This is a genomic window from Pseudomonas sp. Irchel s3a12 (assembly GCF_900187485.1).
Taxonomy (GTDB): domain Bacteria; phylum Pseudomonadota; class Gammaproteobacteria; order Pseudomonadales; family Pseudomonadaceae; genus Aquipseudomonas; species Aquipseudomonas neuropathica.
The window spans coordinates 171641-229311 of the sequence record NZ_FYDN01000012.1 but is presented as its reverse complement, the minus strand read 5'-3'; the positions used below and the strand labels follow the sequence as shown (position 1 = coordinate 229311).

Genomic DNA, 57671 nt, shown 5'->3' with positions numbered 1-57671 from the left:
CTTTCCAGCGCGCGAACGCCACGCGCAGTTCACGGTTGCCTTGCAGTGATTGGGTCACCAACTGGTTGAGGGTCGGATCGTCGAATTGCTGCCACCAGATGCCTTCGAATTTAGAACGGTCGAAGTTCTTTTGCCCGGCGGCGCCGTCGGTGGCGGCCGTGATATTGGCCGCCTCCGTGGCTGGGGTCTTGTAGTCGGGGCCGACGGCGCAGGCACTGAGGGCCAGCACCAGCAAACTCGGCAGGAAGACTTTCAGACTCATTGTTGCGCCTCCAGTTTCATGGCCTTGGCCGCTTTGCGGGCCTCACTGCGTTCAACGAAGTTACGGATCAGTACGTAGAACACTGGCGTCAGCAACAGACCGAAGAAGGTCACCCCGAGCATGCCGGAGAACACCGCCACACCCATGGCGTGACGCATCTCGGCACCGGCACCGCTGGAGAACACCAGTGGCACCACACCCATGATGAACGCGAAGGAAGTCATCAGGATCGGCCGCAGACGCAGACGGCAGGCTTCGAGTACCGCCGCGAGCGGATCGAGACCTTCTTCCTGTTTGTCCTTGGCGAACTCGACGATCAGAATCGCGTTCTTACAGGCAAGTCCCACCAGTACGATCAAGCCGATCTGGGTGAAGATGTTGTTGTCACCGCCCGAGATGATCACACCGGTGATGGCCGACAGTAGGGTCATCGGTACGATCAGGATCACCGCCAGTGGCAGGCTCCAGCTTTCGTATTGAGCGGCGAGCACCAGGAACGCCAGCAGTACGCAGAGCGGGAACACGAACAGCGCGGTGTTGCCGGACAGGATCTGCTGGTAGGTCAGGTCGGTCCACTCGTAGGTCATGCCGTTTGGCAGTTCATCCTTCAGCAGTTTCTCGATGGCTTTCTCGGCCTGGCCGGAGCTGTAGCCCGGGGCAGCCGCGCCGTTGATTTCTGCAGTGATGAAGCCGTTGTAGTGCATCACGCGATCCGGGCCCGAGGTGTCGCTGACCTTGATGAAGGTCGCCAGCGGGATCATTTCGCCTTTGTTGTTGCGTACTTTCAGCTGACCGATCTGATCGGATTCGAGGCGGAACTGTTGCTCGGCCTGAACGTTGACCTGATAGGTGCGCCCGAAGCGGTTGAAGTCGTTGGCATACAGCGAACCCAGGTAGATCTGCAGGGTGTCGAAGATGTCGCTGACAGCCACGCCGTGAGTCTTGGCTTTTTCACGGTCGATGGCGGCATCGACCTGAGGCACGTTCACGGTGTAGCTGGTGAACAGCCCGGCCAGTTCCGGCACGCTGTGGCTCTTGTTGATGATGTTCATGGTTTCTTTGTACAGCTCGTCGTAGCCCAGGTTGCCCCGGTCTTCGATTTGCAGGCGGAAACCACCAATGGTGCCCAGACCTTGTACCGGCGGTGGCGGGAAGATCGCCATGTACGCCTCTTGAATGTTCGCGTACTGGCCGTTCAAGGCCCCGGCAATCGCACCGGCGGACATGCTCGGGTCTTTACGCTCGTCGAACGGTTTCAGCGTCACGAAGACGATGCCGGCGTTCGGGCTGTTGGTGAAGCCGTTGATCGAAAGGCCCGGGAACGCTACGGCGCTTTCCACGCCTGGCTGTTTCAGCGCCATGTCAGACATGCGCTTGATCACGTCTTCGGTGCGATCCAGGCTAGAAGCGTCTGGCAATTGCGCGAAAGCCACCAGGTATTGCTTGTCCTGGCCGGGTACGAAACCGGTCGGGGTGCTGGAGAAACCGAAGAAGGTCAGCACCATCAGGCCTGCGTACAGCAGCAGGGCGATGCCGCTGCCACGGATAACCCGGCGCACGGTGCCGACATAGCCATGGCTGGCACGGTCGAAGAAACGGTTGAACGGACGGAACAACCAGCCACCGAAGATCTTGTCGAGCACTTTGGAGAAGCGGTCTTTCGGTGCGTCATGGCTTTTCAGCAACACGGCGGCCAGTGCTGGCGACAGGGTCAGCGAGTTGAACGCCGAAATCACGGTCGAGATTGCAATGGTCAGTGCGAACTGCTTGTAGAACTGCCCGGTGAGGCCGGAGATAAACGCTGCCGGAACAAACACCGCACACAGCACGAGCGCCGTCGCGATGATCGGGCCGGTCACTTCACGCATCGCCCGTTTGGTTGCTTCGACCGGTGTCAGTCCGAGTTCGATGTTCCGTTCGACGTTCTCCACCACCACGATGGCGTCGTCCACTACGATACCGATCGCCAGTACCAGGCCGAACAGCGACAAAGCGTTGAGTGAGAAGCCGAACAGGTGCATCACCGCAAACGTACCGATCAACGATACCGGTACCGCCACCAACGGAATGATCGAGGCGCGCCAGGTTTGCAGGAACAGGATCACCACCAGTACCACGAGAATCAGTGCTTCGAAGAGGGTGTGAACCACCGCCTCGATCGAACCGCGCACGAAGATCGTCGGGTCATAGACGATGCTGTAGTCCATGCCTTGCGGGAAGTTTTTCTTCAGCTCGTCCATCTTGCCGCGAACTTCGTTCGAGATGTCGATGGCATTGGAGCCTGGGCGCTGGAAGATCGGAATGGCCACTGCCGGCTGGTTGTCCAGCAACGAACGCAGCGCGTATTGGCTGGAGCCCAGCTCAACGCGAGCGATGTCTTTGAGGCGAGTGATTTCACCGTTGTCGCCTGCGCGAATAATGATGTTCTCGAACTCTTCCTCGCTGACCAGTCGGCCCTGAGTGTTGACCGACAGTTGGAAGCTCTGGGCATTCGGGGCAGGGGGCGCACCGAGTTGACCGGCCGCGACTTGACGGTTCTGTTCACGAATTGCCGTGACCACATCAGTCGCCGTCAGATTGCGCGAAGCGGTCTTGTTCGGGTCAAGCCAGACACGCAGCGAGTAGTCGCCCATACCGAACAGCTGTACGTCGCCGACACCGTTCAGACGAGCGAGCTCATCCTTGATGTTGAGGATTGCGTAGTTGGACAGGTAGAGCATGTCGTAGCGCTTGTCCGGGGAGGTCAAGTGCACAACCATGGTCAGGTCGGGCGACGCTTTGTCGACGGTGATACCGATGCGCGTCACTTCCTCGGGAAGCTTCGGCTCGGTGCGGGTCACCCGGTTTTGCACCTGCACCTGCGCATTGTCCAGGTCAGTGCCCAGAGCGAAGGTAATGGTCAGGGTGATCTTGCCGTCGGCGGTCGACTGCGAGGACATGTACAGCATGTTCTCGACGCCGGTGATGGCTTGCTCCAGCGGAGCGGCCACGGTTTCACCGATGACTTTAGGGTTGGCGCCCGGGAAGTTGGCACGCACCACCACGGTCGGTGGCACGACTTCCGGGTATTCGCTGATCGGTAGCTGGAACAGCGAGATCGCACCGGCGATCAGGATCAACAGCGACAGCACCGCTGCGAAGATCGGCCGTGAAATGAAGAATTGGGAAAAATTCATCGGAGTTGTCGTCCCTTAACCGCGTGGGGTCGTAGCAGCCAGCTTCACAACCGAACCGGACGCGCCTTTGGCAGGGGCGACTTTGGGCAGGTTGCTGGCTTCCAGCGCTTGACGTTGTTGAGCGAGTGCCGCGATGGTCTGTTCGCTGGCCATCGGCACCACTTCAGGGGTAACCGGGGAGCCAGGACGAACCCGTTGCAGACCCTTGACGATGATCGTGTCGTCCTTGTTCAGGCCGTTACGGACGATGCGCAGGCCTTCGATCTTCGGACCCAGTTCAACGGCGCGGTATGCGGTTTTGTTGTCCGCATCCATCACCAGTACGAACTTCTTGCCCAGGTCAGTGCCGACCGCTTCATCGTTGATCAGCATGGCGTTGTAGGTGCCGCTGCCGACCAGTTTCAGGCGTGCGTACAGGCCCGGGGTGTAGGTGCCATCGCTGTTGTCGAACACCGCGCGACCACGGATGGTGCCGGTTTTCGGGTTGACCTGGTTATCGACGAAGTTCATCTGACCGAGGTGCGGGTTGCCGTCTTCGTTGGACAGGCCCATGTACACCGGGGTGGTCGCGCCGCGCTGACCGTTACGGGCGAGTTGGGTGTATTTGAGGAACACACGCTCGTCGGCGTCGAAGTAGGCATAAACACGGTCGGTGGAAACCACACTGGTCAGCGGCGTGGTGTCGGCGGTCACCAGGTTACCGGCGGTGATCTCGGCACGGCTGACGCGGCCACTGATCGGCGCGGTGACACGGGTGAAGCTGAGGTTCAGTTTGGCCAGATCCAGTTGCGCTTGCAGGGCACCGACGGCGGCGCGGGCTTCTTGAGCGGCGCTGGTGCGCGAGTCGGCCAGTTCGGCGGAAATGGCGTTGCTGGCACGCAGGCGTTCACCACGACCGGCTTCGTTTTCACTGCGGGTGGCGTTGGCGCGGGATTGAGCAACCAGGGCTTCGAGGCGGCGTACCTCAGCCTGGAATGGACGCGGATCGATCTGGAACAGCAGGTCGCCTTTCTTGACCAGTGCGCCTTCAGTGAAAGCGACGTCATCAATCTGGCCGGAGACCCGTGGACGGATTTCAACGGTTTCCGGCGCTTCTAGGCGCCCGGTGAATTCGTCCCACTCGTTGACCGGTTGTTCCAGCACCTTGGCCACGCTGACTTTCGCAGCGGGCATAGTGGCGGCAGTCTCCGGAGTCTTGCCGCAGGCGCTCATCACCAGTACGGCCAACATGGCCAACGGGAAGCGCAAATGTTTGAGTGACTGTTCCATGGATGCATCCGCCAATGTATTGAAGATGGGCGGATGATGCTCGGCGGGGTGTGATGGCACGAATCGAATGAAGCAAAGGTAACTATCATTCGGAATGATATAAGGCCCGAACGAGCCCTCTAGCATGCACCTTTCGTTAGGTGGCTATCAATCTCTCTGAGGGCAATTCTGTGTTGCCCGGTGTGCAAAAGTCAGGAGAGAAGCTGCACTGCGGGGATTACGCGGGGATTAAAAATGCCGAACCCGCCACGGCGGCGGGTTCGACAATGCGGTCAGAGTTTCGGCAACTGGCCGATGCGTCCGATCATTTCAGTCACGATCTGCAGATCCAGCTGGAATTGCTCCACAGTCTTGAACTCGCCATCGGTGTGACCGGTGTATTTCACGTTCGGCATGGCCAGACCAAACTGCACACCGTTCGGCAATTCATGCACCGAGGTGGCGCCAGCGGAGGTGCCGAACTCGTGTTTCATGCCCAGATTTTCAGTCGATACCGCCAGCAGCGCCTTGACCCACTCACCTTCAGGGTTGCGGTACATCGGCTCGGCGATCGAATAGTCGAAGGCAACGGCTACATGGCTCTTTTTGCTCCACGCCGCCAGTTTCTCAGCGATTTCAGCTTTGAGCTTCTCCGGCGACTTACCTTTCGGAACGCGCAGGTTGACTGCGAGTTTGAAAGCTTTTTCGTCCATGCCGACGTAGGTCAGCGAGGTCGTCAGCGGCCCCATGAAGGCATCGGAGAAACCGACATTCAACTTGTTGCCCAGGTAATCCAGACCCCAATTGTCGGCAGCGTAACGCGCGGCATCGGTGATGTGGTTGTGCTTGAACGCGACTTTGCCATCAAGGCTATTGATAAAGACCAGCATCCGCGCGACCGGGTTGACCCCGGATTCGGGCTCGGAGGAGTGCGCAGATACGCCAGTCACGGTGAGTTTGACGTCTTTGCCGTCGACCTTGGCGCTCACCTGGAAATCGCCGCCATTGCGCTTGGCAAACTCGTCGCCGGCCTTTTGCAGGCTGGCGGCCAGTTCCGCAGGCTTGTCGGTTACCAGCGTGGCGACCGACGCCGACGGAATCTGGTTGGTTGCCAAGCCACCGGTCATCGAGATGATTTCCGCGCCTTTGCCTTCACCTTTGCGCTTGGCAAAGTTGGCCATGACGGTGCCGTAGCCTTTCTCGGCAATCACCACCGGGTAGCCGCCGTCCAGCGCCAGGTTGTAGTTTGGCGTCGGGTTGCGTTCGAAGTAGTAAGGGATCGCGTCGCCCGTGGTTTCTTCGGTGGTGTCGACCAGCAACTTGAAGTTGCGCACCAGCGGCAGTTTTTCTTCCTTGATGACTTTCATGGCATACAGCGTGACGACGATACCGTTCTTGTCATCCTCGGTGCCGCGACCGTACATGCGATCGCCGATCAGGGTGATCTTGAACGGGTCGAGGCGGGTGCCATCCTTGAGCACCCAGTTTTCCGGCGTCACCGGCACCACGTCGGCATGCGCGTGAATACCAACCACTTCATCGCCACTGCCATCAAGGGAAATCTCGTAGACGCGGTTGTCGATGTTGCGGAATTTCAGATTGAACGACTCGGCGAGACTTTTGATCTTCGCCGCTATCTTGATGAATTCCGGATTGTCGTGCTGCTCAACGCCGTCCTTGCGAAAGGTCGGGATTTCCACCAGTTCGCGCAGGGTTTCAGTGGCGGCAGCGCTGTATTTCGCTCGCGTGTAGATACCCAGCAGACGATAGATTTCGTTCTGCTGCTCGGCGTTTAAAGTCTTGTTATCGAGATAGGCGCCAATCGCCGGACCAATGTCAGCGGTTTTCGCCAGATCGCTCTTGCCCAAGTTGCCGAGGAACTGGCGGAAGTCTGTGGCTTTGTCTGCACTGTAAGTCTTGAGAATTTCAGCGCTCTGCTGCGGGGTGATATTCGCTTGCGCGGGCGCCGTGAACACGGCAAGACCGGCCAGCATCAACGTGGTGGTAGCCAGTTTTTTGAAAGGGACATTCATTACGAAGGGCATTCCTTTGCAGGGCAGTGAGTTAGGCGTGCCTCAAGGTTGAGACACATACGCTTACAAGCTAACACCGTGCCAGAGCCTTGCGGGAGTCCTGAAAGGGGATGTGTCGCACAAAAATGCAAAAGAGGCGCACAAATGAAAAAGCCCGGGGAAGGTTTCCGGGCTTTTTTATGGGGGCTCACCTGACGACCAGCGCTTCTCCAAATCCTTGCGCCAGGTTCAGCAAAGCGCGGCTATCTGAAGATCTGTTCAATCATGATCCTGGAGGGGATGAATAACGTATTCGTGTAATAGGCCTCATACCCATAGGCGGTTATGCGAACTTTGCACGGGATCGAAGTTTGCGACGTCAGCAACGGTTTGATGGCGTCGTAGTCATTCAAGTCGCGTTGCGTACCATCCAGATTGGTGTAGTAGAAGATCAGGTCGGAGGAAAACTTGTAATTGGGCCTGGCTTGACCGCTTGCGTTCACTCGCCCTTCAGCTTTTACCGCGATTGAATGCTCGGATGAGAACTCCATGTCGCGATTGAGAGAGCAGATCAGGGTAGGGTTGAGCTGGTTGGAGTTTTCGTAATCATTGAATGCGTTCTGCAAATCCACAGTGGAGTTGAAGTGTGCCGTGAACAGATTGGCGGGGCCGAGCTCAAACGACGATAGCGTGAGGTCGGCGGGCGGAATGCTGGCCGTTTTTACGCAGCCGGTGCAGAGTAGAACGCCCAGGTATATGACCGCGCGGAAGCTGTTCATTGGCCGAAAATACCGTTGATTGAGTCAAAAATCAGATCGCAGGCGGACTTCGTCCCTTGCACAGGTTCTATAAACATCCAGTCAGCAGATGCATGGTGCCTATCAATGGTCTTGTTGATGGTCGGACCAGACTCGATCATCCAACGCTCCCCGAATTCTGCGACACCGTCAGATTGGTCAGGTGTACTGGCGTTGGCCCGGATGTTGATCCATGTTTCAGCGACAGGCGTTGGCTCCGAAAAATAGATGTCGGAACCCAGCCATACCAGGAATCCTTCACCCACTGGATCGAGTGTCACCAGATATTTGATGGTGTAACCGGCTTCGGAAAGTATCTGTGACAGATGTGCGCCGTTCCATCCGCCGAGGCTGTGGCCGACGATGTAAACCGGGCAGGATTTGCTGGGAATGTTGTCGATGAAGTGAGTCTGGATATCGCCGGAACCCCTTGCATCCTTATAACTTTTAGGGAACCCCGTGTATTTCGCCGGCAGCTTGGCGCTGCCCGCAATTTTGCCGTCGAGCTGTTTTTTTGCGTCGTCGATATTGTGGAACGCGCCTTGAAAATAGTATTTCTCTTGGTCGGCAGCCCCACCAATGAAAAAAACGATCGCCTTCTTTACGGGAACGGGAGCCGTCTTTACCGACTGGTCCTTCACGAGTGTTAACGTCGGCGTGACGGCCAGACTCGCGGTATTTCCATTGGGAAGCTGGATTTGCTCTGCCGGCATGTTTTCAATCTTCCAGAAATAGTTTGAAGGTTTCTGCCACGTGTGAACTCACGACGTGAGTGAACCCCAGCGAATCACTGGTGCCGTACTCGAAACTGCCGTCCGCGCGCTGAATCGCGTAGGCATGATTAGGCATGGGCTCACCGGTGCTTTCGTCGATCAATTTGATCTTGTCGCTGAAGTGCACCGGCATCGGCAGCAGACCGCTGAAAGGTGCCGAGACGAAGGTGTCGCCGATGATGACTGTTCCGGAACCGCCCACAACGATGTTGCCGTGTCCGCCCGTGCTGTCGATCGTCGCAGCATTCAAACCATTGATGAAAACGGTCGAGCTGACGCCTCCCATGATCGGACTGCCACAAGCGGATTTGTCGGTCATCCGGGCGGCAGCAAGCCCGTCAAAGTTCACATTGGGCGAGCCACTGGCAATGGGATTCGTGCCATGTCCCGGAAGAGGGCAGCTAGTGGGGTCCGTGAGGCGTGCAGCAGGTTTTCCGCTCATGCGAAGTTCCGTTTCAAGAGGTCAGATCGGGCAGCCGTGATGAATAGCCGTATCGTAGAACAGCCAGGGCTGTTCGCTGGATCGACAGCCTTGGTGGTCGTAGTAATCGGGAATGGTGAGGATGTGGTGTCAGCTCTGCGAGACATTGACCCCATGTGCATCCGGACGGATGCGAGTGTTCGCCTTCAATCACACCGGTGGTGTTTGAAGAGGCGAGGGGCACAAGCGCTTGCATACGTGAAGTACGCATCAAATTTTACCGTCCCTGGAAATTTCGTTGCGAAGAATGCCGCAAGCTACGCTTGCGTTCAATAATATTCAGAACTGCCAGCGCGGATTCACAGGCTATCTGGATCGCCAAAAAACATCTGAATCCGCGACCGCAACCACCGCTCACCCGGATCATTATCCTGCGACCCACGCCACGCCATGTGCAGTTCAAATGTGCGCGTCGGCAACGGCGGATCTTCCGCCCGAACCCCACCAGCCGCCGTCAACGCGTCCGCCGTGTAATCCGGCACGGTCGCAACGATGTCAGTGCCCGCCAGCAACGTACTCAATCCGTTGAACTGCGGCACGGCCAGCACTACATGGCGTTTGCGCCCCAGTTTCTCCAGCTCTTCATCAATAAAGCCACTGAGATCGCCAGCAAACGACACCAGCGCATGCGGACGCGCGCAGTAGTCATCAAGGCTCAACGGCCCCGGCACGGTATCGGCGCGCAGCAATTTTGGCGCGCTGCGGCGCAGGACCTTGCGCTTGGCGTTGGCCGGCAGGTCTGTGGTGTAGCTGACGCCAATGGATATCTCGCCGGAAGCCAGCAGGCCCGGCATCAATATGTAATTGACGCGACGGATCACCAGCACGATTCCCGGTGCTTCCGCGCGCAGGCGCTTGAGCAGCATCGGCAGCAGGGCGAATTCGACGTCGTCGGATAGGCCAATGCGAAATACCGAGGTGCTGGTCGCCGGGTCGAATTCGGCCGCACGGCTGACGGCGGTCGAAATCGAATCGAGGGCCGGCGAGAGCAGGGCGAAGATTTCCACCGCGCGGGCGGACGGTTCCATGCTGCGCCCGGTGCGCACAAATAGCGGGTCATCGAACAGGCTGCGCAGGCGCGAAAGGGCCGCACTGATTGCTGGCTGACCGAGAAAGAGCTTTTCTGCCGCCCGGGTCACACTGCGTTCGTGCATCAATGTTTCGAATACGATCAACAGGTTCAGGTCGACACGACGCAGGTCATTACGATTCATCTGGAGTCCTGGCAGAGTCATCAAGCTTGACGAGAGCGGCCATATGAGAACAATGGCCGGCATGAATCTTACGGGGAAAGGCTGGTACTCTGCACCGGAAAATTCAGCTTGAGTGAGACGTTGGCAGCAGTTTTTTCATGGATTTTGCCAATGCCGCCCCTGGTGCGGAATCAATGACAGGCATGTCGACTATTAATAGCCACTGATAGTCTTGGGTCAAAAGCCCAGATAGAGTTCAGGGCATTAGAGGTTACTTTGACGAGGTTTGCGATGTCCCGCACGATCCGTTTTCACAAGTTTGGTCCGGCCGAGGTGCTCAAATGCGAAGAGCATGCGGCCGCTCAGCCAGGTCCTGGCGAAGTGCAGGTGCGTGTCGAGGCGATCGGCATCAGTTGGTACGACACCCTCTGGCGTCAGAACCTGGCTTCGTCCCAGGCACGTCTGCCATCGGGCCTCGGCCATGAAATGGCCGGTGTCGTCACTGCTGTCGGTGCCGATGTCGAGGACCTGTCCGTTGGTGACAAGGTTGCCAGTTTCCCGGCTGAAAGCCCGAACGACTACCCGGTTTACGGCGAGTCGATCGTACTGCCGCGTACCGCGCTGACCCGTTATCCGGATGTGCTCAGCCCGATCGAAGCCAGCGTGCACTACACGCCGCTGCTGATCGCCTACTTTGCCTACGCCGATCTGGCACGGGTCAAGCCGGGGCAGTTCGCACTGGTTACTGACGCCAGCCATTGCGCCGGTCCTTCGTTTGTCCAGTTGGGCAAGGCGATGGGCGTACGGGTGATTGCCGCGACCAAGGAAGCCGAGGAACGCGAGTACCTGCTGTCCCTTGGTGCGGAAAAGGTCATCGTCACCGAAGAGGAAGATCTGTTGATGCGAATCAACAAGATCACCGACAACCGTGGTGTCGACGTGGTGTTCGACGGTCTCGGCGGCCCGCAGATGTCGCTGTTGGGCGATGTGCTGGCGCCACGTGGCAGCCTGGTGTTATACGGCTTGCAAGGCGGCAACCAGACGCCGTTCCCGGCCTGCGCAGCGTTCCAGAAGAACATCCAGTTCTTTGTGCACTGCATCGGCAACTTCACCGGCAAACCGGAATTGGGCATCACTCAGGATCACGTCGCTTTGCAACGTGCCTTGCGTGACATCAACCAGTTGACCGCTGACCGCGTGCTGCTGCCGCTCAAGACGCGTGTATTTCCGTTCAACGAGTTCGTCGAAGCGCATCGTTACATGGACGAATGCCCATGCCGCGAACGGGTCGCTCTGCAGGTCGAACCGGCGTAAGCCCCTTTAATCAGAGTCCGTGGCCCCACGGACTCTTGTGCGTTTACCTTCCCCCTGAAAAACCGAGCTCCCTGGCGCTATGCCCGGGCCCGTTCAGCAACTGAACTGGTTTTTGCTCTCTATCTGTATCTTCTAATCACAATATAAGCCCTGATAATTGAATGATTACTTTCATCTCAAGGAATGAGCCATGTCTGTGCATTCAATTTGTCCTGTTCGATATAACGCGTCGAAAACCGTTGATCGCGGCAACTTCTGTTTAATTGTTGTAGGGCTATTCGGAAACTGCTTCTCTTTTTCTTGTGCTCACTTGGCGTGGGACCCTGTGGGAAATTTCCTAGGACTGCGTTCCGAAAAAAATATTCCAACAATTACAGTGGTTTGAGGCTGTTTTTGGACGACTGAAGGCGCTTTGTCAGTTCAAGTGTTTCAAATAACTTCAAACTTGTAAGTGTTAGCATCTGAACGTCTATTACTTATTGATCAATTGTCGCTTGGCTGATGTGTCAGTCTGCGCGGCATGAAACTTTTTATACCGGGTAAATACCGATGAGCACGATCCATGATCAGGCAATGAACTATGTCTACCAGCAAGTATTGCAACGTTTGCTGAGTTTCTTCTCGCGCGCAGAACGCACGGCGCTGCAGTTGCTGATCCAGCGACTGGCAGTGGCCGCCGGCGGCATGGAGAACATCGGTCATTTCAAGGTGCTGGTGAACCAGTCAGGGTCGCGCGACAGTTGTTACACGCTGGCGTTACTGCGGGCGGCGCAGTTGACCATCGCTGGCCGTTCACCCGCGACCTTTCAGTTGCGGGTGGCCAATCTGCGCTGGAACGGCAGCAGCCAGGTGTCCCTGCAAAACATGCATCGCAGCTACAGCGCACTGTTTCTGTATGACGATCCCCGGGTAGAACTGGTGATGGTCGACCACCGCGAGGTATTGCCGTTTGATCACCAGCTACCCATAAGCGAAGCCGGTCGCGAGGCCAACCGTATCAACCTGCTGCTGATCGGGCATCGCAGAACCTGGAATGAACCGCTTGAGCTATGGGATGACGCTTATCTGGCAACTGCCGAGTTCTATGGTCAGGTGGCCCGCTGGAACAATGGCGTCGATGCCATGGTCGGCAGTGAGTCCCCGCGTCGACAGAGCATCTTCCTCGAAGGGCTGGGGCGTGCCGCGCAGAAGGCTGAGATTGCCGCCCCACCGGTGAGTTCTTGCGGCTTTGAAATGCTGTTTACGCTGCTCGACGGGCTGGGTGGTGATTATTACCGTGAGTTTTATCCCGAAGAGGAGCGGGTGGCGTGGCGTCCGGAGGGGCAATTCGAGGCCTGTCGGCGTACCAGCTTTATCAGTATCAACGACATGATTGTCGGCAAACTCGAAGAGCGCTGGCCTTTGTTGAGTGATTTTCTGGGGTTTCAGGTTGACGATCTGACGCTTTATCAAGGTGATGACGAACACGTAGAGCCTAAGGTGGCTGCGCATTTACGAGGTTTGCAGGCGCAAATCATCGAGGAGCGAAACTATGAGGACGGCGTCGGTGATTACCTCAAAAGCAGCCTGATAACGATGCGGCAAAAACAGGTCCCTGAACCGGTATGCGAACAGTTGCTGGTCAGCTTCGACAATCTGCAGGAGCCCGGGAATCTGCGCGCCCAGGCGGAAAGCTCTCTGCTGGCCAGTTTTGAACTGAATGAAATCCAGCTGACGTGCCTGTTGTTTTCACCGTTCATTAATGCGGGGGCCGGACTTGAGCGATTCTTGCGCAATTGTCACCCCGGCATGTTGGTGGCATTGCCGGATCTGCACCGGGCGATGCAGGGCCTGCATGCGCCGGAACAGGTCATGAAATGGATGACGGATGTCAGTGGGCTGCCGGTCAGGTTGATTGTGCGTTTGTATGCAATGGGGCCGGTTCGTATGTCTGCGCCTGGAGAATCGGCCGCGCAAAGCCTCGATGCGGTTGACGCGGCGGCCGAGCCGACCGTTGATCGATCGGCGGAAGGTTGATCGTGAGCCGCTTGCCTGGAGATGAACCCATGCCCACGGATACGGGGTTGTGAAGGGGTCGAGGGAGAATGACTTCGTTTATCAGGCGGTTTATCGATACCTGACGCTGCTGATAGATGAGGCGGGGAACAGCGGGGCGGTGCGCCTGCCCTCACTCCGGCAATTGTCTGACCGGCTCAATGTGTCGATCTCGACCGTCCAGTACGCCTACTCGCTGCTGGAAAAGGAAGGTCGAGTTTATTCAATTGCCAAGTCCGGGTACTACGCGCAAGCGCTGCACATGATGGATTCGCCGGATAGCGGCAGTGATCTGCTGGAAACCGTTTACGTCAATGCCAGGCGCCCGGGCATGTGCGTGCTGAGCGCCGATGAGCCGGCCTCGCTACAGCCACTGGACAGCCCGTTATTGATGTTGGAGCGGGAATTGCTGCGTCAATATCCGCGTCAGCCACATGCGTTGGTGCAACCTTGTGGAGAGCTGGAGTTGCGCACGGTGCTGGCCGCCCGCTACACCTCATCCACGGCCAATTACTGGCGTGCGGATGACGTCTATATCGGCGCAGACCTGCGCGGTGTATTGGAAATTCTGATTTCCGTGCTTGAGTTGCGTCGGGCCACCGTGGTCGTCGAATCGCCCTGTGACTGGGTGATCCTGCGTCTGCTTGAGGCCGCCGAAGTACGGGTCATCGAGTTGCCGCTGCTTCCCGGGGGCATGATTGATCTTCAGCGGCTGGAGTCGGTGCTCAAGAGCGAGACGGTACGTTTGATGCTTTTGTCGTCAGTGCTGAGCATGCCCCGGGGCAGTCTTCTACCGCTGAGCAACCAGCAGGCAGTCGCGCATTTGCTTGGACGTCATGGTACCTGGGTGCTGGAAAACGATTGTTACAGCGAACTCCATGAAGGCAATGACGCGCAACGGATGCGCGACTGGCTGGACCCCGATCGTTTAGTGGTGTTTTCCACGTTCGAAAAGTTCGTCGGGGCCGAGGCGCCTTTCGGTTATGTGCTGTCGCGTCATTGGCGCAGTGAGTTGCAGCGGCATTTCCTGTTGCGCGCGTTTCGGTTGTCGCCGATTCGCCAGAAAGCCATTGCCAGGTTGTTGGGGGGCGGCCGACTGGATCAGCATTTATTGGTATTGCGGCGAATGCTCAAGGAGCGTCGTACGCAATTGATCGAATTGTTGCGCGAACGTCTTGGCGATGCGATGCAGGTTGTCGAGCCCGAGGGTGGCGCGACCGTGTGGGTACATTCTCTGCGACCAGTGAACATGGCGCAGGTCTTCCAGCGATTGCTCAGGCAGCAGATCGTTATTGCACCTGGCGAGCTATTCAGCCTGCAAAGCCTGCATGCGCATCATCTGCGGTTGAGCCCGCTGAGCCATGGTGACCATGACCTGGCCAGTGTGGTCGGGCTAATCGGTGACGCCTTGCGCCTTGCACCTGCTGACTAACGTTAAAAAACATCGGGAGAGTCCCGGATAGATCGCATCGCACTGCGGTCAAACTGCCAGTAAACTGCGCTCTATTCCTGAACCACTCTATTTCAGAGGTTTTGCATGACACTCAGTCCTTTTGCGGGCAAACCGGCACCGGCAGAATTGTTGGTCGATATCCCGCGACTGGTAACGGCTTACTACACTGGACAGCCCGACGCCTCGATTTCCACTCAGCGTGTGGCGTTCGGTACGTCCGGGCACCGGGGCAGCTCGTTCGACTTGAGTTTCAACGAGTGGCACGTTCTGGCCATCAGCCAGGCGATCTGTCTGTACCGCGAAGCCCAAGGGATCACCGGGCCGCTGTTTGTCGGCATCGACACCCACGCATTGTCGACTCCGGCCGGCGCCAGCGCGCTGGAAGTCCTGGCCGCCAACGGTGTGACCGTGATGATTGCCGAAGGTGATGAGTACACGCCGACACCCGCCATTTCCCACGCCATTCTGTGCTACAACCGTGGCCGTACTTCGGGCCTGGCTGACGGCATCGTCATCACGCCGTCGCACAATCCGCCACAAAGCGGTGGGTACAAGTACAACCCAACCAACGGCGGGCCGGCCGATACCCACATCACCAAGTGGATCGAAGCCAAAGCCAATGAATTGCTGGCCAACAAGCTGGCCGGTGTGAAGCGCATCAGCTACGAACAGGCGCTCAAGGCCAGCACCACGCATCGTCATGACTACGTGAACACCTACGTCGCCGACCTGATCAACGTGATCGACTTCGACGCCATCCGTGACGCCAAGCTGCGTCTGGGCGTTGATCCGCTGGGTGGAGCAGGGGTGCGCTACTGGTCGGCGATTGCCGAGCATTACCGCCTCGATCTGCAAGTGGTGAACAAGGAAGTCGACGCGACGTTCCGTTTCATGACTGTCGACTGGGATGGCCAGATTCGCATGGACCCGTCGTCCAGCCACGCGATGCAAGGCCTGATCGGTCTCAAAGAACGTTTCGACGTGGCCTTCGCTTGCGACCCGGATCACGATCGCCACGGTATCGTCACGCCGTCCGGTGGGCTGCTTGCGCCGAACAACTATCTGGCCGTATCGATCGATTACCTGTTCCAGAACCGCCCGCAATGGCGTGCGGATGCCGGCGTGGGTAAAACCGTGGTCAGCAGCGGTCTGATCGATCGCGTGGCCAAGCGCTTGGGGCGTCGTCTGTACGAAGTTCCGGTCGGTTTCAAATGGTTCGCCGACGGACTGTTCGATGGCTCGCTCGGCTTCGGTGGCGAAGAGAGCGCGGGCGCATCGTTCCTGCGCAAGGACGGTGGCGTGTGGAGCACCGACAAGGACGGTCTGATCCCTGCGTTGCTCGCCGCTGAAATGACCGCACGCACCGGTCGCGATCCGAGCCAGGCCTACAAGGCTTTGACCGATGAGCTGGGCGAGCCGTTCTCGGTACGTGTCGACGCCAAGGCCAATCCGGAGCAGAAAGCGTTGCTGAGCAAGTTGTCGCCTGCACAGGTCACCTCGACCGAACTGGCTGGCGAGAAGATCCAGAGCATTCTCAGCCATGCACCGGGCAACGATCAGGCGATTGGCGGTCTGAAAGTGATGACGGAAAATGGCTGGTTCGCCGCGCGTCCGTCGGGCACTGAAGACATCTACAAGATCTACGCCGAAAGCTTCATCGGTGACGACCACCTCAAGCAATTGGTCGTCGAAGCGCAGGCGCTGGTGGATGGCGCAATCGCAGGCTGATGATGTTGGCGAGCGCATGAAAAAAGGGGCAACCGTGATGGTTGCCCCTTTTTTTGCCTGCCATTCAAGCCATCAGGCCAGATCCACCAGGACGATTTCGCTGTCCTCAAGGGCCGTAACGCTCAGCACCCGTTCCTGCGCTACCGCCACGCCGTCTCGAGCTTGTGCGCGCAAGCCGTTGACTTCAATCAGGCCAGTGGCCGGCACCAGGTAGGCGCGACGGCCTTCATCCAGATGATATTCGGCAGTTTCGCCCGCCTTGAGGTTGGCTGCGACCAATCGCGCATCAGCGCGAATCCGCAGGCTCTGGTCATCGCCGTCCTTGCCGCTGGCCAAGGTGACAAAACCTTCGCGCTGGCCTTTCGGGAACGGTTTGGCACCCCAGGAGGGCGGTGCGCCGGTTTCCGTTGGCAGGATCCAGATCTGAAAGATCTTGGTGTCCTTGGCTTCCAGGTTGTATTCGCTGTGAGCGATGCCGGTACCCGCGCTCATTACCTGCACGTCGCCAGCTTCGGTGCGGCCCTTGTTGCCCAGGTTGTCCTGGTGAGTGATAGCACCTTCACGAACATACGTGATGATTTCCATGTCGCGATGCGGATGCTGGGGAAAGCCAGTGCCGGCTGCGATCACGTCATCGTTCCACACCCGCAGGTTGCCCCAGCTCATGCGCTGCGGGTCGTAGTACTCGGCGAACGAAAAGTGGTGATGGGCATCCAGCCAGCCGTGATGGGCGCCGCCCAGCGAGCTGAAGGGTCTGAGTTCAAGCATGATCGTCTCCTCAAAAGGTTCGACGCGAGGTGTGAAGGGCGCACCCGACGCGGGACCGGTGGTTTATGACGGCCATCATCTATCAGTCAATAATCGATAAAAAGCGTAAAAAGTGCGGCGTTATAATCGAAATACTCGATAAGAAAATAGTTGTGAAGCATCTCATCCCACCTTCAGTTCATCGCCTAAACCAATGACCTGAAAGCATTTCGCTAGAACTGAGCGGCAAATACAGACACCATAGCCGCAACAGCCTCACACACTGGAGCCCGTCAGCGTGGCGCAACACACCCCCGATCTTCCTCCCGAACTTCGCCCCTTGGCCGAGATGCCATGGTTCAAACGCCTGGCTGCACGCTTCTTCGGCCACGGTTTGACCCGACTGCGCGCGCAGCACCGTGCGTCGTGGTTGCACGGTCAGGCCGATGGTTTCCGCAGTGGCCATACCGCTGGCGTCGAATATGGCTTTAAGGAAGGCAAGCTTGAGGGGCTGGAAGAGGGCCGGCAGGTGCTGCTGATCCGTGACAGTCGCAACACCGAGCATCGCCCGCCCAGCGTCGACAATCATCTGTTCGATGATTGGCGCCTGCCGTTGACGGCCGAGCTGAAAAAACGCATGAAGGCCGATGTTGCCCGTTTGTTGCCTGAGCATGCTCAGCCAAGTACCGCGCAATGGAAGATGATTTTCAGCGAAACCCCGTCAACCTCAGTGGTTGCCGGCGCGGGCGCGGGTAAGTCCACCACGCTGGTTCTGCGTATTCTGTTGCTCAACCACTATCTGGGTTTTGAGCTGGATTCGATGACCGTAGTGACCTTCACCCGCGAGTCGCGCAAGGATTTCATCAACAAACTGATCGAGCTGTTCGCGCTCTGGGGGCACGCGCTGAACCTGCGCCAGGCACGCGAACTGGTGCGTACCTTCCACTCGCGCATTCTGCCGATGGTGCGCAGCTTGCCGGGTTTCGAGCGCTTGCAGGCCTTTGAAAACCTCAGTCATCGAGTTCAGGGTGCTGAGGAGGAGGTCGACAGTAATCCGTTCGACCTGCGCATCAACGATGCGCAACGTCAGCAACTCAACGCCTGCTATCACCGCTTGTTCAACGAGGACGAGCGTTTTCGACATCTGATTCAGCCACTGTCGCGCGCGGGTTTGCAGCTCAAGGAGCTGGAGCGTGATCACCCGGATGTGCAGAAGCGCGTCGCGGTAACGGAGCTGGCATCCCGGCGCGACGAAGAGCTGTGCGACGCCATCGAAGATCTGTGGTTCCGCGCGGGTGCTTGGCCGATCAAGGGCATTGAGCCGAATCGGCAGAGTTTCGATATCAACGGCGCGAAATTTCATTGTCATGGTTACATTCCGAGCCTGGATGCGTGGGTGGTGCTCGGTTTCGATCCGCGGGAAAACCCGCAGGTCAGTCGGCCAAACGCCAAGCTCAGCGTGCGCGCAGAGTGGGCAGTCAAGCGCACCCTGTTTCAAGCTTTCTGTCGTAAGCCTTTGATTTGGCTTGATAGTTATGAGTCATCAAAACGTGTTCTGGCTACTTTGGCAGGCGATGCCAGTGCCGGGCCGGGCTTCGATTACAAGGTCAAGGGTGAGCTGGCTTCCGCGCCATTGCTCGACTGTTTTGTGGCGGCGGCAGGCTTCATCGAGAACCTCGGCCTGGATGTGCCTGACGCGGTCGGTCGCATGAGTTTCGCCAAGGACGACCCGGATCGTTTCTTCTTTGAAGCCTTGAGTCTGTTCTGGCGCGCCTTTGAAGATCATTTGCTCGATCAGAAACCGCCGATCATGACCTACAACCGCATGTTCGCGCTGTTCAGCGAGCATTCGCCGGAGAACCTCAAGCTGTTGAGCGACGAGTTACTCAGGCCGTTGTCGCACTTGATGATCGACGAATTTCAGGACGTTTCGCCACAGATCGTCTCGTGGATTCGCGCAAGTCTGACGGAAATCCGCAGTCGTGGCCCGGCCATGCACGTCGGGCGGGGCGCGCAGCGTTCGTCGTTGCTGTGCGTCGGTGATGACTGGCAGTCGATTTACGGTTGGCGCGGCAGTTCGCCGAGTTATTTCATGGCGTTCGACAAGGAGTTCCCGTCGCCGAGCACTACGCGGGTAATGCTCAGTGATAACTACCGCAGTCACCAGCACATCATTGATGCCGCTGAACATATCGTTCGCGCGGCACCGGCGATCCCGGGCAAAAAAGCCAAGGCCAGCGGCGCACCCAAGCCGTTGCAACCGGTCAATGTGCTGGAGCGCGACGATCAGGGCTTGGGCCAGCGCCTTGCCGAACATTATCGTCAAGGTCACTCAATCTTGATGCTTTATCGAAAAAGCAGCGATAAGTTATTGATTGAAGAGCATATTCAGTCTGTAGTTAATGTTGATTCGAGCTTACCGTACGAAGCGCGACGCCTGAAGCAACTGACCTACCACAGCGCCAAAGGCTTGCAGGCTGACGCGGTGTTTCTGCTCGGCGATTGCCAGCATCTGACCAGTTCGCCCTACAAGAATCAGGTCTATCGCATGGCGGGCCTAGGCAAGTCGGGCGACAGCGAGCCCTACGACACGGCGCAAAAAGACGAAATCCTGCGCTTGGCGTATGTCGGCATCACGCGGGCGGTCAGCCATTGCTACTGGTATGTCGAACCGCAGGAAGCGCAAGCGGTGAACATGCCCCGGGCGTCCGACCGGGTGGCCAAAGGCAAACCGTTCTTCGTTGATCACCGCGCCGCCAAGCAAACCGCGTAAGCACAAAAAAGCCCGCATCGCTGCGGGCTTTTCGTTTTAAATCATAAACTTATGCGTAACTCTTGAGAGACTCCGGAGGAATGAATGCTTCCAGCTCGTCCTCCACAGCCTCGATGATTCGCTCGACATCCGCTGCATTCATCACCGTCGCGCACGGGATCCCGGCGATAGCGATCATGGTTTCGCCGCTGGCACGATCGAACAGTCGGGCGATCATACTGCCCGGTGCGTCCATCGTTGCCTCGAAACCCATCGGATGGAAATGCCAGCGCATCAACTGGCATGCGTTGGGAAACGTGACTTTGCTTGACCCTTTATTCATATGTTGCCCGCCTTCTTCATCGAGCGCTTCCGTTTGCTCATGTTAGGTGGGAAGAGCCTTCATTGGCTCAACCGGTGACTGACATTAAAAGTAGCATCCACATGTGAAATTCCTGTGAGATTTTTCAGTTCATTTTGCGATTGCTTCGCATTTTTTGATGTAAGTCACGGCCTACGCAATCATCGCCAGAACGCCACTATGGATTAGTCATTGAAGCCTGTGGCGAACTTGGGCAAGCTCGGGGTTTTTGCGCCGAGCCCTTTATGCACGCCGACGACGACGGCCCTGAACAGACCCAAGCCACGGCTGCAACGGTCATGCGCTATCACCTGAGCTGGAAACACCGCGACCTCGACAGCGTCATGGCGCTGTATCATCCGGACATTCAGTACAACGATTTCTTCCAGAACCGCGTGCTCGGCCTCAACGAGTTACGCGAGTACGTGCGCGTCAGCATGCCGCGAGAATCCGACGAACTGCTTGAGCATTGCGACCGCATTCGCGTCGACGGCAACACCGCATTCATCCAATACGAAGTGACCTTGCGCGGCGGCGACGGTCTGGTGTCGTTTCGCTCCAGCGAGGCGCTCACGGTCAGGGACGGGCTGATCTGGCGCGTCAACGAATACGCTTCGCTGGTGCGCACGCAAACTGCTGGCAAGGCCTCGTCAAGTCAGCGCCCGGCAGTCAGTCGCCTGGGCTTGTCGCCGCGTCAGTTGAGCTTTATGGCCGAAGACCTGCAGCAGTATTTCGAAAAGCAACAGCCGTATCTTGATCCCGAACTCGATTTGCAGCGGGTGGCGAAGGAGTGCGGGTACAGCCGCAATCAGATTTCCTATCTGCTCAACCAGGTGCTCGGGCAAAGTTTCTATCGCTACGTCAATCAGGCGCGCCTGCAACATCTGCTGCGCTCGCTCGATAACGCCGCGCCGCCGGTGCGCATCGATGAACTGGCTTTCGCTGCGGGTTTCAATTCGTTATCGGCGTTCTACAGCTGTTTCCGTCAGCACACCGGTCAGTCGCCCAAGGCTTACGCGAAACAAATTTCTTTGCGGGCACGCGCGCAAGACATCCACTGAGCACAGCCACTAGGATCGACGCCATCGAAGGTTTTCAGTGGCGGAGTCTTGCATGCCGGCGTGGCGCACTATCAGTTTGTGGATGGACCAACTCGATGAGCCGCTGACCGCGCGGCCCGAGCTTGAGCGTGATCTGGACGTCGACGTGGCGATCATCGGCGCCGGTTACACGGGCCTGTGGACCGCGTACTACCTGAAGAAACTCGCGCCGGGACTCGACATCGCGATTGTCGAAGCACAGACCGCCGGTTTCGGCGCTTCCGGTCGCAATGGCGGCTGGTTGATGGGCAACCTGCTCGGCGAAGATCGGTTGTTGGCCGGCCTCTCGCCGGAACAGCGCCGCGCTTCCTTTGATCTGCTGCACAGCATTCCCGATGAAGTGGAAGTCGTCCTCGAACGCGAAGGCATCGATTGCGATTACCGCAAGGGCGGCGTGTTGTACTGCGCGGCGCGTTATCCGGAACAAGAAGCCTCTCTGCGCGAGTACTTGGGCAAACTGCACGCCCAAGGCCTGACCGACGACGATTATCGTTGGCTCAGCCCCGAGCAACTGGCGCAGCAGATCCGCGTCGCCAAGCCTTATGGCGGGATTTACGCGCCGCACGTGGCGACCATCCACCCGGCGAAACTGGTACGCGGCCTGGCGCGCACCGTGCAGAGCATGGGCGTGAAGATCTACGAAAACAGCCCGGTTACCCATTGGCAGTCGGGCAGTCTACGCACGGCGAAAGCCTGCGTGCGCAGTCGCTGGATCGTGCCAGCCGTCGAAGGTTATTCGGTGACCTTGCCACCGCTGGGCCGCTACCAGCTACCGGTGCAAAGCCTGATTGTCGCCACCGAGCCATTGTCTGCCGCGACTTGGGACGAAATTGGCCTCAGCCGGGGTCAGGCGTTCAGCGAATTCAGCCGTCAGGTCACTTATGGCCAGCGCAGCGCCGACAATCGGCTGATCTTCGGCGCCCGTGGCGGTTACCAGTTCGCTGGCAAGCTGCGCCATAACTTTGATCTGACTCGTGATGAAGTCGAGTTGCGCCGTTATCTGTTCGGCGAACTGTTCCCGCAGCTGAAAAACGTGCAGATCACCCACGCCTGGGGCGGCAACCTCGGGATGTCCCGGCACTTCAAACCGCACATGCTTTGCGATCGCGCCAATGGCATCGCGCTGTCCGGCGGTTATGGCGGGGAGGGCGTCGGCGCGAGCAATCTCGGCGGGCGCACCCTGGCGGACTTGATTCTTGAGCGCGACAGCGAACTGACCCAGCAACCGTGGGTGCTGCCGGATGGTGGCATTCATGCGCTGCGCGCGTGGGAGCCGGAGCCATGCCGCTGGTTGGGCTACAACGCGATCATCAAAAGTTTCGTCCACGAAGACCAGACCCTGGCCAACCCGGCGACCGCGCCATGGCGGCGCAAACTCGCCAGCCAAGTGGCGGGTTTCATGGAAGGCTTCATGCATTGAACGTCGATTTACTTTAAGAAAGCCCAAAAGACAGGTCAGACCATGAGCATTACCCAGTTCAAAAACACCGCGACATTGCAACTTGACGAGTCCAACCCGGTGGCCGTGCCCCTCGGCGAGCCGGTGGCGATTGCTTCGACCACCAGCGTCGAGCGCGATGACGGCGTCGAAACCGGCGTCTGGGAATGCACGCCCGGGCGCTGGCGTCGGCAAATCACCGCGCAAGAGTTCTGCCATTTCATTTCCGGGCGCTGCACGTTCACCCCCGACGGTGGCGGCGAAACCCTGCACATACAAGGTGGCGACGCACTGATGTTGCCGGCCAACACGCTCGGTGTCTGGGATATCCAGGAAACCGTGCGCAAGAGCTACGTGCTGATTTTCTGATTGTTTGATCCTTTGATTGCCTGCCAACAAAAAAGAAAACCCACACAGGAATCGATCCATGATCCGCAAGACCCTCGCTCTGGCACCGCTGATGCTTGCTGTTTCCCTTGCTCAGGCAGCTGAAACGGTCAAGGTTTACAACTGGTCCGACTACATTGCGCCGGACACCACCAAGAACTTCGAAAAAGAGACGGGCATGGGGGTCACCTATGACGTCTACGACAGCAACGAAACCCTCGACGGCAAGTTGATGACCGGTAAATCCGGTTACGACGTGGTGTTTCCGTCCAACCACTTTATGGCCCGGCAGATTCAGGGCGGGGCGCTGAAGAAGCTCGACAAGAGTCAGTTGCCGAACTGGAAAAACCTCAATCCGGTGCTGCTCAAAGCGCTGCAGACCAATGATCCGAACAACGAACACGGCTTCCCCTATCTGTGGGGCAGCACCGGCATCGGCTACAACATCGCCAAGGTCAAAGCGGTGCTGGGCGAGAACGCACCCGTGGACTCCTGGGACCTGATCTTCAAGCCCGAGTACATGAAAAAACTGCAGAAGTGCGGTGTGGCGATCCTCGACAACGGCCCGGAATTGCTGCCGGCGGCGCTCAACTACCTGGGTCTGCCACACCACAGCAAAAATCCCGAAGACTATAAAAAAGCTGAAGCACTGCTGATGAAAGTGCGGCCGTACGTCAGCTACTTCCATTCCTCGAAATACACCAGCGACCTGGCCAATGGCGATATCTGCGTGGCGGTCGGTTTCTCTGGCGACATCCTGCAGGCCGAGAACCGCGCCAAAGAAGCGAAAAATGGCGTCGACATCGGCTACGCAATTCCCAAGGAAGGCGCGGCGATCTGGTTTGACATGGTCGCCATGCCTGTCGATGCGCCGGACGAGAAGGCCGGTTATGCGTTCATGAACTACCTGCTGCGCCCGGACGTAATGGCCGGCATCAGCAACTATGTGCACTACGCCAATGGCAATGAGCAGGCGGACAGCCTGATCGACCCGGCGATCAAGAACGACACCAAGGTTTACCCGAGTCCGGAGATGATGGGCAAACTGTTTGCGCTGGAGGCGATGCCGTTGAACATTGACCGGATCCGCACGCGGGTGTGGAACAAGATCCGCACGGGTAGCTGACCCGCTTTTCCCCTGTAGGAGCTGCCGCAGGCTGCGATCTTTTGATCTTGCTTTTGAAAGGCAAAGTCAAAAGATCGCAGCCTCGTTTCACTCGTCAGCTCCTACAGTTTGGGCGAGCAATCTGGTTGATATCAATACACTGGCATCGCACTAATAAAGTGCAGAAAAGTGAGACGCGCCTAACAAAAAACAACTTACCCATATTTAATATTTAAATAGAAAATCGTCAGACAATTAGGCAAAAGCTTCGCAACTAAAACATTCTTCCACCTCCGCACGCTTTGTTTACGGCAGTTTTACGAAACAGCCCGATTTGATCTCAAAAAAATCCTTTACGGCAGATTTCAAATTGTGTCAGGTTTCTTACGCCTTCATTGGGCGAGTGATAGGACGATCTCGCCAGAGAGAGTCCTATCGGACAAAAACTGTTCCATTGCTAAACAAGGAAGTGTGTTTATGTCGAAAGTTAAAACGAATGCTATTGATACCGCCGAACAGGCTTTCCAGCTGTCAGCCTTCAGCTCGGCGTACAACCAGATCAATAGCTTCAGCCATCAATACGATCGTGGCGGCAACCTCACGGTCAATGGCAAACCCTCCTTTTCCGTCGACCAGGCCGCAACCCAGTTGCTGCGCGACGGCGCTGCCTACCAGGACAAGGATGGCAGCGGCAAGATCGAACTCACCTATACGTTCCTGACCTCGGCATCGTCCAGCACGATGAACAAGCACGGGATCACTGGGTTCAGTCAGTTCAGTGCACAACAACAAGCCCAGGCCAAGCTCGCCATGCAATCCTGGGCTGACGTGGCCAACGTGACCTTCACCGAGAAAGCCTCGGGCGGTGACGGCCACATGACCTTCGGTAACTACAGCGGTGGCCAGGATGGCGCTGCAGCGTTCGCTTATCTGCCAGGCACCGGCGCCGGTTATGACGGCACCTCGTGGTACCTGATTAACAGTGGCTACACGCAGAACAAGAATCCGGATCTGAACAACTACGGTCGTCAGACCCTGACTCACGAAATCGGCCACAGCCTGGGCCTCGCTCACCCTGGTGACTACAACGCCGGGAATGGCAATCCGACCTACAACGACGCGTCCTACGGCCAAGACACTCGCGGCTACAGCGTCATGAGCTACTGGAGCGAAAGCAACACCAGTCAGAACTTCAGCAAGGGTGGTGTCGAAGCGTATTCGTCCGGCCCGCTGATGGACGATATCGCTGCCATCCAGAAGCTCTACGGTGCCAACACCACCACCCGTACCGGTGACACCACCTACGGCTTCAACTCCAACACTGGCCGTGATTTCCTCAGCGCTTCGTCGTCGAGTGACAAAGTGGTGTTCTCGGTGTGGGACGCGGGCGGCAAGGACACTCTGGACTTCTCGGGCTTCACCCAGAACCAGAAGATCAACCTCAAAGACGCCTCGTTCTCCGACGTTGGCGGCATGGTGGGTAACGTATCCATCGCCAAAGGCGCGATCATCGAGAACGCTATCGGTGGTTCCGGCAACGATCTGTTAATCGGCAACAGCGTGGCCAACGAACTCAAGGGCGGTGCCGGCAACGACATCCTCTGGGGTGGCGGTGGTGCTGACAAGCTGTGGGGCGGTGCCGGTTCGGACACGTTTGTGTTCGCTGCCAGCTCTGACTCCAAGCCAGGTGCGATCGATCAGATCCTCGATTTCGTCAGCGGTCTGGACAAAATCGACCTGACCGGTATCACCAACGGTGCCGGCCTGCACTTCGTCAGCAGCTTCACCGGTTCTGCCGGCGACGCCATCCTGACTTCGTCGGGTGGCAATAGCCTGCTGTCGGTGGACTTCTCCGGGCACGGCGTGGCGGACTTCCAGGTCAGCACCGTTGGCCAGGCAGCGACCAGCGACATCGTGGCGTGATGTAGCAGTGGAAAGCGGCGTGTGATGCGCCGCTTTCTCCACTTGCATCGTGTTGCTCTGTAAGCAAGGCTACACGCCGGAGCGAATATTCCTATGATCTGTAAAGCTTTTACCTACAAGGCAATGGCGTGGCTCTCGGCGACGCTCATCATGATTTCAGGAGAAACCAGTATGGCAAGCAGCCTCAGACTTGAAGAACCCTCGGTGTTTGCGGGGCAGTGGCAAGCGACATTGTCAGAGCGTTCTGATGATGCAAAAGCGCAAAAGCACCAGGACAAGCCTTCGAACACGTGCATCGTCGAATTGCAGGCAAACAAAACCTTGAGCAAAGGTGCTGACTGCCTCGGAGCATGGCTTGAAGCAACCCCGATCGGCTGGTTTCCCGATCCGGACGGCCTGTCGATCACCGGCGAGGAAGGTTCAAGAATCCAGTTTTTCAGTCGACAACGTGACGGGTTTTATCAGACTACTTTGAAGTCTGGCTTGGTGATTACCCTTGAGCGCGTGGCGCAACAACCTTGATTATCCAGAACGCGACAAAGTTTTAATATAAAGCGCCACGCTATGGTTATAAGCAGCGCGGACTGACAACTGCACCGCAATTAATTACGCAAGTTGTTATGAAAGTGTAAGCGGGTACTTGCAAGTCATCTTTCGCAGGTAAGCGGAACATTAATTGAAGCCTCGCCCAAGTGCGGCGGGACCCATCATTTCAGGAAGAATCGATGAAGATGGCGAAGGCCCCAGCCACCGCTCCCTTATTCAAGGCATTGGCTGACTATAAAAGTATTCTGATCAGCGTCGGCTGCTTTACCGCACTGATTAACGTGCTGATGCTGGTGCCCTCCATCTACATGCTCCAGGTCTATGACCGGGTGCTGTCGTCGCAGAACGAAACGACCCTGGCGATGCTCTCGCTGATGGTGGTCGGCTTCTTCGCCTTTATTGGCCTGCTGGAAGTGGTGCGCAGCTTTATCGTGATCCGCATCGGCAGCCAGTTGGAGCGCCGCTTCAACCTGCGGGTTTACCAAGCGGCGTTCGAGCGCAACCTGTTCAAGGGCGAGGGCAACGCCGGGCAGTCACTGGGCGATCTGACGCACATTCGCCAATTCGTCACCGGCCCGGCGCTGTTTGCATTCTTCGATGCGCCGTGGTTCCCGGTCTATCTGTTCGTGATCTACCTGTTCAACGTCTGGCTCGGTGTACTCGCCACGGCGGGCGCATTGCTGCTGATCGGCCTGGCCTGCCTGAACGAATACATGACCAAAAAGCCGCTGGGCGAAGCCGCCGGTTATTCGCAACAGTCCAGCCAGTTGGCCACCAGCCATTTGCACAACGCCGAAACCATTCAGGCGATGGGCATGCTCGGTTCCCTGCGCAAGCGCTGGTTCCAGGTGCACTCGCGCTTCCTCGGCCTGCAAAACCAGGCGAGTGACACCGGTGCGGTGATCAGCTCTGTGAGTAAAACCCTGCGCCTGTGCCTGCAATCGTTGGTGTTGGGGCTGGGTGCGTTGCTGGTGATCAAGGGTGATATGACCGCCGGGATGATGATCGCCGGTTCGATTCTGATGGGGCGTGTACTGAGCCCGATCGATCAGTTGATTGCCGTGTGGAAGCAGTGGAGCGGGGCGAAACTGGCTTACCGCCGTCTCGATGCGCTGCTGCAAGCGTTCCCTCCCAGCGACGACGCCATGGCGCTGCCGACGCCGAAAGGCCAGATCACCTTCGAACAGGTCAGTGCCGGCCCACCGGGGCAACGTGCGGCGACCCTGCAAATGGTCAATTTCAATCTGAATGCCGGCGAAGTGCTCGGCGTGCTCGGTGCTTCCGGTTCCGGCAAATCGACCCTGGCCCGGGTACTGGTCGGTGTCTGGCCGACCCTTGGCGGCACCGTGCGTCTTGATGGCGCGGATATTCATCGCTGGAACCGCGACCAGCTCGGCCCGTACATCGGTTATCTGCCGCAAGACATCGAGCTGTTCAGCGGCAGCATCGCCGAGAACATTGCGCGTTTCAGTGAGGCCGATCCGCAGAAAGTCGTCGCCGCCGCGCAACAGGCCGGTGTGCACGAAATGATCCTGCGTCTGCCGCAAGGCTACGACACGCAACTGGGCGAGGACGGCAGCGGTTTGTCCGGCGGCCAGAAACAGCGTGTGGCCCTGGCGCGTTCAATGTATGGCACGCCGAGTCTGGTGGTGCTGGACGAACCGAATTCCAACCTCGACACCGTCGGTGAAGCCGCTCTAGCCAGCGCCATCGCCGCGCTCAAAGCCCAAGGCACCACGGTGGTGCTGGTGACGCACCGTTCTTCGGTGCTGGCCCAGGCTGACAAGCTGCTGGTCCTCAATGACGGGCGTCTGCAAGCCTTCGGCCCGAGTCAGGACGTGCTCAAGGCACTTTCCGGCCAGCAAGAACAACAACGGGAAAAAGCTGCACCGGCACCGGGCGGGCTCAGCATGAGCCGACAGTATCAGCCCTCGACAAGGAATTCGGGTGTATGAGCAGCGCAAGCATGAACACTGAAAACGAAGCGAGCATGGAACACGCCTACATCACCGAACGCCCAGAACGCGATGCGAAGTTTTTCGCGCGCATGGGCTGGATTCTGGCGATCGTTGGCGCCGGCAGTTTCTTCACTTGGGCGGCCCTGGCGCCGCTCGATCAAGGCATTCCGGTGCAAGGCACGGTCGTCGTGTCGGGCAAGCGCAAAGCCGTGCAGTCGATGAGCAGCGGCGTGGTCAGCCGGATCCTGGTGCGCGAAGGCGAAATCGTCAAGCAGGGCCAGCCGCTGTTCCGCCTCGACCAGACGCAAGTCGCCGCTGACGTGCAGTCGCTGCAAGCACAGTACCGCATGGCTTGGGCCAGCCTCGCGCGCTGGCAGGCCGAGCGCGACAACCTCAAGCAAGTGACCTTTCCCGCCGAGCTGAGCAATGACCCGGATCCGCGCCTGGCGCTGGTGCTTGAAGGTCAGCGGCAACTGTTCAGCAGCCGTCGCGAGGCTTACTACCGCGAGCAGGCCGGACTGCGTGCGAGCATCGAAGGCGCCACCGCACAACTGGCCGGCATGCGCCGCGCCCGTACCGATCTCAATGCCCAGGCCGACTCGCTGCAACAGCAGTTGAGCAACTTGCAACCGCTGGCCGACAACGGTTACATCCCGCGTAACCGCTTGATGGAGTACCAGCGGCAACTGTCGCAAGTGCAGCAGCAACTGGCGGAAAACACCGGCGAAAGCGGCCGGGTCGAGCAGGGCATCCTCGAGTCGCGGCTGAAACTGCAACAGCACGCCGAGGAGTATCAGAAGGAGGTCCGTACGCAACTGGCCGACGCGCAGCTGAAAAGCGTGACTCTGTCGGAGCAACTGACTTCCGCCGGTTTCGATCTGCAACACAGCGAAATCATCGCCACTGCCGATGGCGTGGCGGTCAATCTCGGCGTGCATACCGAAGGCGCGGTCGTGCGTCAGGGCGAAACGCTGTTGGAGATTGTCCCGCAAGGCACCACGCTGGAAGTGGAAGGGCACTTGCCGATCAACCTGATCGACAAGGTCGGCGCGCATTTGCCGGTGGACATCCTGTTTACCGCGTTCAACCAGAGCAAAACCCCGCGTGTACCGGGGGAAGTCAGCCTGATTTCCGCCGACCAAATGGTCGATGAGAAAACCGGCGTGCCGTACTACGTGTTGCGCAGCAGTGTCAGCGATCAGGCCATGGAAAAACTCAACGGTCTGGTGATCAAGCCCGGCATGCCGGCAGAAATGTTCGTGCGTACGGGTGAGCGTTCACTGCTCAACTATCTGTTCAAACCGCTGCTTGACCGGGCCGGCTCTGCGCTGACCGAAGAATAAGGATGTTCGGCTGTATGAATAAGCTTTCCACGCTCGCAGCAGCATTCTTGCTGCTCGCGAGTCACTCGGCAGTGGCGGCCATGGGGCCGTTCGAGATCTACGAACAGGCGTTGCGCAATGACCCGGTGTTCCTCGGCGCGATAAAGGAACGCGATGCCGGCCTGGAAAACCGCGCCATTGGCCGCGCCGGCCTGTTGCCGCGCATCGGTTACACCTACAACAAGGGTCGCAACTCGTCGAAAGCTACGTCTCTCGACGAGCGCGCGCGTAACCGTACCGACGATCGTAACTACAGCAGTTACGGCTCGGCGCTGACCCTGCAACAACCGCTACTCGACTACGAGGCTTATGCCGCGTATCGCAAAGGTGTCGCGCAATCGTTGTTTGCCGACGAGAACTTTCGCGGTAAGAGCCAGGAGTTGCTGGTTCGCGTACTGGACAACTACACCAAGGCACTGTTCGCGCAGGACCAGATCGACATCGCTCAGGCGAAGAAAAAGGCGTACGAGCAGCAGTTCCAGCAGAACGAACACATGTTCAAGCAAGGCGAGGGCACGCGTACCGATATTCTCGAGGCTGAGTCGCGTTATGAACTGGCGACTGCCGAGGAGATCGAGGCGCGCAACGAACAGGACGCCGCGCTGCGGGAGCTGGGTGCGCTGGTGGGTACGCCGGCGGTGGACATCGGTGATTTGGCGCCGCTCGATCAGAACTTCCAGACCTTCGCGCTGATGCCTGCCAATTACGACACCTGGCATGAAATGGCGGTGAGCAATAACCCGAATCTGGCTTCGCAACGCCAGGCCGTGGAAGTCGCGCGGTATGAAGTGGAGCGCAATCGCGCCGGGCATCTGCCGAAAATCAATGCCTACGCCTCGATGCGCCAGAACGAATCGGAAAGCGGCAACACCTACAACCAGCGCTACGAAACCAACACCATCGGTTTTGAAGTCAGTGTGCCGCTGTATGCCGGTGGCGGGGTGTCGGCGTCGACGCGTCAGGCCAGCCGCACTATGGAGCAGGCCGAATACGAACTGGACGGCAAAACGCGTGAGACGCTGATCGAACTGCGGCGGCAGTTCAGTGCCTGTTTGTCCGGGGTGAGCAAATTGCGCGCTTATCAGAAGGCATTGAGCTCGGCGGAAGCGCTGGTGGTGTCGACCAAGCAGAGCATTCTCGGTGGTGAGCGGACCAACCTCGACGCGTTGAACGCCGAGCAGCAGTTGTTCACCACGCGCCGTGATCTGGCGCAGGCGCGGTACGACTATTTGATGGCCTGGACCAAGTTGCATTACTACGCCGGGACCTTGAACGAGCAGGATCTGGCGCGGGTGGATGAGGCATTTGTGGTCGCTCAACAGCCCTCACCCTAACCCTCTCCCAGAGGGAGAGGGGACTGATCCGGGGATATTGCAGAAGTACACCGACTTGAACGAGCGGCACCGAATCCAACATCGAGCCGGTTTTTCAGGTCGATGCGAGACCAGCTGAATCCACAATCGACGCGGTTTTTCAGCTCGATGAATGACGCAAGGTACCTCGGTCAGCTCCCTCTCCTAGGGGAGAGGGCTGGGGTGAGGGGATGAGCGACGCGGTATTTCAGCTCGATGCATGACGTAAGACACCTCGGTCAGCTCCCTCTCCTAGGGGAGAGGGCTGGGGTGAGGGGATGAGCGACGCGGTATTTCAGCTCGATGCATGACGCAAGACACCGCGGTCAGCTCCCTCTCCTGGGGGAGAGGGCTGGGGTGAGGGGAACAGGCGACACCGCAAAAGAACCTGCATAAAACAATAAAAGTGAGTGGTGAACATGGACGTACGCATCAAGCCAATTTCGGTCGGTACCCTGCTGCTTGTGATTTCCGCAACACAGGTTCAGGCGCAATATCTCGAAACCGGCCAACCCGGCGATCCCGGCAGTTGGCGCAGCGCCGAATTCCTCCGCGACTGGGGCCTGAGCCGGATGCAGGCAGAGCAAGCCTACGCCGCCGGCATCACCGGTAAAGGCGTGAAAATCGGCGCCCTCGACTCCGGTTTCGATGCCGCCCACCCGGAATTCGCCAGCGACCGCTATCACCCGGTACCGGCCAGCGGCAGCTACATTGACGGTTCACTGTTCAACGTCAATGGCACCCTCAACCCCAACAACGACTCCCACGGCACGCATGTCGTCGGCACCATGGGCGCCTCACGCGACGGTACCGGCATGCACGGCGTGGCGTACAACGCACAAATCTACGTCGGCAACACCAACAAAAACGACAGTTTTCTCTTCGGCCCCAACCCCGATCCGCGCTATTTCAAAGCGGTATACGACGCCCTCGCCGATGCTGGGGTGCGCGCGATCAACAACAGTTGGGGCAGCCAGCCGCCGGATGTCAGCTACCGGACACTGGCTGATCTGCACGCCGCGTACGCTCAGCACTGGAATAAAGGCACCTGGCTCGACGCGGCAGCGGATGTTTCCCGGCGCGGCGTGATCAACGTATTCAGCGCCGGCAACAGCGGCTATCCGAACGCCAGCGTGCGTTCCGCGCTGCCGTACTTTCAGCCGGATCTGGAGGGCCACTGGCTGGCCGTGTCGGGCCTCGATCAAAGCAATCAGCAAAAGTACAACCAGTGCGGCCTCGCCAAATACTGGTGCATCACCACGCCGGGGGCGAAGATCGACAGCACCATTCCCGGTGGTGATTACGCGATCAAGTCCGGCACCTCAATGTCGGCGCCGCATGCGACCGGGGCACTGGCGCTGGTGATGGAACGCTACCCGTACATGACCAATCAGCAGGCGCTCGAAGTGCTGCTGACTACAGCGACGCAACTGGATGGCTCAGTCACCGCTGCGCCGACCGAGCGGGTCGGCTGGGGCGTGGCCAACCTGAACCGGGCGATGCGCGGGCCAGGGCAATTGCTCGGTGCGTTTGATGCCAACTTGGGGGCAGGGCAGCGCGATGTCTGGAGCAATGACATCTCCGACAAGGCGCTGATTCAGCGGCAGGCTGAAGACCTTGCTGAGCACAGTGCCTGGCAGCAAACCCTGCAAGACAAGGGCTGGCAGAACGGCGTTGCTGCCGGTGCCAGTCAGCAGGATCAGACCGATTACGCGGTCGGCACTGCCCGTGATGCGGCAGCGGCGAGCAGGATTTATCAAGGCAGCCTGATCAAGTCCGGCGGCGGCCAGTTGATCCTCACCGGCGACAATACCTATCGCGGTGCGACCACGGTCAATGGCGGCTTGCTCACGGTCAACGGCTCGCTGACTTCCGCTGTAACGGTGAATGACAGCGGCAGCCTCGGCGGTTCCGGCCGGATTGGCGCGTTGACCGCCAATAGCGGCGCTCGCGTGGCGCCGGGCAACTCCATCGGCACCTTGAACGTGGCCGGTGACGTGATCTTCGCGCCCGGTTCGACTTACGCCGTTGAATTGTCGCCGACCAGCAGCGACCGCATCGTTGCCGGGGGCACAGCCACTATCAGCGGCGCCACGGTCAGCCTGTCGCTGGAAAACAGCCCGACGCTGCTTAGCACCACCGAGGCGCAAAGCCTGCTCGGTCGCCAGTACGACATTCTGCAAGCGGCTGGCGGCATTCAGGGCCAGTTCGGTGCGGTGCTGCCGAATTACCTGTTTATCGGCGGCAGCCTCGACTACGCCGCCAATGGCATTCAACTCGATATCGAACGTAACTCGACCACCTTCGCCAGTGTCGGGCAAACGCCGAATCAGCGCTCGGTGGCCGCTGCCGTCGAAGGCCTGGGCGCGGGCAATTCGGTCTACGAAAGCCTGTTGCGTTCACCCGATGCGAGTTCCGCACAACAGGCGTTTCAGCAGTTGAGCGGCGAGATCTACCCGGCGTTGAGTTCAATGCTGATCAACGACAGCCGCCAGTTGCGTGACGCAGTAGGCGAGCGTCTGCACGATACCAATGCTGCGCAAAGCAATGGCTGGGTCAAGGCGCTCGGCGCCTGGGGCACGACCGATTCGAGCCACGACACGGCGGGCTACAACACCTCGATTGGCGGGCTGCTGGCCGGTGTCGATGGCGCGCTGGACGAGCAAACGCGCATCGGTCTGGTCAGCGGTTACAGCGACAGTTCGCTGAGCATGGGTTCGGGCACGCATTCCTCGGCCAAGGTCGACAGCTATCACCTCGGCGCGTACGCCGGCCGTGAACTCGGCGCCTGGCGCTTGAGCACGGGCGCGGCTTACAGCTGGCATCGCGCCGATGTGAAACGCGATCTGCAATACGGCGATGTCAGTGGCAAACAGAAAGCCAAAGTCGACGCGGCGACCACGCAAGTGTTCGGCGAAGCGGCTTATCGCCTGCACCTGCAACCGCTGGCGCTGGAGCCGTTCGCCAATCTGGCCTACGTGCATCTGGACACTGAAGGTTTGACCGAGAAGGGCGACGCTGCGGCGTTGAAAAGCTCCGGCGATCAACGTGACGCGGTGCTGAGCACCCTCGGTGTGCGGGCGATCAAGACGTTCAATCTTTCGCCCGCGCAATCACTCGACGTGAGTGGCCATCTCGGCTGGCAGCACAGCCTCAGCGACATCGATTCCGAGCAGCATCTGCGCTTTGCCAGCGGTGGCACGCCGTACGCGGTGGAAAGCTCTGCGCTGGTGCGCGACGCCGCACTGGTCGGCGTGCAGGCCAGCCTGGCGCTGAGCCGCGATGTACGGGTCAACCTTGATTACAACGGACAACTGGCCAGTCGCGAAAAGCTGCATGGCGTTGGCTTGAGCCTGAACTGGCAGTTCTAAGCAAGATAACCCGGCTTCTGGTGATCGTTCCCACGCTCCGCGTGGGAATGCCTCTAGGGACGCTCTGCGTCCAGTGACGCGGAGCGTCACGGGCTGCATTCCCACGCGGAGCGTGGGAACGATCAACGACGATCATCGCCCTCACTGGCAACGATCAGGATTTTTCGCAACATCACTAAGGAAGGTCGCTGGATGAATAACAACAATACCCCCGCGCAAACGGGAGGCCGCTTTGCCCTGAAAACCCTCACGCTCGCCGTGCTCTGTGCCATTGGCACAGCCCACGCCGCGCCCTACGTGGAGAGCGGTCGTACGGGCGATCCGTCGAGTTGGCGCAGTGCCGAATTTCAGGCCGATTGGGGCCTGGGCGCGATCGGTGCCGATCACGCTTATGCCGCCGGCTATACCGGCAAAGGCGTGAAACTGGGGATCTTTGATCAGCCGGTGTATGCCGCGCACCCGGAGTTCTCCGGCAGCAATAAAGTCGTCACCCTGGTCACCAGCGGGATTCGCGAATACACCGACCCGTACATCCCGGTCAAAGCCGGCGATGCGTTCCGCTATGACGGTTCGCCCTCGGTCGGTTCCGACGGCAAACTCGGCGCCCACGGCACCCACGTCGGCGGTATCGCCGCCGGCAGTCGCGACGGCGGGCCGATGCACGGCGTGGCATTCGGTGCGCAGATCATCAGCGCCGACAACGGTGACCCGGGCCCGGAGGACGGCATCGTTCGTGGCAACGACGGCGCGGTGTACAAGGCCGGTTGGGACGCACTGATCGCCAGCGGCGCGCGGATCATCAACAACAGCTGGGGCATCGGCATCACTGACCGTTTCGACCTCGGCGGCCGCGATCCGGCGTACCCGCACTTCACCGTCAATGACGCGCAAGTGCAGTTCAACGAGATCCGCACGCTGCTCGGCACCAAGCCCGGCGGCGCCTACGACGGTGCGATTGCCGCCGCGCGCAGTGGCATCGTGACGATCTTCGCCGCCGGCAATGACTACAACCTCAACAACCCGGACGCCATCGCCGGCCTCGGCTATTTCGTCCCGGACATCGCGCCGAACTGGATCACCGTCGCCGCGCTGCAGAAGAACCCGGATCTGGCCAGCGCCAATCCGTACATCATGAGTACGTTTTCTTCGCGTTGCGGCTACACCGCGAGTTTCTGCGTCTCGGCGCCGGGCACGAAGATCTTCAGCGCGATCATCGAAGGCACCAACGCCGACAACCTGACCACCGGCTACAAAAACTACAACGGCACCTCGATGGCCGCGCCGCATGTCGCCGGTTCCATGGCGGTGCTGATGGAACGCTTCCCGTACATGAGCGGTGATCAGGTCGCCACGGTCTTGCGTACCACCGCCACAGACCTTGGCGCGCCGGGCATCGACGCCTTGTACGGCTGGGGCATGATCAACCTGCGCAAAGGCATCGACGGCCCGTCGATGTTCGTCACCGAGCAGGACATCCCAGCGGAATTCCGTATCGACGGCGCTTACGGCTCCGGCCAGTTTGTCGCGGATCTGCCGGGTATCGGCGCGATCATCGATCAAGGCAAACCGACCGAGCGCGTGTGCACCGACATCACCTGCGGCCTCGACACCTGGCGCAACGACATTTCCGGCCACGGCGGTCTGACCAAGCAAGGTATCGGCACACTGGTACTGACCGGCAACAACACTTACAGCGGCCCGACCCTGGTCAATCAGGGGCGCCTGGCCATCAACGGTTCGCTGCAATCGGCGGTGACGGTGAATGACGGCGGTATCCTCGGCGGCAACGGCCACATCGGCGCGCTGTCGGTGAACAGCGGCGGTACGGTGGCGCCGGGTAACTCCATCGGCACAATGAATGTGGCCGGTGACGTGACCTTTGCACCGGGTTCGACTTACGCCGTAGAGCTGTCGCCCACCAGCAGCGATCAGATCATCGCCACTGGCAAAGCGGTCATCGAAGGCGCGACGGTGAGCCTGTCGCTGGAAAACAGCCCGACGCTGCTGACCACCAATGAAGTGCAAAGCCTGCTCGGCACGCGCTACAACATCCTGCAAGCGGCGGGCGGTATTGAAGGGCGCTTTGGTCAGGTGTTGCCGGATTACGCCTTTCTCGGCGGCACGCTGGCGTACTCGGCCGATGGCATCCAGTTGGCGGTCGGGCGTAACGACGCTTCGTTCGCCAGCGTCGGTTTGACGCCGAACCAACGTGCGGTCGGTGCGGCGGCTGAGCGTCTGGGCGCTGGTAACGCGCTGTTTGAAACCCTGTTGCTGTCGCCGAATGCGGCGTCGGCGCAGCAAGCCTTCCAGCAGTTGTCCGGCGAAATCCATCCGGCCATTGGCACGATGCTGATCAACGACAGCCGTTACCTGCGTGAAGCCGTTGGCGAACGTCTGCGCGAGCGTGATTTGTTTAACGCCGATGCACCGACTGATGACCGCAGCAACGCCTGGGTCAAGGTCCTGGGTTCGTGGGGCAAAAGCGATGGCGGGCATGACAATGCCGACTCCAACAGCTCTATCGGTGGCTTGCTCGCCGGTGTCGATGGCTTGATCGCTGAAGATACCCGTCTCGGTTTCGTTACCGGTTATAGCGACAGCTCATTGAGCATGGGCAGCGGCACGCATTCGTCGGCATCAGTCGACAGCTACCACTTGGGTGCGTACCTGGGCCATCAGATCGACGCGCTGCGTCTGACCGTCGGTGGCGCCTATAGCTGGCACCGTGTCGACGTCAAACGTGACCTGCAGTTCGGGGACGTCAGCGGAAAACAAAAGACCAAGCACGATGCCGCAACCACTCAAGTGTTCACCGAGGCCGCCTATGATCTGGGCCTGCAACCGATGAACCTGGAGCCGTTCGCCAATCTGTCCTATGTGCACCTGAACACCGAAAGCTTCACCGAAAAAGGTGACGCCGCCGCGCTGAAGGGCGGTGAGGACAACCGCGATGTGGTGCTGTCGACCCTCGGCGTGCGCGCCAAGCGCAGCTTCGCGCTGTCGAATCAGCATCAGTTGGAACTCGGCGCGAGCCTCGGCTGGCAGCACAACCTGAGCAACGTTGATGCCGACAGCCATCTGGCGTTTGCCAATGGCAACAGCGCGTTCACCGTGCAGAGCGTGTCGATGGATCGCGATGCGGCGGTGGTCGGTGTGCGTGCGGGTCTGGCGCTCAATCGCGATGTGCGGGTGAACCTCGATTACAACGGACTGATCGGCTCGAACGAGAAGGACCACGGTGTGGGTCTGACCCTCGACTGGCAGTTCTAAGGCGTACCGGCAGTTCTGCGGAGCTGCCGGTTTTTGAAGGAAGAGAGAGCACAACATGGGACTGTTCGATTATAAAAATGCCGATGGCAAAGCGTTGTACAGCGACGCCATCGCACTGACGCTGTACGCCTACACGCCGACCGGCAAGCCTCTGCCGGCCACCGCCTGGGCACCGCTCACGGCAACCGCGCTGGGCTATCAGGGCAAGGTCGGGCCGCAGGGCACGTTCTTCGGCGAGAAGGACGGCTTCACCAGTGCCGAGGCCGAAGTGCTCGGCAAATACGACGCTGCCGGCAAACTGATCGGCATCGGCGTGGCCTTTCGTGGCACCGGCGGGCTGGGTTACAGCGACACCTTCGGCGACCTGAAAAACAACCTGCTGGCCGCCATCGGGCCGTCGGATTACGCGAGCAATTACGCTAAAAACGCTTTCGACAATTTGCTCAAGGCGGTCGCCACATTCGCCATTGCCAACGGCATTGCCGCCAAGGACGTGCTGCTCAGCGGTCACAGCCTCGGTGGGCTCGGGGTCAACAGCGTGGCCGAACTGAGCGCGAGCAACTGGGGCGGCTTCTTCAGGGATGCCAACTACATCACCTTCGCCTCGCCGACTCAGAGCAGCACCGGCAATAACGTGCTGAACATCGGGTTCGAAAACGACCCGGTGTTCCGTGTACTCGACGGCACCACGTTCAGCAGCGCCTCGATGGGCAAGCACGACAAGCCGCACGATTCGACCACCGACAACATCGTCAACTTCAACGACAACTACGCGTCCACCGCGCAGAACCTGGTGCCGTTCAGCATCATCAATCCGCTGAACTGGTCGGCCCACAGCTCGTTGGGCTATGCCGATGGCTTGAATCGGGTCATCGATTCCAAGTTTTACAACCTTACGCATAAAGACTCGACGATCATCGTCTCCAATCTGGAAGAAGCTTCTCGCGGCAAGACCTGGGTCGAAGATCTCGGCCGCAGTGGCGAGCCGCACACCGGCAGCACGTTCATCATCGGCACCCAGAGCAGCGACTGGCTCAAGGGCGGCGCGGGCAACGACTTCCTCGAAGGCCTGGGCGGTGATGACCGGTTCCGTGATGACGGCGGTTACAACATCCTGCTCGGTGGCCAGGGCCACAACACCTTCGAACTGCAGAAACCGTTGCAGAACTTCAGCTTCGCCAACGACGGTGACGGCACGCTGTACGTACGCGATGCCTATGGCGGCATCAGCATGACCCGCGACATCGGCGCGCTGGTGAGCAAGGAGTCGGGTTCGTGGTGGGGCAGCAAGGAAATCACCTGGGGCGTTACGGCCAAAGGTTTGACCAATGGCAACGAACTGACCCAGTACAACCACTCGCTCAGCGGCGATGGCTACGGCAATGCGCTGCACGCCACGGCTGACGGTGACTGGCTGTTCGGCCTCGGTGGCGATGACAAGTTGATCAGCGACAAGGGCCATGTGACCTTCGTTGGCGGTGCTGGCAACGACGTGATGACGGCGGTGGGTGGCAACAACACCTTTCTGTTCAGCGGCGCGTTCGGTTTTGATGCCATCAACGGTTATCAGGGCAGCGACAAACTGGTGTTCATGGGCGTCGAGGGCGCGGGGCAGGGCTATGACTACAAACAGCACGCGGCGCAGACCGGCAACGACACCGTGCTGAAGATTGGCGACTATGCCGTGACCCTGGTCGGGGTGGGAGTGGCTAACCTGTCGGACTCGGCGTTCGTGTTCGCCTAAACAGTAATCCTGTAGGAGCTGTCGAGTGAAACGAGGCTGCGATCTTTTGATCTTGCTTTTAAGAGCCAAGTCAAAAGATCGCAGCCTTCGGCAGCTCCTACAGAGGCAGCGTTAAAGAAGTGTTGTATCGAAATGCTCCGGGGCGTCCCCGTGGGGCGCCCTGGCTGTGAGCTATCTCTAACAATTCCAACAAGAGAGAGGCAATAGCAATGGGTGTGTATGACTACAAGAACTTCGGCACAGCCGATTCCAAGGCGTTGTTCAGCGATGCCATGGCGATCACGCTGTATTCCTACCACAACCTCGATAACGGCTTTGCCGCCGGTTATCAGCACAACGGCTTCGGCCTCGGCCTGCCCGCCACGCTGGTCACGGCACTGCTCGGCGGCACCGATTCCCAGGGGGTGATCCCCGGCATTCCGTGGAATCCCGACTCGGAAAAACTCGCCCTCGACGCGGTGAAAAAGGCCGGCTGGACGCCCATCACCGCCTCGCAACTGGGCTACGACGGCAAAACCGATGCGCGGGGTACCTTCTTCGGCGAGAAGGCCGGTTACACCACCGCCCAAGTGGAAATCCTCGGCAAGTACGACGCCCAGGGCCATCTCACCGAACTCGGCGTTGCCTTTCGCGGCACCAGCGGCCCGCGTGAGAACCTGATCCTCGACTCCATCGGTGACGTGATCAACGACCTGCTCGCCGCCTTCGGCCCCAAGGATTATGCGAAGAATTACGTCGGTGAAGCCTTCGGCAATCTGCTCAATGACGTGGTGGCGTTTGCCAAGGCCAACGGCCTCAGCGGCAAGGACGTTCTCGTCAGTGGCCACAGCCTCGGTGGCCTGGCGGTCAACAGCATGGCCGACCTGAGCGGTGGCAAGTGGGGTGGTTTCTTTGCCGACTCCAACTACATCGCCTACGCCTCGCCAACGCAAAGCAGCACCGACAAAGTGCTCAACGTCGGCTACGAAAACGACCCGGTGTTCCGCGCCCTCGACGGCTCGACCTTCACCGGAGCTTCGATCGGCGTGCACGATGCGCCCAAGGTCTCGGCCACCGACAACATCGTCAGCTTCAACGATCACTACGCCTCGACCGCGTGGAATCTGCTGCCGTACTCGATCCTCAACATTCCCACCTGGATCTCGCACTTGCCGACCGCGTATGGCGACGGTATGAATCGGGTGATCGACTCAAAATTCTACGACCTGACCAGCCGCGACTCGACGATCATTGTCGCCAACCTCTCGGACCCGGCGCGGGCCAACACCTGGGTACAGGATCTCAACCGCAACGCCGAAACCCATAAGGGCAGCACGTTCATCATTGGCAGTGACGCCAACGATCTGATCCAGGGCGGCAGCGGCAACGATTACCTGGAAGGTCGCGCCGGCAATGACACCTTCCGCGATGGCGGTGGCTACAACGTCATCCTTGGCGGGCAGGGCAACAACACCCTCGATCTGCAAAGCGCGGTGAAGAACTTCGACTTCGCCAACGACGGCGCCGGCAATCTGTACATTCGCGACGCCAACGGCGGGATCAGCATCACCCGCGACATAGGCAGCATTGTCACCAAGGAACCGGGCTTTCTCTGGGGGCTGTTCAAGGACGATGTGACCCACAGCGTCACGGCCAGCGGCTTGAAGGTCGGCAACAACGTCACCGCGTACGAGTCCAGCGTCAAAGGCACCAGCGGCGCCGATACGTTGAAGGCGCATGCCGGTGGCGACTGGTTGTTCGGGCTGGACGGCAACGATCACCTGATGGGTGGCGCGGGCAATGACGTGTTTGTTGGCGGCGCAGGCAATGACCTGATGGAGTCGGGGGGCGGGGCGGATACGTTCCTGTTCAACGGTGCGTTCGGTCAGGACCGGGTGGTCGGTTTCACGTCCAATGACAAACTGGTGTTTCTTGGTGTGCAGGGGGTGTTGCTGGCGGAGGATTTCCGGGCTCATGCTGCGACCGTCGGGCAGGACACGGTGCTGACGTTTGGCAATGATTCGGTGACGTTGGTCGGGGTGTCGCTCAACAGCTTGAGTGCTGACGGCGTTGTGATCGCCTGAGGTTGATGGGGCGCCGGTAAGGGCCTCTTCGCCAGCAGGCTGGCTCCCACACTGGATCTGTGTCGTTTATAAATCCCCTGTGGGGGCGAGCCTGCTCGCGAAGAACGATAACTCGGTTTCAAAAGTGACTCGACAGCCACTCCCTGACTCAAACCCCTGCGAAAACAGGAAATGCGGCCTAAAGCCAGCACGTGAGCACACGTTCTATAGCTAGCCGCCATTGAGTACAGGAGATTCAAACGTGAAAGGTTTCAAGGGGTATGTCGGGTTCGTCGCACTGGCGCTGTGTTCGGCCAATGCCTGCGCCGATCTGCCTCAAAGCTCGATTCTGAGCCGTTACGGCGTCACCACCGACCAACTGCCGAGCCCGCCGAAAACCGCGGAGGTCGAACCGGTCGAAGAGAAGAGCCGCTTTCAGATTCAGCCCGAACAACCGTTCGTGACCCTGCGCCTGGGTGACGGCAAGCAGCCGCAAACCACCGGCAATCTGAGCATTGATCGCATGGCGCAGCAGGATCTGGAACGCTGCCGGCGCTTGCAGGGGGAAGTGGTCAAGCGGGGTGGCACGTACATGCCTTGCGACGGCAGCATTCCGGGCATGCCTACCTTCGAATAAAAAAGCAGCTTTGATGATCGTTCCCACGCTCCGCGTGGGAATGCCTCAACGGACGCTCCGCGTTCGGCTCTGGATGGGACGCGGAGCGTCCCGGGCTGCATTCCCACGCAGAGCGTGGGAACGATCGATCGCCGTGAGTCAGTCTTCCTCGCGCACTGTGGCCACTTCATCAGCGCGAACCTTCACCTTGGCCCCGGAAATATCCTCGAACTCATAGAAGCCGTCCTTGGTTTTGGTCTTCGGCATGTCCTTGGTCAGGTACTGGGTGCCGTTCTGCAGGGTGACCACCGTCGGGGTCGAGCAACCGGCCAGTGCCAGCGCGGCGGCGATGGCGAAAGGGATGCCCAGTGCTTTGATTTTCATACCCACCTCTAAATCCTCATTCGATGTGATGCCGAGCATTGTCGGCCCTCTAACGCGGTTGGTGCCATCCCCGGGGGAAAAGTTCGATAGCCTGGCGAAAAAATGCCATTGATCATTTTCCGTTTGCACCGGGTGGGGCACAGCTGGTATCTGTACGCATAACCAGTACTCGCTTGCCATGGCCCAGAATTCCCGTGACTGCCAATCCCCTCGACGACCCGTTCTATTACCTTAACAACTTCCGGCAAGTGCTTGATTGGCTTGAGCTTCGTTATGCCGATGTAATGAGCGAACCGGAACACGCATTCATCCGCGACTTCAACGCGTTGCCCCGCCCGAGTCAGGGGCTGCTGGTGCGGATGGTGATGCGCAAGGGTGTGCATTTTCGTGCCGGCAAACTCAATTACGTGGAAATCGGTGACATCGCCGAGGCCGCGCAGCCCTTGTTGGAGCACGGCTGGATCGACGAACACGCGCCGCTGGTCCTCGCCGAGTTGTTCGATGTGTTGCTCAAGGCCGAGATCCTGCAAGCGTTCGCAGCCTTTATCGAGCAACCCAAGGGCCGCAAGGACGATTGGCTGCCGCTCCTCGCCGAGCAGTTTGCAGACGCTCGCAGCCTGCGCGACTGGGCTCCGCTGCTCGATGATCGCTTGTTCAGCCTGACCATCATGGACCTGTGCGATCGCTTGCGGCTGATGTTCTTCGGCAACCTGTATCAGGACTGGTCGGAATTCGTCCTCGCCGACCTTGGCATCTTCACTTATGAAAAAGTCGAATTCTGCGCCGACTCGCGGGGCCTGCGCAGTCGCGACGACGTCGATGCGTGCCTGTTCCTGCACAACTGTCAATTGCGTTTCGAGGCCGGTGAGCCACTGGACACCATTGTTGCGCAGGTCAGCGCCTTGCACTTCGACAACCCGTGGCTGCAACGCCGGCGTGGCAAGGTGCTGTTCCAGATCGGCCAGTATTGCGAGCGCATCAGCGAGTTTGCCCTGGCCCTGAGCATTTACCGCGACTGCGCCTATCCCGGCGCCCGTTTACGCATGATCCGCGTGCTGGAGCGCAGCGGCGAATACTCGTTGGCGCTGGAGCTCGCCACGCTGGCCGAACAGGCGCCGGAAAGCGCTGCCGAGCAGCAAGGCCTGCAACGGATATTGCCAAGGCTGCGGCGCAAACTCGGCGGCCCGCCACTCAAGCGCACAACGGCCAGACCGGTCGAGCGGCTGGATCTGCAATTGCCGCGCACCGACCCAGCCTTGTCCGTGGAGTTTTACGTGCAGGCGCATCTGCACGATGACGATGGCCCCGTGCATTACGTGGAAAACAGCCTGATCAACTCGCTGTTCGGTTTGTTGTGCTGGCCGGCGATCTTCGCGCCATTGCCCGGGGCATTCTTTCACCCGTTCCAGCGCGGCCCGGTGGACCTGCTCAACGAAGATTTCCAGCAACGCCGCGCCGAGCTGTTCCAGGCGTGCCTGAGCGAACTCGACGACGGCCGCTATGCCGCGACCATTCGCCAGCGCTTTGTCGACAAATGGGGTGTCCAGTCGCCATTCGTATTCTGGGGCGCGGTGAATGAACTATTGCTTGAGCAGGCATTGGCCTGTCTGCCCGCCGAACATCTCAAGCACTGGTTCAACCGTTTGCTGCTCGACATCAAGGCCAACCGCGCCGGCATGCCCGACCTGATCCAGTTCTGGCCGCAGCACAAAACCTACCGAATGATTGAAGTGAAAGGCCCCGGCGATCGCCTGCAGGACAACCAGTTGCGCTGGCTGGAGTTCTGTCATCAACACCAGATGCCAGTAGCGGTGTGTTACGTGCAATGGGCGGAGCAGAGCGCTTGAGCTACAGCATTGCCGTGCGCGCACTGTGCGAGTTCACCGCCAAGACCGGCGACCTCGACCTGCGCTTCACCCCATCGCCCACGGCGCTGGAAGGCATCGCCGGCCACCGCACTGTGGCCTCGCGGCGCAGCGAAAAGTATCAAAGCGAAGTGGCGCTCGAAGGCGAGTTTCTGCAGTTGAAGGTCAAGGGCAGGGCGGACGGCTACGACCCGGCGCAAACCTGCCTGGAAGAAGTCAAAACCTACCGTGGCGACCTGAGTAAGCAACCGGCCAATCACCGCCAGTTGCACTGGGCACAGGCGAAGATCTACGGCTGGTTGATGTGCCGCAAACTCGAACTTGAGCAAATCAATCTGGCGCTGGTGTATTTCGATATCGTCAGCGAGAAGGAAACCTGCCTGGTCGAGGCCTTCAGCGCCGAAACCCTCAAGGCCTTTTTCGAGCAGCAATGCACGCTGTTCCTGCAATGGGCCGAACAGGAAATGGCCCATCGCGAGGCGCGCAATCTGGCCGCGCAGCAACTGGCGTTTCCCCATGCCGATTTTCGTCCCGGTCAGCGGCACTTGGCGGAATCAGTGTTCAAAGCCGTCAGCACCGGCCGTTGCCTGATGGCCCAGGCACCGACCGGCATCGGCAAAACCCTCGGCACGCTGTTCCCGATGCTCAAGGCCCTGGCGCCGCAGCAACTGGACAAGGTGTTCTTCCTGACCGCGAAGACACCGGGGCGCAAACTGGCGCTGGATGCCAGTCAGGTGTTGTTCGATCAGTCACCAGCCTTGCCCTTGCGGGTGCTGGAAATGGTCGCCCGGGACAAGGCCTGCGAACATCCGGACAAAGCCTGTCACGGCGAATCCTGCCCGTTGGCCCAGGGCTTTTATGATCGCCTGCCGGCCGCGCGGGAAGCGGCCAGCCGAATCCGCCTGCTCGATCAAGCCGCCATGCGCGAGGTCGCTGCGCAACACGCGGTGTGCCCGTATTACCTGAGTCAGGAGATGGCCCGTTGGGTAGACGTGGTGATCGCCGACTACAACTATTACTTCGACTTCAGCGCCATGCTGTTCGGTCTGGCCCAGCTTAATCAATGGAAAGTCGCGGTGCTGGCGGACGAGGCGCACAACCTGGTCGAACGCGGCCGGCAAATGTACAGCGCCAGTCTTGATCAGTTCACCCTCGGCAGCGTGCGCAAAACCGCGCCGGCACCGCTGAAAAACTCCTTGCAACGGATCAACCGTGAGTGGAACGCGCTGCATGCGCCGCAACTGGCGGCGTATCAGGCTTACGACAAGGCCCCGGAAAAACTCCTGCAAGCGATCTCGTTGTGTTGCGCGGCCATTGGCGATTACCTCAATGACCATCCGCAGGGTCTCGACAGCGCCGTGCAGAACTTCTATTTCGACCTGCTGCAATTCGCCCGGGTGGCAGAACTGTACGACGAGCATTACCTGTTCGACATCAGCAAGCGCGACCTCGACCGCAAAAAGCCGCTGTCGCAGTTATGCCTGCGCAACGTGGTGCCGGCCGCGTTCATTGGTCCGCGCCTGAAAGCGGCGCGCAGCAGCGTGCTGTTTTCCGCGACCCTCAGCCCGCGTCACTATTACGCCGATTTGCTTGGCACGCCCGCCGACACCGTGTGGATCGACGTCGAATCGCCGTTTTGCGCCGAGCAGTTGCAGGTGCAGATCGTCAGCCGCATTTCGACACGCTTCAATCATCGTCAGGCCTCGCTGGAGCCGATCGTCGAATTGATCGCGCAGCAGTTCAGCGAGCGTCCGGGCAACTATCTGGCGTTTTTCAGCAGCTTCGATTATCTGCAACAAGTGGCGTCGTTACTCGCTGAGCGTTACCCGCACATCACCCTGTGGCAGCAATCGCGGGGCATGCTCGAAGGGGCGCGGCAGGCCTTTCTCGATCAGTTCACCGCGCACAGCCAAGGCGTCGGCTTTGCCGTGTTGGGCGGTGCGTTCGGCGAAGGCATCGATTTACCCGGTGCGCGGCTGATCGGGGCGTTCATTGCCACGTTGGGGCTGGCGCAGTTCAATCCGGTCAACGAACAACTTAAACACCGCATGGCCGCCATCTTCGGCGCCGGTTACGACTACACCTACCTGTACCCCGGCGTGCAGAAAGTGGTACAGGCCGCCGGGCGAGTCATCCGCACCCGTGAGGATAGCGGCGTGGTGATGCTGATTGACGATCGCTTTGCCGAGAGCCGGATCAAACAGCTGCTGCCGCGCTGGTGGGCAATCAATCACGAGACGGACGCTTCCCAATTTGCCGGATTACCGCATACTTCTGCTCATGACAATGGCTGGTGAGTGTGATGAGCGAGAAAAACAAGACCGCGGCGATCGAAGAGATGCGTTTTCGTCTGCTGATCGATGCGGTGGTCGACTATGCGATCTACATGATCGATCCCGACGGCATCATCACCAGTTGGAACTCCGGCGCCAAACGCTTCAAGGGCTACGAAGAAGCGGAAATTCTCGGCGAACATTTCTCCCGCTTCTATACCGCTGAGGATCGCGCCGCCGGTCTGCCGCAACGTGCGCTCGATACGGCGATCCGTGAGGGACGTTTCGAAGGCGAGGGCTGGCGGGTGCGCAAGGACGGCACCAATTTCTGGTCGCATGTGGTCATCGATCCGATCATTGATCCCGACGGCAAATTGCTCGGTTTCGCCAAGATCACCCGCGACCTGACCGACCGGAAAATGGCTGAAGAAACCCTCAAGCAAAGCGAGCAGCAGTTCCGCTTGCTGGTGCAGGGCGTCACCGACTACGCGATCTACATGCTCAGCCCCGAAGGCCGGGTCAGCAACTGGAACCAGGGCGCACAGCGGATCAAAGGCTATCTGCCGGAAGAAATCATCGGTCAGCATTTTTCGCTGTTCTATACCCCCGAAGACCGCGAACTCGGCGAGCCGCAACGGGCGCTGGAAATCGCCACCCGCGAGGGCCGCTTCGAGAACAAGAGCTGGCGCATGCGCAAGGACGGCACGCGGTTTCTCGCTCATGTGGTGGTCGATGCGATTCGTGGTGACACCGGCACATTGCTCGGTTTTGCCAAGATCACCCGCGACATCACCGAAGCCCACCAGGCGCAACAGGCGCTGGAGAAAACCCGTGAAGCGCTGTTCCAGGCGCAGAAGATGCAGGCCATCGGTCAGCTCAGCGGTGGCATCGCCCATGACTTCAATAATCTGCTGACGGTGATTCTCGGTAACCTCGAGATCGTGCAAAAGCGCGTGGGCGACGATGCGAAAATCAGCCGCCTGCTGGAAAACGCCACCCAAGGCGCCTTGCGTGGCGTCTCGCTGACCCAGCGCATGCTGGCATTTGCCCGCCGTCAGGAATTGAAGACCGAGTCGGTCGATATCGCGCAATTGGTTCAGGGCATCAGCGGTTTGCTGCGTAGCTCCCTCGGGCCGGGTATCCTTGTCGACACGCGGTTTCCCGACGATCTCGAGCTGGTGCTGGCGGACACCAATCAGTTGGAATTGGCCTTGCTCAATCTGGCGACCAACGCCCGCGACGCCATGCCCGATGGAGGTACGGTGAGCATCAGCGCTGAACCGCAAGTGGTGCTAGAACTGGGGCATTCGGACCTGCCTGCGGGGCGTTACGTCTGCCTTAGCGTAATCGATACCGGGGAGGGCATGGATGATCACACGCTGGCGTCGGCCAGAGATCCGTTCTTCACCACTAAAGGCTTGGGCAAGGGCACCGGGCTGGGCTTGTCGATGGTCCACGGCTTCATGGAACAACTCGGTGGCCGTTTCATTCTCAAGAGTGCAAAGGCCCAGGGCACCACGGCAGAACTGTGGATTCCGGTGGCCGGCGAGGGTACCGTCAGCAATTCGCTGCAGCCACACGCCGAGCCCGTGGTGGTACCAAGACTCAGCGTGCTGGTGGTGGATGACGACTCACTGGTATTGAACAGCACCAGTCTACTGCTCGAAGACCTCGGCCATCGGGTGGTCAGTGCGACGTCCGGTGCGCAAGCGCTGGCGTTGTTCGATCAGGGCGAGGTCATCGACCTGATGATCACCGACATGGCCATGCCGAAAATGAGCGGCGCGCAACTGGCCCATGCCGTGCGCGTGCTCAAACCGGATCTGCCGATCATCCTGGCCACCGGCTACGCCGAACGCCTGGAAGGCTTTGCCGCGCAACTGCCACGATTGCCCAAGCCGTTTACGCAGATGAATCTGGTGGCAATCATTGCCCAATCGATGAAACAAGGCGTCGGTCAATCCGTCTGAACTTGGGCGCCAACGGGGACTTCTAAACGTTTTCCCCACCCCGGAGCGTGCATCTTTTGTCTCGCATACTGACTGAGCCCACCGCTGAAGAAACCCTGACCGAACATGACGCCAAGATGTTTGGCTCACCCAAGGAACGGCTGGATTTCTATCGGCGGGAGATCCAGTACGAAACCAGCATCCTCGCCAACCGTACCGACGCTTATCTGGCGGCGCAGTCGTTTCTGGTGATTGCCTTTGCCTCGTGCATGGCCAACCTCAACCCGGAGTGGGGCAAGTTGTTCACGCTGGTGGTGCCACCCTTTCTGGCACTGCTCGGGCTGCTCAGCTCGCTGAATGCCTGGCCGGGGATTCGCGCGGCGTACGACATCATCGATCACTGGCATTTCAAGCAGAGCCACTTGCTGCACAGCGAGCCGCTGATGGGCCTGGCGTATGACGAATCGCCGCTGTTCAGCGAGATGGAGTCGAGCCACAAGGGCTATCGCAAGTCGCTGCTGTTTTCGGTGCGTACGCCGTGGATCTTTGCGACGTTCTGGGTGTTGCTGGGGAGTTATGCGGTGTTTATTCAGGTGACCAATCCGGGCGGGTGATTGGCAGGTAGGGAAAAGCCCGGCTTATGTAGCCGGGCTTTTTTATTCGCGTGGATTTTGTGGTGCTATTCAGACCGATCCCCCTCACCCCAACCCTCCCGAAACGTCGGACCGCCCCCAATGGGGGCGAGGGGGAAGGGAGCAGATCTTCGTTGTACTCAAAATCTGCGTTCGACTCGGTATCTCAATGTCGTGGTCAGAATCTGCGTTCGACTCGGTATCTCAGGTCGGCGTACCTCGACCATTCACCTCGGTCAGTTCCCTCTCCCTTTGGGAGAGGGTTAGGGTGAGGGGCTGTTCTGGCTCATTCCACAGTTTCAAGCTCTCGACGCAATGCCGACGAGTTCTGCGAGGACATCGGGATCGGCGGGAAGTCTTCGTTCAAGACGCACAAATGGTCGATGGCATCTTCAAACATCGAATCGGCTTTCTTGCGCAGCGCGCGGTATCGCTCAAACTGTTCAATGTCCAGATCGGCCACGTCGAGCAGCGCATTGGCTGCGCGGTTGAGGGTGTGGGCGTTATCAAACAATTGACGATTGCGTTCCAGAGCCAGTGCTCTGCAAGCCTTGATTTGCGCAGGAGTCGAGCATTCTTTCATGACCGTGACCTTAATCTTCAAGGATTCCGTTTCATAGGCGTAGCGCCGCAGGGGAACCGAACCTGCCGGGCCCCGCCGGACATATCCGGCGAGGGGTTATGCTTGTGACTGCCGGCCATTAATCAGGGATCCATTTTTTTACAGAAAAAAATTCGATCAATTCGCCGAATAAATTCGCAAATCAAAAATCAGTTTTTTTGTTTTTTGCGCTGTTCGTAACGGGCGAGGATCGGTTGCGTGCTGATGCCATGGAGCAAGATGCTCAGCGCCACCACCGACAAGGTCAGATCGGTACACAGGCTGGCCACCGTGTCGGTCAGCCCGTGGTTCAAGGCATAAAACAGATAGAACAGGCTGCCGATACCGCGAATGCCAAACCAGCCGATCAACAGCCGTTGCCTTCCTTTGAGCAGTGCGCCCCAAGGCATCAGCGCGACGCAGGCCGGGCGGATCAGGCAGAACAGCAAGCCGCCCACCAGCAACGCCCGCCAGTCCCAGTGCGCCACCAGCACCACGCCGAGCAGGGTCACCAGAAATACTTCCATGGCGCGCTCGACCAGACTGCCGAACGACAGCATGTCGCCCATCATGATCCCGGCGGCGACCTGGCTGCTTTCCAGCCGTTCGGTGTCGCCGTGCACCGCGTGCTGCGGTTCGACGTTCTGATGACCGACCACCGGCTGCACCAAGTGCTCGGCGGGCGGTTGCCCGGCGCCGGTGGATTTGACTTCGACCTGACGCAGGCCCAACCCGGCAGCGAACACCGACAGAAAACCATAGCCGCCAATCGCTTCGGCAACGACATACGCCAAGGCAATCAACGACAACGCTAGATAGTCGTTCGGGCTGAGCGTGCTGTCGTCATTGTGAATACGCAGCGACAGGGTCACGCGGCCGATACCTCGGCCCATCCAGTAACCGGTGAGCAGACCTGCGGGCACCGCCCACAACAAACTGCGCAAGACCCAGCCCTGCCACTCGGCGGCAGAGCCATCACCGTGAATCAACAACAAGCCGAGAATCACAAACGGAAAGGCTACCCCGTCATTCAACCCGGCCTCACCCGACAGGCCGAAACGCACGCTGTCGACATCCCGCGCATCATTGACCTGCACCAACGCCGCCAGCACCGGGTCGGTGGGCGCCAGCATCGCGCCGATCAACAACGACGGCCCCCACGGCAAGCGCAAAGCAAAATGCAGCAGCAGGCACACCCCGGCGATGGTCAGCACCATTACGGGGCCGGCGAGGCCGAAGGCGATTCGCCAACGCTTGTCGCGCAGCGGCAGGCGCAATTTCAGGCCGCAGACGAACAGAGAAAACAGCACCGCGACTTCTGTCAGGTGCTCCATCCACAGCGAGGCGTCTTCCAGGGATAGTTTCAGCAGATCAAGGCCACTGGGGCCAATGCCAATTCCCAACAGCAAACAAACCGCCGAGGTGGTCACCGGCATCCAGCGCAGGTATGACGACGTCAGTGCCAGGGTCAGCAGCACGGCGCCGAGTACGGCGACCCACACGATAAAACTCATGATCTGCCGCCCTCAAATGTTTGATGTGACGGCAATCGCACCGTGTTCAATGGGCCTTCAGTTTTACTGTAGGCGTTGGCGAAGGCGTCATCACAACATCGGTTTACCACCGGTCACGCCATAGCGCTGGCCGGTGATATAACTGGCTTCGTCCGAGGCCAGCAACACGTAGATCGGCGCCACTTCCACCGGTTGGCCGGGGCGGCCGAGCGGGGTGTTGCCGCCGAAGTTCTGCACTTCTTCATCGGGCATGGTCGAGACGATCAGCGGCGTCCAGATTGGCCCCGGTGCCACGCAGTTCACGCGGATTTCCTTTGGCCCGAGCATCTGCGCCAGACCGCCGGTGAAATTGGCGATCGCGCCTTTGGTGGTGGCGTAGGCGAGCAGGGTGGGTTTGGGCATGTCCGAGTTGATCGAGCTGGTGTTGATGATCGACGAACCGGCGCGCATGTGTTTTATCGCGGCCTGACACAAGCGGAAGATCGCAGTGATGTTGACGTCGAAGGTCATCACCCATTCCTCGTCGGGGATTTCTTCGAAGGTTTCGTGGGTCATCTGGAACGCGGCGTTGTTGACCAGCACATCGATTCGGCCGAAGCGTTCCACGGTCTTGTCGACCAAGGCCTGGCAATGGGCCTTTTGCGCGATATCGCCCGGCAACAGCAGGCACTGGCGCCCGGCCTGCTCGACCCAGCGCGCGGTTTCCTTGGCGTCCTCGTGTTCATTCAGATAGGCGACCGCCACGTCAGCGCCTTCACGGGCGAAAGCAATGGCCACGGCGCGGCCGATACCGCTGTCAGCGCCGGTGATCAGGGCAATCTTGCCGGCCAGTCGCCCGGAACCGACATAGCTTTGCTCGCCGCAATCGGGATAGGGTTCCATCTTGCGTTGCGAACCGGGAACGGTCTGGGCTTGTGCGGGGAAGGGTGGTTTTGGATAGTCGGTCATCGCGGGTCTCCGAGGTCTCATGGCTGGTATGGGCGGTTGACCCGGGGTGTTTGCCGTGAGTTCGATCGGATTTACGCCGGTCTTCAGACTCGATACAGAACCTGTGGGAGCTGGCTTGCCAGCGATAGCTATGTATCAGTCGACATTAATGTTGAATGTCAGACCGCTATCGCTGGCAAGCCAGCTCCCACAGGGTTTAGTGGTGGTTTCAGGTGTGGCGTTGTGTCAGGGCGCGCTCCATGCGGGCGATACCTTCTTCCAGCAATGAACGCGGGCAGCCAAAGTTCAGACGGACGAACTGCTGGTGTTGATCGCCGAAGTCCAGACCGGCGCTGAGGCCCACCTTGCCCTGCTCAAGGAAGAACTGCTGCGGGTTGTCCAGGTCCAGCGCCGAGCAATCCAGCCACGCCAGATAGGTGCCCTGCGGCACATTGATGGTCACGCCCGGCAAGCGCTTGCGCACCGCTTCTACCAGCCAGTCGCGATTGGCTTGCAGGTAGGTTTTCAGCTCGGCCAGCCACGGCCCGCCTTCGCTGTAAGCCACGCGGGTGGCTTCCATGCCCAGCGGGTTGACGCTGTCGACCATGCCGCAACGGGCGTGATTGACGCGTTCGCGCAGGGCAGCGTTCTGAATGATCATGAACGAGGTCTTGAGGCCGGCGATGTTGTACGCCTTGCTCGCCGACATCAGAGTGATGGTGCGCTCGGCGATCTCCGCGCTCAGCGACGCGGTCGGAATGTGCACGCGACCGTCGAAGCACAGCTCGGCGTGGATTTCGTCGGAGATGATCCACGCGTCCTGCGCTGTACAAATGTCCGCCACCGCTTGCAGCTCTTCACGGCCAAACACCTTGCCAATCGGGTTGTGCGGGTTGCTGAGCAACAGCGCGCCACCGCCGTTCAGCGATTCACGCAATACGTCCAAGGGTGTCAAGTAAGTGCCGTCAGCCTGCGCGACGAACTCCAGTTCAACCTTGTTCAACCCCCAATTCCCCGGCGCATGGCGCAGTGGCGGGTAGTTGGGCACTTGCACCACGACGTTCTGCTGTGGCTGCACCAGCGCTTTCAAAGCCATGTTGAAGCCCGACTCGACGCCCGGCAGGAAAATCAGCTCCTGCGGTTTGACCTTCCAGGAAAACTTGTTCCAGAGGTCGGCGACGATGGCTTCACGCAGGTTGTCCTGCGCCACGCTGTAACCCACCAGCGGATGCAGCAAGCGTTGTTGCAGCGCCTCGATCACCACCGGCGGCGCGGCGAAATCCATATCAGCGACCCACATCGGCAACACGTCGGCCGAATAGCGGCTCCACTTGGTGCTGCCGGTGTTGTGGCGGTCGAATACCTGATCAAAATCGAAAGTCATGCGCGGTCTCGTGAAGGCGGAATGGTCCTGCGGGGCATGATAAACCCTTGTCCCTTTGGAAACACACTCAAACCCTGTGGGAGCTGGCTTGCCAGCGATAGCGGTGGGTCAGTCACCATCATTGTTGGAGGAGCCGACGTCATCGCTGGCAAGCCAGCTCCCACAGGGTTTGCGGTTGTTAGTAGGAGTGCCGACAAACGGCCGACGGTCGGTTTTCACACAGATCGTGTGGTCATTGTCTACAGTGAAAAAGTCGGCAGACGTTTGCCGCAACCGTGATTGTCCAGATAAAACCCGGCACCAGTACCGGGTTCCACCTGATCAGGAGTGCACGATGGATCTCAGCCGTCGTCAGTTCTTCAAGGTCGCCGGTATCGGCCTTGCAGGCTCTAGCCTGGGCGCGTTGGGCATGGCCCCGACGCCAGCCTTCGCCGAGCAGGTGCGCCACTTCAAGCTTGCCCACACCCATGAAACCCGCAACACCTGCCCGTATTGCTCGGTCGGTTGCGGGTTGATCATGTACAGCCAGGGCGATGCCGCGAAGAATGTCGCGCAAAGCATCATTCACATTGAGGGCGACGCCGACCACCCGGTCAACCGCGGCACCCTCTGCCCGAAAGGCGCAGGCCTTCTCGATTTCATTCACAGCCCCGGCCGTTTGCTCTACCCGCAAACACGCAAGCCCGGCAGCAGCGAATGGACACGAATCAGTTGGGACGAAGCGCTTGATCGCATCGTCGACCTGATGAAAGCCGACCGCGATGCCAATTTCATCGAGAAGAATGCCAACGGGCAAACGGTGAATCGCTGGCTGAGCACAGGGTTTCTCGCCGCATCGGCGGCGTCCAACGAAGCCGGCTACATCACCCAGAAGGTGATTCGCAGTCTTGGCATGCTGGGGTTCGATAACCAGGCGCGTGTCTGACACGGCCCGACGGTGGCAAGTCTTGCCCCGACGTACGGCCGTGGTGCCATGACCAATACTTGGACCGATATCGCCAACGCGAATCTGATCCTGGTGATGGGCGGGAACGCAGCAGAAGCGCATCCGTGCGGCTTCAAATGGGTGACCGAGGCCAAGGCGCACAACGCTGCGCGGCTGATCGTGGTTGATCCGCGTTTTACCCGGACCGCGTCCGTGGCCGACTATTACGCGCCGATCCGCACCGGCACCGACATCGCCTTCATGGGCGGGTTGATCAATTACCTGCTGACCGAGGACAAGATCCAGCACGAATACGTGCGCAACTACACCGACATGTCGTTCATCGTCAGAGCAGGCTACGGCTTCGAAGACGGGATCTTCAGCGGCTACGACGCGGAGAAACGCAGCTACACCGACAAATCCGGCTGGGGTTACGAGATGGGCGACGACGGTTTCGTCAGAGTCGACCCGACCCTGCAAGACCCGCGCTGCGTCTATCAACTGATGAAGCAGCATTACAGCCGCTACACCATCGACCTCGCCAGCCAGATCTGCGGCATGCCGGTCGATGCCATGCAGAAAATCTGGGAAGAGATCGCCACCTGCTCGACACCGGGCAAGACCATGACGATTCTCTACGCCCTCGGCTGGACGCAGCACTCGATCGGCGCGCAGATCATTCGCAGCGCGGCGATGGTGCAATTGCTGCTGGGCAACGTCGGCATGCCCGGCGGCGGTGTGAACGCCTTGCGCGGTCACTCGAACATTCAGGGCTTGACCGACCTTGGCTTGCTCTCCAATGCGCTACCGGGCTACCTGACCCTTGGCAGCGACACCGAGCAGGATTACGCCCAGTTCATCCACAAACGCACGCAAGTCCCGCTGCGGCCGGGGCAATTGTCCTATTGGCAGAACTACAGCAAATTCCACGTCAGCCTGATGAAGTCGTGGTACGGCGCAAACGCCACTGCCGAGAACAATTGGTGCTACGACCATTTGCCGAAGCTCGACATCCCCAACTACGACGTCCTGAAGATGTTCGACCTGATGAGCCAGGGCAAGGTCAACGGCTACTTCTGCCAGGGCTTCAACCCGATCGCCGCGCTGCCGGACAAGAACCGCGTGATGGGCGCCTTGGCCAAGCTGAAATGGCTGGTGGTGATGGATCCGCTCGCTACCGAAACCTCGGAGTTCTGGCACAACGTCGGGCCGTACAACGATGTGAAAAGCGCGGAGATCCAGACCGAAGTCATTCGCCTGCCCACCACCTGTTTTGCCGAAGAGGACGGCTCACTGGTCAACAGCAGTCGCTGGCTGCAATGGCACTGGAAAGGCGCCGATGGCCCGGGCGAAGCGCAGACCGACATTCGCATCATGAGCGAGCTGTTCCTGCGCCTGCGCAAGCGCTATCAGGCCGAGGGCGGCAAATTCCCTGATCCGCTGCTGAAACTGACGTGGCCGTACAAGATCCCCGACGAGCCTTCGCCGGAAGAGTTGGCCAAGGAAATCAACGGCAGTGCCGTGGCCGATTTCACCGATGCCACCGGCGTCGCGGTCAAGGCCGGCTCACAACTGGCAGGTTTCGGCTTGCTCAAGGATGACGGCAGCACTGCGTCCGGTTGCTGGATCTTCGCCGGCAGCTGGACCGAGGCCGGCAACCAGATGGCCCGCCGCGACAACGCCGATCCGTACGGCATGCATCAGCATCAAGGCTGGGCCTGGGCCTGGCCGGCCAACCGGCGGATTCTCTACAACCGCGCTTCGGCGGACGTCGCCGGCAAACCGTGGGACCCGAAAAAACGTCTGGTGTGGTGGAACGGCAAGGCCTGGGGCGGCACCGACGTGCCGGACTACAAGGCTGATGTGCCGCCGGAAGCCGGGATGAACCCGTTCATCATGAACCCCGAGGGCGTGGCGCGGTTCTTCGCCGTCGACAAGATGAACGAAGGGCCATTTCCCGAGCACTACGAGCCGTTCGAAACGCCGATCGGCATCAACCCGCTGCACCCGCAAAACAAGAAAGCCACCAGCAACCCGGCGGCGCGGATCTTCGATTCGGTCTGGGAAACCCTCGGCGAGGCCAAGGACTTCCCGTACGCCGGCACCAGTTACCGGCTCACCGAGCATTTCCACTTCTGGAGCAAGCATTGCAAGTTGAACGCGATTGCCCAGCCTGAGCAGTTCGTCGAAATCGGTGAAGTGCTGGCGAAAGAGAAGGGAATCGCTGCCGGTGATCGTGTGCGCGTCAGTTGCAAGCGCGGGTTTATCGAAGCGGTGGCGGTGGTGACGAAAAGGATTCGGCCGCTGCAGGTCAACGGCCAAGTCGTGCATCAGATCGGCATCCCGCTGCATTGGGGGTTCACCGGCCTGACGCGTCACGGTTACCTGACCAACACCCTGGTGCCGTTCCTCGGCGATGGCAATACCCAGACCCCGGAATCCAAGTCATTCCTGGTCAACGTGGAGAAACTGTAAATGGCCAGCCAAGACATTATTGCCCGCTCGGCCACCACCACGGTGCCGCCATCGGTGAGGAATCAGGAAGCGGTGGCGAAGCTGATCGACACCACCAAATGCATCGGCTGCAAAGCCTGCCAGGTCGCCTGCTCGGAATGGAACGAACTGCGCGACGAGGTCGGCCACAACCACGGC

The 57671-nt window shown here is 59.4% G+C and carries 40 protein-coding genes (2 of these 40 running past the window's edge); 25 read left to right on the top strand and 15 right to left on the bottom strand.

Annotation, left to right across the window (positions count from 1 at the left end; translation table 11 throughout):
- The 8 genes from CKW14_RS21045 to CKW14_RS21010 all read right to left on the bottom strand — a co-directional run.
- A protein-coding gene (locus CKW14_RS21045) for an efflux transporter outer membrane subunit (protein WP_095126067.1) crosses the window boundary here: on the bottom strand, positions 1-262 show its 5' portion. 1160 nt of this gene lie to the left of the window's left edge; 262 of the gene's 1422 nt are visible here — the first part of the coding sequence; its start codon is at positions 260-262; its stop codon lies off the left edge, out of view.
- A complete protein-coding gene (locus tag CKW14_RS21040; RefSeq protein WP_095126066.1) occupies positions 259-3438 on the bottom strand; it encodes an efflux RND transporter permease subunit in 3180 nt (1059 codons plus the stop codon). The genes CKW14_RS21045 and CKW14_RS21040 overlap by 4 nt, the downstream gene beginning before the upstream one ends.
- Before the next feature lie 15 nt (positions 3439-3453).
- A complete protein-coding gene (gene mexE, locus CKW14_RS21035; protein ID WP_077573018.1) occupies positions 3454-4707 on the bottom strand; it encodes a multidrug efflux RND transporter periplasmic adaptor subunit MexE in 1254 nt (417 codons plus the stop codon).
- Between the two features lie 272 nt (positions 4708-4979).
- The gene (locus CKW14_RS21030) at positions 4980-6719 is read right to left on the bottom strand and encodes a dipeptidase (RefSeq protein WP_095126065.1); all 1740 of its coding nucleotides are present in this window, start codon (positions 6717-6719) and stop codon (positions 4980-4982) included.
- 242 nt (positions 6720-6961) lie between these two features.
- Positions 6962-7477, bottom strand: a complete 516-nt coding sequence (locus tag CKW14_RS21025) for a hypothetical protein (protein ID WP_095126064.1) — start codon at positions 7475-7477, stop codon at positions 6962-6964.
- Positions 7474-8208, bottom strand: coding sequence for a hypothetical protein (locus CKW14_RS21020; protein WP_007914925.1), 735 nt, complete (start codon positions 8206-8208; stop codon positions 7474-7476). Before CKW14_RS21020 ends, CKW14_RS21025 begins: the two co-directional genes overlap by 4 nt.
- Positions 8209-8212: 4 nt before the next feature.
- On the bottom strand, positions 8213-8710 hold the full coding sequence (locus CKW14_RS21015; RefSeq protein WP_095126063.1) for a PAAR domain-containing protein: 498 nt from the start codon (positions 8708-8710) through the stop codon (positions 8213-8215).
- A 338-nt stretch (positions 8711-9048) separates the two neighbouring features.
- The gene (locus CKW14_RS21010; RefSeq protein WP_093431295.1) at positions 9049-9963 is read right to left on the bottom strand and encodes a LysR family transcriptional regulator; all 915 of its coding nucleotides are present in this window, start codon (positions 9961-9963) and stop codon (positions 9049-9051) included.
- Between the two features lie 270 nt (positions 9964-10233).
- Here CKW14_RS21010 and CKW14_RS21005 point away from each other — a divergent pair, with 270 nt between their 5' ends.
- The 4 genes from CKW14_RS21005 (at position 10234) to pgm (ending at position 16471) form a co-directional block, all read left to right on the top strand.
- On the top strand, positions 10234-11256 hold the full coding sequence (locus tag CKW14_RS21005) for a zinc-dependent alcohol dehydrogenase family protein (RefSeq protein WP_007914918.1): 1023 nt from the start codon (positions 10234-10236) through the stop codon (positions 11254-11256).
- Positions 11257-11805: 549 nt separating this feature from the next.
- Complete coding sequence (locus CKW14_RS21000) at positions 11806-13272, top strand: hypothetical protein (protein WP_095050844.1); 1467 nt, start codon at positions 11806-11808, stop codon at positions 13270-13272.
- A gap of 49 nt (positions 13273-13321) precedes the next feature.
- The gene (locus CKW14_RS20995; RefSeq protein ID WP_095050843.1) at positions 13322-14722 is read left to right on the top strand and encodes a PLP-dependent aminotransferase family protein; all 1401 of its coding nucleotides are present in this window, start codon (positions 13322-13324) and stop codon (positions 14720-14722) included.
- 105 nt (positions 14723-14827) lie between these two features.
- Positions 14828-16471 (top strand): phosphoglucomutase (alpha-D-glucose-1,6-bisphosphate-dependent), encoded by a 1644-nt coding sequence (gene pgm / locus CKW14_RS20990; RefSeq protein WP_095126062.1) that lies wholly within the window; start codon positions 14828-14830, stop codon positions 16469-16471.
- Positions 16472-16543: 72 nt separating this feature from the next.
- Here the strand turns inward: pgm and CKW14_RS20985 are convergent, their stop codons facing one another.
- Positions 16544-17239: a pirin family protein gene (locus CKW14_RS20985; protein ID WP_093431306.1), complete on the bottom strand. Its 696-nt coding sequence runs from the start codon at positions 17237-17239 to the stop codon at positions 16544-16546.
- A gap of 277 nt (positions 17240-17516) precedes the next feature.
- On the opposite strand from CKW14_RS20985, the gene CKW14_RS20980 reads away from it, so the two are divergent.
- Positions 17517-19991, top strand: coding sequence for a UvrD-helicase domain-containing protein (locus CKW14_RS20980; RefSeq protein ID WP_095126061.1), 2475 nt, complete (start codon positions 17517-17519; stop codon positions 19989-19991).
- Between the two features lie 49 nt (positions 19992-20040).
- On the opposite strand, the gene CKW14_RS20975 is transcribed toward CKW14_RS20980, so the two are convergent.
- The gene (locus CKW14_RS20975) at positions 20041-20313 is read right to left on the bottom strand and encodes a DUF1652 domain-containing protein (RefSeq protein WP_025109621.1); all 273 of its coding nucleotides are present in this window, start codon (positions 20311-20313) and stop codon (positions 20041-20043) included.
- 263 nt (positions 20314-20576) lie between these two features.
- Here CKW14_RS20975 and CKW14_RS20970 point away from each other — a divergent pair, with 263 nt between their 5' ends.
- From CKW14_RS20970 to CKW14_RS20905, 14 genes are all read left to right on the top strand, one after another.
- A complete protein-coding gene (locus CKW14_RS20970) occupies positions 20577-21392 on the top strand; it encodes an AraC family transcriptional regulator (RefSeq protein ID WP_095049085.1) in 816 nt (271 codons plus the stop codon).
- Between the two features lie 52 nt (positions 21393-21444).
- Positions 21445-22851, top strand: coding sequence for an FAD-binding oxidoreductase (locus CKW14_RS20965; RefSeq protein ID WP_095126060.1), 1407 nt, complete (start codon positions 21445-21447; stop codon positions 22849-22851).
- A gap of 42 nt (positions 22852-22893) precedes the next feature.
- Entirely contained in the window at positions 22894-23238 is a 345-nt protein-coding gene (locus tag CKW14_RS20960) for a cupin domain-containing protein (RefSeq protein ID WP_034154173.1), read from the top strand.
- 58 nt (positions 23239-23296) lie between these two features.
- Positions 23297-24382, top strand: a complete 1086-nt coding sequence (locus CKW14_RS20955) for a polyamine ABC transporter substrate-binding protein (protein WP_095126059.1) — start codon at positions 23297-23299, stop codon at positions 24380-24382.
- Positions 24383-24838: 456 nt separating this feature from the next.
- Entirely contained in the window at positions 24839-26284 is a 1446-nt protein-coding gene (locus CKW14_RS20950) for a serralysin family metalloprotease (protein WP_095049082.1), read from the top strand.
- A 93-nt stretch (positions 26285-26377) separates the two neighbouring features.
- Positions 26378-26806: an AprI/Inh family metalloprotease inhibitor gene (locus tag CKW14_RS20945; protein WP_176471317.1), complete on the top strand. Its 429-nt coding sequence runs from the start codon at positions 26378-26380 to the stop codon at positions 26804-26806.
- Between the two features lie 203 nt (positions 26807-27009).
- The gene (locus CKW14_RS20940; RefSeq protein ID WP_095126058.1) at positions 27010-28785 is read left to right on the top strand and encodes a type I secretion system permease/ATPase; all 1776 of its coding nucleotides are present in this window, start codon (positions 27010-27012) and stop codon (positions 28783-28785) included.
- On the top strand, positions 28782-30131 hold the full coding sequence (locus tag CKW14_RS20935) for an HlyD family type I secretion periplasmic adaptor subunit (protein WP_034154169.1): 1350 nt from the start codon (positions 28782-28784) through the stop codon (positions 30129-30131). The genes CKW14_RS20940 and CKW14_RS20935 overlap by 4 nt, the downstream gene beginning before the upstream one ends.
- Before the next feature lie 2 nt (positions 30132-30133).
- Entirely contained in the window at positions 30134-31504 is a 1371-nt protein-coding gene (locus tag CKW14_RS20930) for a TolC family outer membrane protein (RefSeq protein ID WP_095126057.1), read from the top strand.
- 437 nt (positions 31505-31941) lie between these two features.
- A complete protein-coding gene (locus CKW14_RS20925) occupies positions 31942-34893 on the top strand; it encodes an autotransporter serine protease (protein ID WP_095126056.1) in 2952 nt (983 codons plus the stop codon).
- A gap of 192 nt (positions 34894-35085) precedes the next feature.
- Positions 35086-38163 carry an autotransporter serine protease gene (locus CKW14_RS20920; protein ID WP_095126055.1) on the top strand — a complete coding sequence of 1026 codons (3078 nt, stop codon included), beginning with the start codon at positions 35086-35088 and terminating at the stop codon, positions 38161-38163.
- Between the two features lie 55 nt (positions 38164-38218).
- Entirely contained in the window at positions 38219-39907 is a 1689-nt protein-coding gene (locus CKW14_RS20915) for a polyurethanase (protein WP_095126054.1), read from the top strand.
- 209 nt (positions 39908-40116) lie between these two features.
- Positions 40117-41970, top strand: a complete 1854-nt coding sequence (locus CKW14_RS20910; RefSeq protein ID WP_095126053.1) for a polyurethanase — start codon at positions 40117-40119, stop codon at positions 41968-41970.
- Positions 41971-42211: 241 nt separating this feature from the next.
- Entirely contained in the window at positions 42212-42586 is a 375-nt protein-coding gene (locus CKW14_RS20905; protein ID WP_095126052.1) for a hypothetical protein, read from the top strand.
- A 138-nt stretch (positions 42587-42724) separates the two neighbouring features.
- On the opposite strand, the gene CKW14_RS20900 is transcribed toward CKW14_RS20905, so the two are convergent.
- On the bottom strand, positions 42725-42949 hold the full coding sequence (locus CKW14_RS20900; RefSeq protein WP_095049074.1) for a YgdI/YgdR family lipoprotein: 225 nt from the start codon (positions 42947-42949) through the stop codon (positions 42725-42727).
- Between the two features lie 194 nt (positions 42950-43143).
- Between CKW14_RS20900 and CKW14_RS20895 the strand changes: the two genes are divergently transcribed.
- Genes CKW14_RS20895 through CKW14_RS20880 form a run of 4 tightly spaced genes read left to right on the top strand, consistent with a single transcriptional unit; the run spans position 43144 to position 49650 of the window.
- Positions 43144-44796: a VRR-NUC domain-containing protein gene (locus CKW14_RS20895; protein ID WP_095126051.1), complete on the top strand. Its 1653-nt coding sequence runs from the start codon at positions 43144-43146 to the stop codon at positions 44794-44796.
- Positions 44793-47111 carry an ATP-dependent DNA helicase gene (locus CKW14_RS20890; RefSeq protein ID WP_095126050.1) on the top strand — a complete coding sequence of 773 codons (2319 nt, stop codon included), beginning with the start codon at positions 44793-44795 and terminating at the stop codon, positions 47109-47111. Before CKW14_RS20895 ends, CKW14_RS20890 begins: the two co-directional genes overlap by 4 nt.
- Positions 47112-47116: 5 nt before the next feature.
- A complete protein-coding gene (locus CKW14_RS20885; protein ID WP_095126049.1) occupies positions 47117-49057 on the top strand; it encodes a PAS domain-containing sensor histidine kinase in 1941 nt (646 codons plus the stop codon).
- 56 nt (positions 49058-49113) lie between these two features.
- A complete protein-coding gene (locus CKW14_RS20880; RefSeq protein ID WP_016983364.1) occupies positions 49114-49650 on the top strand; it encodes a hypothetical protein in 537 nt (178 codons plus the stop codon).
- Between the two features lie 304 nt (positions 49651-49954).
- On the opposite strand, the gene CKW14_RS20875 is transcribed toward CKW14_RS20880, so the two are convergent.
- The 4 genes from CKW14_RS20875 to CKW14_RS20860 all read right to left on the bottom strand — a co-directional run bounded on the left by CKW14_RS20875 (position 49955) and on the right by CKW14_RS20860 (position 54094).
- Entirely contained in the window at positions 49955-50251 is a 297-nt protein-coding gene (locus tag CKW14_RS20875) for a hypothetical protein (protein ID WP_095049070.1), read from the bottom strand.
- A gap of 188 nt (positions 50252-50439) precedes the next feature.
- Positions 50440-51783: a sodium:proton antiporter gene (locus CKW14_RS20870; protein WP_095126048.1), complete on the bottom strand. Its 1344-nt coding sequence runs from the start codon at positions 51781-51783 to the stop codon at positions 50440-50442.
- 90 nt (positions 51784-51873) lie between these two features.
- Positions 51874-52731 carry a glucose 1-dehydrogenase gene (locus CKW14_RS20865; protein WP_095126047.1) on the bottom strand — a complete coding sequence of 286 codons (858 nt, stop codon included), beginning with the start codon at positions 52729-52731 and terminating at the stop codon, positions 51874-51876.
- Positions 52732-52939: 208 nt separating this feature from the next.
- Complete coding sequence (locus CKW14_RS20860) at positions 52940-54094, bottom strand: MalY/PatB family protein (RefSeq protein WP_095049067.1); 1155 nt, start codon at positions 54092-54094, stop codon at positions 52940-52942.
- 334 nt (positions 54095-54428) lie between these two features.
- On the opposite strand from CKW14_RS20860, the gene fdnG reads away from it, so the two are divergent.
- On the top strand, positions 54429-57494 hold the full coding sequence (fdnG, locus tag CKW14_RS20850; protein WP_141231813.1) for a formate dehydrogenase-N subunit alpha: 3066 nt from the start codon (positions 54429-54431) through the stop codon (positions 57492-57494).
- Positions 57495-57671, top strand: partial view of a formate dehydrogenase subunit beta gene (fdxH, locus tag CKW14_RS20845; protein WP_093431371.1) — the 5' portion only. The gene runs 759 nt beyond the window's last position; 177 of the gene's 936 nt are visible here — the first part of the coding sequence; it begins with the start codon at positions 57495-57497; the stop codon falls past the right edge of the window.

Bases quoted from the DNA above. Each gene is read 5' to 3' on its own strand.
- CKW14_RS21040 (WP_095126066.1), bottom strand. From the start codon at position 3,438: ATGAATTTTTCCCAATTCTTCATTTCACGGCCGATCTTCGCAGCGGTG.
- mexE (WP_077573018.1), bottom strand. From the start codon at position 4,707: ATGGAACAGTCACTCAAACATTTGCGCTTCCCGTTGGCCATGTTGGCC.
- CKW14_RS21030 (WP_095126065.1), bottom strand. From the start codon at position 6,719: ATGAATGTCCCTTTCAAAAAACTGGCTACCACCACGTTGATGCTGGCC.
- CKW14_RS21025 (WP_095126064.1), bottom strand. From the start codon at position 7,477: ATGAACAGCTTCCGCGCGGTCATATACCTGGGCGTTCTACTCTGCACC.
- CKW14_RS21020 (WP_007914925.1), bottom strand. From the start codon at position 8,208: ATGCCGGCAGAGCAAATCCAGCTTCCCAATGGAAATACCGCGAGTCTG.
- CKW14_RS21015 (WP_095126063.1), bottom strand. From the start codon at position 8,710: ATGAGCGGAAAACCTGCTGCACGCCTCACGGACCCCACTAGCTGCCCT.
- CKW14_RS21010 (WP_093431295.1), bottom strand. From the start codon at position 9,963: ATGAATCGTAATGACCTGCGTCGTGTCGACCTGAACCTGTTGATCGTA.
- CKW14_RS21005 (WP_007914918.1), top strand. From the start codon at position 10,234: ATGTCCCGCACGATCCGTTTTCACAAGTTTGGTCCGGCCGAGGTGCTC.
- CKW14_RS21000 (WP_095050844.1), top strand. From the start codon at position 11,806: ATGAGCACGATCCATGATCAGGCAATGAACTATGTCTACCAGCAAGTA.
- pgm (WP_095126062.1), top strand. From the start codon at position 14,828: ATGACACTCAGTCCTTTTGCGGGCAAACCGGCACCGGCAGAATTGTTG.
- CKW14_RS20985 (WP_093431306.1), bottom strand. From the start codon at position 17,239: ATGCTTGAACTCAGACCCTTCAGCTCGCTGGGCGGCGCCCATCACGGC.
- CKW14_RS20975 (WP_025109621.1), bottom strand. From the start codon at position 20,313: ATGAATAAAGGGTCAAGCAAAGTCACGTTTCCCAACGCATGCCAGTTG.
- CKW14_RS20970 (WP_095049085.1), top strand. From the start codon at position 20,577: ATGCACGCCGACGACGACGGCCCTGAACAGACCCAAGCCACGGCTGCA.
- CKW14_RS20965 (WP_095126060.1), top strand. From the start codon at position 21,445: ATGCCGGCGTGGCGCACTATCAGTTTGTGGATGGACCAACTCGATGAG.
- CKW14_RS20960 (WP_034154173.1), top strand. From the start codon at position 22,894: ATGAGCATTACCCAGTTCAAAAACACCGCGACATTGCAACTTGACGAG.
- CKW14_RS20955 (WP_095126059.1), top strand. From the start codon at position 23,297: ATGATCCGCAAGACCCTCGCTCTGGCACCGCTGATGCTTGCTGTTTCC.
- CKW14_RS20950 (WP_095049082.1), top strand. From the start codon at position 24,839: ATGTCGAAAGTTAAAACGAATGCTATTGATACCGCCGAACAGGCTTTC.
- CKW14_RS20945 (WP_176471317.1), top strand. From the start codon at position 26,378: ATGATCTGTAAAGCTTTTACCTACAAGGCAATGGCGTGGCTCTCGGCG.
- CKW14_RS20940 (WP_095126058.1), top strand. From the start codon at position 27,010: ATGAAGATGGCGAAGGCCCCAGCCACCGCTCCCTTATTCAAGGCATTG.
- CKW14_RS20935 (WP_034154169.1), top strand. From the start codon at position 28,782: ATGAGCAGCGCAAGCATGAACACTGAAAACGAAGCGAGCATGGAACAC.
- CKW14_RS20930 (WP_095126057.1), top strand. From the start codon at position 30,134: ATGTTCGGCTGTATGAATAAGCTTTCCACGCTCGCAGCAGCATTCTTG.
- CKW14_RS20925 (WP_095126056.1), top strand. From the start codon at position 31,942: ATGGACGTACGCATCAAGCCAATTTCGGTCGGTACCCTGCTGCTTGTG.
- CKW14_RS20920 (WP_095126055.1), top strand. From the start codon at position 35,086: ATGAATAACAACAATACCCCCGCGCAAACGGGAGGCCGCTTTGCCCTG.
- CKW14_RS20915 (WP_095126054.1), top strand. From the start codon at position 38,219: ATGGGACTGTTCGATTATAAAAATGCCGATGGCAAAGCGTTGTACAGC.
- CKW14_RS20910 (WP_095126053.1), top strand. From the start codon at position 40,117: ATGGGTGTGTATGACTACAAGAACTTCGGCACAGCCGATTCCAAGGCG.
- CKW14_RS20900 (WP_095049074.1), bottom strand. From the start codon at position 42,949: ATGAAAATCAAAGCACTGGGCATCCCTTTCGCCATCGCCGCCGCGCTG.
- CKW14_RS20885 (WP_095126049.1), top strand. From the start codon at position 47,117: ATGAGCGAGAAAAACAAGACCGCGGCGATCGAAGAGATGCGTTTTCGT.
- CKW14_RS20875 (WP_095049070.1), bottom strand. From the start codon at position 50,251: ATGAAAGAATGCTCGACTCCTGCGCAAATCAAGGCTTGCAGAGCACTG.
- CKW14_RS20870 (WP_095126048.1), bottom strand. From the start codon at position 51,783: ATGAGTTTTATCGTGTGGGTCGCCGTACTCGGCGCCGTGCTGCTGACC.
- CKW14_RS20865 (WP_095126047.1), bottom strand. From the start codon at position 52,731: ATGACCGACTATCCAAAACCACCCTTCCCCGCACAAGCCCAGACCGTT.
- CKW14_RS20860 (WP_095049067.1), bottom strand. From the start codon at position 54,094: ATGACTTTCGATTTTGATCAGGTATTCGACCGCCACAACACCGGCAGC.